Source organism: Burkholderia catarinensis, from assembly GCF_001883705.2.
GTDB lineage: Bacteria > Pseudomonadota > Gammaproteobacteria > Burkholderiales > Burkholderiaceae > Burkholderia > Burkholderia catarinensis.
The window spans coordinates 55,390-110,224 of record NZ_MDEQ02000019.1; the positions used below are offsets into that span (position 1 = coordinate 55,390).

The 54,835-nt window shown below is 66.4% G+C and carries 58 protein-coding genes, 2 tRNA genes and 1 pseudogene (1 of these 61 cut by a window edge); 25 read left to right on the top strand and 36 right to left on the bottom strand.

All coding sequences use genetic code 11. The features are described 5' to 3' along the window. Nucleotides 1-516, bottom strand: partial view of a LutC/YkgG family protein gene (locus tag BFF94_RS26790; RefSeq protein ID WP_128846195.1) — the 5' portion only. 147 nt of this gene lie to the left of the window's left edge; 516 of the gene's 663 nt are visible here — the first part of the coding sequence; it begins with the start codon at nt 514-516; the stop codon falls past the left edge of the window. An 88-nt stretch (nt 517-604) separates the two neighbouring features. Continuing rightward, nucleotides 605-1,804, bottom strand: a complete 1,200-nt coding sequence (gene pncB, locus BFF94_RS26795) for a nicotinate phosphoribosyltransferase (protein WP_128846192.1) — start codon at nt 1,802-1,804, stop codon at nt 605-607. Between the two features lie 289 nt (nt 1,805-2,093). Between pncB and fdxA the strand changes: the two genes are divergently transcribed. From fdxA to BFF94_RS26835, 8 genes are all read left to right on the top strand, one after another. Beyond that, nucleotides 2,094-2,417 carry a ferredoxin FdxA gene (gene fdxA, locus BFF94_RS26800; RefSeq protein WP_034183076.1) on the top strand — a complete coding sequence of 108 codons (324 nt, stop codon included), beginning with the start codon at nt 2,094-2,096 and terminating at the stop codon, nt 2,415-2,417. A gap of 96 nt (nt 2,418-2,513) precedes the next feature. Then, nucleotides 2,514-2,589: transfer RNA gene (locus tag BFF94_RS26805), tRNA-Asn, on the top strand. 71 nt (nt 2,590-2,660) lie between these two features. Next, a tRNA-Asn gene (locus tag BFF94_RS26810) sits at nt 2,661-2,736 on the top strand. Nucleotides 2,737-2,855: 119 nt separating this feature from the next. Then, nucleotides 2,856-3,341 (top strand): CreA family protein, encoded by a 486-nt coding sequence (locus BFF94_RS26815; RefSeq protein ID WP_128846189.1) that lies wholly within the window; start codon nt 2,856-2,858, stop codon nt 3,339-3,341. 62 nt (nt 3,342-3,403) lie between these two features. Next, the gene (locus tag BFF94_RS26820; protein ID WP_128846186.1) at nt 3,404-4,306 is read left to right on the top strand and encodes an AraC family transcriptional regulator; all 903 of its coding nucleotides are present in this window, start codon (nt 3,404-3,406) and stop codon (nt 4,304-4,306) included. A 127-nt stretch (nt 4,307-4,433) separates the two neighbouring features. Next, entirely contained in the window at nt 4,434-5,201 is a 768-nt protein-coding gene (locus BFF94_RS26825; RefSeq protein WP_128846183.1) for an AzlC family ABC transporter permease, read from the top strand. Beyond that, the gene (locus BFF94_RS26830; RefSeq protein WP_128846180.1) at nt 5,198-5,536 is read left to right on the top strand and encodes an AzlD domain-containing protein; all 339 of its coding nucleotides are present in this window, start codon (nt 5,198-5,200) and stop codon (nt 5,534-5,536) included. The genes BFF94_RS26825 and BFF94_RS26830 overlap by 4 nt, the downstream gene beginning before the upstream one ends. 159 nt (nt 5,537-5,695) lie before the next feature. Then, nucleotides 5,696-6,475 (top strand): DUF4088 family protein, encoded by a 780-nt coding sequence (locus BFF94_RS26835; RefSeq protein ID WP_128846178.1) that lies wholly within the window; start codon nt 5,696-5,698, stop codon nt 6,473-6,475. Between the two features lie 115 nt (nt 6,476-6,590). Here the strand turns inward: BFF94_RS26835 and BFF94_RS26840 are convergent, their stop codons facing one another. Further along, nucleotides 6,591-6,992: a hypothetical protein gene (locus BFF94_RS26840; protein ID WP_219140066.1), complete on the bottom strand. Its 402-nt coding sequence runs from the start codon at nt 6,990-6,992 to the stop codon at nt 6,591-6,593. Nucleotides 6,993-7,261: 269 nt separating this feature from the next. Here BFF94_RS26840 and BFF94_RS26845 point away from each other — a divergent pair, with 269 nt between their 5' ends. The 3 genes from BFF94_RS26845 (at nt 7,262) to fumC (ending at nt 10,538) form a co-directional block, all read left to right on the top strand. Continuing rightward, a complete protein-coding gene (locus BFF94_RS26845; RefSeq protein ID WP_006486208.1) occupies nt 7,262-7,480 on the top strand; it encodes an RNA-binding S4 domain-containing protein in 219 nt (72 codons plus the stop codon). A 132-nt stretch (nt 7,481-7,612) separates the two neighbouring features. Continuing rightward, nucleotides 7,613-9,001, top strand: coding sequence for a multidrug efflux MATE transporter NorM (gene norM, locus BFF94_RS26850; RefSeq protein ID WP_128846175.1), 1,389 nt, complete (start codon nt 7,613-7,615; stop codon nt 8,999-9,001). A gap of 142 nt (nt 9,002-9,143) precedes the next feature. Further along, nucleotides 9,144-10,538: a class II fumarate hydratase gene (gene fumC / locus BFF94_RS26855; protein WP_128846172.1), complete on the top strand. Its 1,395-nt coding sequence runs from the start codon at nt 9,144-9,146 to the stop codon at nt 10,536-10,538. Nucleotides 10,539-10,582: 44 nt separating this feature from the next. Here fumC and BFF94_RS26860 read toward each other — a convergent pair whose 3' ends face one another. Continuing rightward, a complete protein-coding gene (locus tag BFF94_RS26860) occupies nt 10,583-11,095 on the bottom strand; it encodes an acyl-CoA thioesterase (protein ID WP_128846170.1) in 513 nt (170 codons plus the stop codon). Between the two features lie 128 nt (nt 11,096-11,223). Continuing rightward, the gene (locus tag BFF94_RS38225; protein WP_281426289.1) at nt 11,224-11,355 is read right to left on the bottom strand and encodes a hypothetical protein; all 132 of its coding nucleotides are present in this window, start codon (nt 11,353-11,355) and stop codon (nt 11,224-11,226) included. Nucleotides 11,356-11,557: 202 nt separating this feature from the next. Here BFF94_RS38225 and BFF94_RS26865 point away from each other — a divergent pair, with 202 nt between their 5' ends. Beyond that, a complete protein-coding gene (locus BFF94_RS26865) occupies nt 11,558-12,265 on the top strand; it encodes an ArsR/SmtB family transcription factor (protein WP_128846167.1) in 708 nt (235 codons plus the stop codon). Between the two features lie 162 nt (nt 12,266-12,427). Next, complete coding sequence (locus BFF94_RS26870) at nt 12,428-14,995, top strand: DUF6600 domain-containing protein (RefSeq protein WP_219140067.1); 2,568 nt, start codon at nt 12,428-12,430, stop codon at nt 14,993-14,995. 103 nt (nt 14,996-15,098) lie between these two features. On the opposite strand, the gene BFF94_RS26875 is transcribed toward BFF94_RS26870, so the two are convergent. Together BFF94_RS26875 and BFF94_RS26880 are read right to left on the bottom strand one after the other, a co-directional pair. Next, nucleotides 15,099-16,070, bottom strand: coding sequence for a thymidylate synthase (locus BFF94_RS26875; protein ID WP_128846165.1), 972 nt, complete (start codon nt 16,068-16,070; stop codon nt 15,099-15,101). A 41-nt stretch (nt 16,071-16,111) separates the two neighbouring features. Further along, on the bottom strand, nt 16,112-17,509 hold the full coding sequence (locus tag BFF94_RS26880) for a sigma-54 dependent transcriptional regulator (RefSeq protein ID WP_128846162.1): 1,398 nt from the start codon (nt 17,507-17,509) through the stop codon (nt 16,112-16,114). Between the two features lie 612 nt (nt 17,510-18,121). Between BFF94_RS26880 and BFF94_RS26885 the strand changes: the two genes are divergently transcribed. Together BFF94_RS26885 and BFF94_RS26890 are read left to right on the top strand one after the other, a co-directional pair. Beyond that, entirely contained in the window at nt 18,122-18,340 is a 219-nt protein-coding gene (locus BFF94_RS26885) for a hypothetical protein (RefSeq protein WP_372454332.1), read from the top strand. A 272-nt stretch (nt 18,341-18,612) separates the two neighbouring features. After that, nucleotides 18,613-19,113 carry a dihydrofolate reductase gene (locus BFF94_RS26890; RefSeq protein WP_128846157.1) on the top strand — a complete coding sequence of 167 codons (501 nt, stop codon included), beginning with the start codon at nt 18,613-18,615 and terminating at the stop codon, nt 19,111-19,113. 83 nt (nt 19,114-19,196) lie between these two features. Here BFF94_RS26890 and pmbA read toward each other — a convergent pair whose 3' ends face one another. After that, complete coding sequence (pmbA, locus tag BFF94_RS26895; RefSeq protein WP_128846154.1) at nt 19,197-20,567, bottom strand: metalloprotease PmbA; 1,371 nt, start codon at nt 20,565-20,567, stop codon at nt 19,197-19,199. A 127-nt stretch (nt 20,568-20,694) separates the two neighbouring features. Here pmbA and yjgA point away from each other — a divergent pair, with 127 nt between their 5' ends. Together yjgA and mog are read left to right on the top strand one after the other, a co-directional pair. Then, entirely contained in the window at nt 20,695-21,300 is a 606-nt protein-coding gene (gene yjgA / locus BFF94_RS26900; RefSeq protein WP_281426290.1) for a ribosome biogenesis factor YjgA, read from the top strand. Next, nucleotides 21,281-21,892, top strand: coding sequence for a molybdopterin adenylyltransferase (gene mog / locus BFF94_RS26905; protein ID WP_128846148.1), 612 nt, complete (start codon nt 21,281-21,283; stop codon nt 21,890-21,892). The genes yjgA and mog overlap by 20 nt, the downstream gene beginning before the upstream one ends. 34 nt (nt 21,893-21,926) lie before the next feature. On the opposite strand, the gene orn is transcribed toward mog, so the two are convergent. After that, nucleotides 21,927-22,553, bottom strand: coding sequence for an oligoribonuclease (orn, locus tag BFF94_RS26910; protein WP_128846146.1), 627 nt, complete (start codon nt 22,551-22,553; stop codon nt 21,927-21,929). A 117-nt stretch (nt 22,554-22,670) separates the two neighbouring features. On the opposite strand from orn, the gene BFF94_RS26915 reads away from it, so the two are divergent. The 3 genes from BFF94_RS26915 to BFF94_RS26925 all read left to right on the top strand — a co-directional run bounded on the left by BFF94_RS26915 (nt 22,671) and on the right by BFF94_RS26925 (nt 25,252). Beyond that, complete coding sequence (locus BFF94_RS26915; RefSeq protein WP_128846143.1) at nt 22,671-23,930, top strand: M48 family metallopeptidase; 1,260 nt, start codon at nt 22,671-22,673, stop codon at nt 23,928-23,930. Next, on the top strand, nt 23,927-24,868 hold the full coding sequence (gene rsgA / locus BFF94_RS26920; protein WP_128846141.1) for a ribosome small subunit-dependent GTPase A: 942 nt from the start codon (nt 23,927-23,929) through the stop codon (nt 24,866-24,868). Before BFF94_RS26915 ends, rsgA begins: the two co-directional genes overlap by 4 nt. Before the next feature lie 66 nt (nt 24,869-24,934). Next, nucleotides 24,935-25,252, top strand: coding sequence for a putative signal transducing protein (locus BFF94_RS26925; protein WP_219140068.1), 318 nt, complete (start codon nt 24,935-24,937; stop codon nt 25,250-25,252). Nucleotides 25,253-25,315: 63 nt separating this feature from the next. Here BFF94_RS26925 and BFF94_RS26930 read toward each other — a convergent pair whose 3' ends face one another. The 6 genes from BFF94_RS26930 to rpsP form a co-directional block, all read right to left on the bottom strand. Continuing rightward, a complete protein-coding gene (locus BFF94_RS26930) occupies nt 25,316-26,254 on the bottom strand; it encodes a CobD/CbiB family protein (RefSeq protein ID WP_128846138.1) in 939 nt (312 codons plus the stop codon). Nucleotides 26,255-26,374: 120 nt separating this feature from the next. Continuing rightward, complete coding sequence (locus tag BFF94_RS26935) at nt 26,375-27,061, bottom strand: CoA pyrophosphatase (protein ID WP_128846135.1); 687 nt, start codon at nt 27,059-27,061, stop codon at nt 26,375-26,377. Between the two features lie 87 nt (nt 27,062-27,148). Further along, a complete protein-coding gene (rplS, locus tag BFF94_RS26940) occupies nt 27,149-27,541 on the bottom strand; it encodes a 50S ribosomal protein L19 (protein WP_128846132.1) in 393 nt (130 codons plus the stop codon). A gap of 133 nt (nt 27,542-27,674) precedes the next feature. Then, nucleotides 27,675-28,469 carry a tRNA (guanosine(37)-N1)-methyltransferase TrmD gene (gene trmD, locus BFF94_RS26945; RefSeq protein WP_128846130.1) on the bottom strand — a complete coding sequence of 265 codons (795 nt, stop codon included), beginning with the start codon at nt 28,467-28,469 and terminating at the stop codon, nt 27,675-27,677. Between the two features lies 1 nt (nt 28,470). Further along, entirely contained in the window at nt 28,471-29,148 is a 678-nt protein-coding gene (rimM, locus tag BFF94_RS26950; protein WP_128846127.1) for a ribosome maturation factor RimM, read from the bottom strand. Nucleotides 29,149-29,190: 42 nt separating this feature from the next. Next, nucleotides 29,191-29,445 (bottom strand): 30S ribosomal protein S16, encoded by a 255-nt coding sequence (rpsP, locus tag BFF94_RS26955; RefSeq protein WP_006476550.1) that lies wholly within the window; start codon nt 29,443-29,445, stop codon nt 29,191-29,193. 152 nt (nt 29,446-29,597) lie between these two features. Here rpsP and BFF94_RS26960 point away from each other — a divergent pair, with 152 nt between their 5' ends. After that, on the top strand, nt 29,598-30,737 hold the full coding sequence (locus BFF94_RS26960) for a PQQ-dependent sugar dehydrogenase (protein WP_128846125.1): 1,140 nt from the start codon (nt 29,598-29,600) through the stop codon (nt 30,735-30,737). Between the two features lie 109 nt (nt 30,738-30,846). Beyond that, on the top strand, nt 30,847-31,314 hold the full coding sequence (locus BFF94_RS26965) for an NINE protein (RefSeq protein WP_128846123.1): 468 nt from the start codon (nt 30,847-30,849) through the stop codon (nt 31,312-31,314). A gap of 42 nt (nt 31,315-31,356) precedes the next feature. Here the strand turns inward: BFF94_RS26965 and BFF94_RS26970 are convergent, their stop codons facing one another. Together BFF94_RS26970 and BFF94_RS26975 are read right to left on the bottom strand one after the other, a co-directional pair. Beyond that, nucleotides 31,357-32,523: a PA0069 family radical SAM protein gene (locus BFF94_RS26970; protein WP_128846121.1), complete on the bottom strand. Its 1,167-nt coding sequence runs from the start codon at nt 32,521-32,523 to the stop codon at nt 31,357-31,359. A 102-nt stretch (nt 32,524-32,625) separates the two neighbouring features. After that, nucleotides 32,626-33,114 (bottom strand): Lrp/AsnC ligand binding domain-containing protein, encoded by a 489-nt coding sequence (locus tag BFF94_RS26975; RefSeq protein WP_128846119.1) that lies wholly within the window; start codon nt 33,112-33,114, stop codon nt 32,626-32,628. Nucleotides 33,115-33,259: 145 nt separating this feature from the next. Here BFF94_RS26975 and BFF94_RS26980 point away from each other — a divergent pair, with 145 nt between their 5' ends. Continuing rightward, the gene (locus tag BFF94_RS26980; protein ID WP_128846116.1) at nt 33,260-34,546 is read left to right on the top strand and encodes a D-amino acid dehydrogenase; all 1,287 of its coding nucleotides are present in this window, start codon (nt 33,260-33,262) and stop codon (nt 34,544-34,546) included. 124 nt (nt 34,547-34,670) lie between these two features. On the opposite strand, the pseudogene BFF94_RS26985 reads toward BFF94_RS26980, so the two are convergent. The 6 genes and pseudogenes from BFF94_RS26985 to BFF94_RS27010 form a co-directional block, all read right to left on the bottom strand. Beyond that, nucleotides 34,671-34,781: pseudogene (locus BFF94_RS26985) on the bottom strand (acyl-CoA dehydrogenase N-terminal domain-containing protein); the annotation flags it as partial. Nucleotides 34,782-34,904: 123 nt separating this feature from the next. Next, complete coding sequence (locus BFF94_RS26990) at nt 34,905-35,840, bottom strand: electron transfer flavoprotein subunit alpha/FixB family protein (protein WP_128846113.1); 936 nt, start codon at nt 35,838-35,840, stop codon at nt 34,905-34,907. A gap of 16 nt (nt 35,841-35,856) precedes the next feature. Next, nucleotides 35,857-36,606 (bottom strand): electron transfer flavoprotein subunit beta/FixA family protein, encoded by a 750-nt coding sequence (locus tag BFF94_RS26995; RefSeq protein ID WP_128846111.1) that lies wholly within the window; start codon nt 36,604-36,606, stop codon nt 35,857-35,859. A gap of 227 nt (nt 36,607-36,833) precedes the next feature. Next, nucleotides 36,834-37,628, bottom strand: a complete 795-nt coding sequence (locus BFF94_RS27000) for a MetQ/NlpA family ABC transporter substrate-binding protein (protein ID WP_128846108.1) — start codon at nt 37,626-37,628, stop codon at nt 36,834-36,836. Between the two features lie 29 nt (nt 37,629-37,657). Next, nucleotides 37,658-38,311 carry a methionine ABC transporter permease gene (locus tag BFF94_RS27005; RefSeq protein ID WP_122166924.1) on the bottom strand — a complete coding sequence of 218 codons (654 nt, stop codon included), beginning with the start codon at nt 38,309-38,311 and terminating at the stop codon, nt 37,658-37,660. Further along, nucleotides 38,301-39,335, bottom strand: a complete 1,035-nt coding sequence (locus BFF94_RS27010) for a methionine ABC transporter ATP-binding protein (protein ID WP_128846104.1) — start codon at nt 39,333-39,335, stop codon at nt 38,301-38,303. The genes BFF94_RS27005 and BFF94_RS27010 overlap by 11 nt, the downstream gene beginning before the upstream one ends. Before the next feature lie 219 nt (nt 39,336-39,554). Between BFF94_RS27010 and BFF94_RS27015 the strand changes: the two genes are divergently transcribed. Then, on the top strand, nt 39,555-40,475 hold the full coding sequence (locus BFF94_RS27015; RefSeq protein ID WP_128846100.1) for an alpha/beta hydrolase: 921 nt from the start codon (nt 39,555-39,557) through the stop codon (nt 40,473-40,475). A 23-nt stretch (nt 40,476-40,498) separates the two neighbouring features. Here the strand turns inward: BFF94_RS27015 and BFF94_RS27020 are convergent, their stop codons facing one another. Then, complete coding sequence (locus tag BFF94_RS27020; protein WP_006750743.1) at nt 40,499-41,422, bottom strand: histone deacetylase family protein; 924 nt, start codon at nt 41,420-41,422, stop codon at nt 40,499-40,501. Nucleotides 41,423-41,591: 169 nt separating this feature from the next. Between BFF94_RS27020 and mltB the strand changes: the two genes are divergently transcribed. Continuing rightward, entirely contained in the window at nt 41,592-42,809 is a 1,218-nt protein-coding gene (gene mltB, locus BFF94_RS27025) for a lytic murein transglycosylase B (protein ID WP_372454333.1), read from the top strand. A 78-nt stretch (nt 42,810-42,887) separates the two neighbouring features. Here mltB and cysM read toward each other — a convergent pair whose 3' ends face one another. The 12 genes from cysM to BFF94_RS27085 all read right to left on the bottom strand — a co-directional run bounded on the left by cysM (nt 42,888) and on the right by BFF94_RS27085 (nt 54,803). Next, nucleotides 42,888-43,790: a cysteine synthase CysM gene (cysM, locus tag BFF94_RS27030; protein ID WP_128846095.1), complete on the bottom strand. Its 903-nt coding sequence runs from the start codon at nt 43,788-43,790 to the stop codon at nt 42,888-42,890. Between the two features lie 213 nt (nt 43,791-44,003). Next, complete coding sequence (locus BFF94_RS27035; RefSeq protein WP_128846093.1) at nt 44,004-44,348, bottom strand: ComEA family DNA-binding protein; 345 nt, start codon at nt 44,346-44,348, stop codon at nt 44,004-44,006. A gap of 74 nt (nt 44,349-44,422) precedes the next feature. Continuing rightward, nucleotides 44,423-45,415 carry an ADP-glyceromanno-heptose 6-epimerase gene (gene rfaD, locus BFF94_RS27040; protein WP_128846090.1) on the bottom strand — a complete coding sequence of 331 codons (993 nt, stop codon included), beginning with the start codon at nt 45,413-45,415 and terminating at the stop codon, nt 44,423-44,425. 63 nt (nt 45,416-45,478) lie between these two features. Beyond that, nucleotides 45,479-46,429, bottom strand: coding sequence for a D-glycero-beta-D-manno-heptose-7-phosphate kinase (gene rfaE1 / locus BFF94_RS27045; RefSeq protein WP_128846087.1), 951 nt, complete (start codon nt 46,427-46,429; stop codon nt 45,479-45,481). A 7-nt stretch (nt 46,430-46,436) separates the two neighbouring features. Beyond that, nucleotides 46,437-47,837: a UDP-glucose dehydrogenase family protein gene (locus BFF94_RS27050; protein ID WP_128846085.1), complete on the bottom strand. Its 1,401-nt coding sequence runs from the start codon at nt 47,835-47,837 to the stop codon at nt 46,437-46,439. A 90-nt stretch (nt 47,838-47,927) separates the two neighbouring features. Continuing rightward, nucleotides 47,928-49,100 carry a lipopolysaccharide assembly protein LapB gene (gene lapB / locus BFF94_RS27055; RefSeq protein WP_128846082.1) on the bottom strand — a complete coding sequence of 391 codons (1,173 nt, stop codon included), beginning with the start codon at nt 49,098-49,100 and terminating at the stop codon, nt 47,928-47,930. A gap of 53 nt (nt 49,101-49,153) precedes the next feature. Next, entirely contained in the window at nt 49,154-49,447 is a 294-nt protein-coding gene (locus tag BFF94_RS27060; RefSeq protein ID WP_128846080.1) for a lipopolysaccharide assembly protein LapA domain-containing protein, read from the bottom strand. Nucleotides 49,448-49,657: 210 nt separating this feature from the next. After that, entirely contained in the window at nt 49,658-49,981 is a 324-nt protein-coding gene (locus tag BFF94_RS27065; protein WP_006486894.1) for an integration host factor subunit beta, read from the bottom strand. Nucleotides 49,982-50,003: 22 nt separating this feature from the next. Beyond that, nucleotides 50,004-51,716 (bottom strand): 30S ribosomal protein S1, encoded by a 1,713-nt coding sequence (gene rpsA / locus BFF94_RS27070; RefSeq protein ID WP_128846076.1) that lies wholly within the window; start codon nt 51,714-51,716, stop codon nt 50,004-50,006. Between the two features lie 142 nt (nt 51,717-51,858). After that, nucleotides 51,859-52,545: a (d)CMP kinase gene (gene cmk / locus BFF94_RS27075; RefSeq protein WP_128846074.1), complete on the bottom strand. Its 687-nt coding sequence runs from the start codon at nt 52,543-52,545 to the stop codon at nt 51,859-51,861. 13 nt (nt 52,546-52,558) lie between these two features. Then, entirely contained in the window at nt 52,559-53,863 is a 1,305-nt protein-coding gene (gene aroA / locus BFF94_RS27080; RefSeq protein ID WP_128846071.1) for a 3-phosphoshikimate 1-carboxyvinyltransferase, read from the bottom strand. Nucleotides 53,864-53,876: 13 nt separating this feature from the next. Continuing rightward, on the bottom strand, nt 53,877-54,803 hold the full coding sequence (locus BFF94_RS27085; protein WP_128846068.1) for a prephenate dehydrogenase: 927 nt from the start codon (nt 54,801-54,803) through the stop codon (nt 53,877-53,879). Nucleotides 54,804-54,835: the final 32 nt, after the last annotated feature.

A 54,835-nucleotide genomic window follows, 5' to 3' on the forward strand; every position in this document is an offset into this window, starting at 1 on the left:
GAACGCGTCTTCATGACCGGCGACGATCCGCGACGCCGGCACGATCGCGATGTGTGTTTCCGGCAGCAGGCCGGCCGACGCATAGGTGTCGGGGCCGGACAGCAGCACCAGCGAACCCGTTTCGGCGGTCGCGCAAAAACAGCCCGTGAGGCCGACGAGATCGCCGTCGCGCGGCTTGCGGCATTCGACCGACAGGCCTGCGCCCGCCCAGTCGAAATCGGCCAGCGTGCGCCACGCGACGGCCTGCATCGGCAGGCCGTGAGCGGAAAGATAGCGGGCGGCGGCGGCCGGTGCGTCGGCAAGCGTCGCGACTTCATCGACCGTCGTCGACAGGCGCGCCGCTTCGTCGACGAATGCAGCGACGAGGTCGGCCGGCGCCGGCGGGCGCGGGCCCTGCGGATGACGAGCGAGATAGTCGGCGACGCCGTCGCGCTCCGCTGAGTCGGGTTCGGCCGCGCGCCCCTGCGCCGCACGGATGCGCGCGAGGATCTGGCGACGGGCAGCGGAAGTGTCCATGAACGGTCCTCGTGACGTTGGCGGGCGATACTGTCAGATTATACCGGCCGCCCTCGCCGCGCCGCAGCTTTGGCCGTTCGGCCGGCGCTCACTTCGACGCGTCTTCCTCGACCGGCTGCGCGATGCCGAACACCTGGCGCAGATACGCGAGATACGCCTTGTCGTCGCACATGCTCTTGCCCGGCGAATCCGACAGCTTCGCGACCGGCTGGCCGTTACAGCGCACCATCTTGATCACGATCTGCAGCGGCACGTAGCCGAGGTCGTTGGTGAGGTTCGTGCCGACGCCGAACGCGAGCTTGCAGCGGCCGCGGAACCGTTCGTACAGCTGCATGACCTTCGGGATGTCGAGCGCGTCCGAGAATACGAGCACCTTGGTGCGCGGATCGCACCGGTTCGCCTCGTAATGACTCAGCATCCGCTCGCCCCAGTCGAACGGATCGCCCGAATCGTGGCGTGCGCCGTCGAACAGCTTGCAGAAGTACATGTCGAAGTCGTTCAGGAACGCGTCCATCCCGTAGACGTCCGACAGCGCGATCCCGAGGTCGCCGCGGTATTCCTTCGCCCACATCTCGAAGCCGTAGATCTGCGAATCGCGCAGCCGCGGGCCGAGCGCCTGGCACGCCTGCAGGTACTCGTGCGCCATCGTGCCGAGCGGCGTGATGCCGTGCTTCATTGCGTACAGCACGTTGCTCGTGCCCGCGAACTGCGGGCCGAGCCCGTCGCGCAGCGTGAGCGCGACTTCCTCGTGCCAGACCTTCGAGAAGCGCCGGCGCGTGCCGTAGTCGGCAATCTTGCAGTCGGCGAACTCGGGTTTCGCGCCGAGCAGCGTGATCTTCTCGCGCAGCCGCTCGCGGCCTTCGCGATAGTCGGGCTCGCGCTGCGTGTTGCGGAAATAGACTTCGTTGACGATCGCGAGCACCGGAATCTCGAACAGGATCGCGTGCAGCCACGGTCCCGTGATCTCGATGTCGATCTCGCCGTTGCCCTTCGGCGACGCCGTGATCGAGATGTACTTCTCGTTCAGGTGGAACAGCGCGAGGAAATCGACGAAATCGCTCTTGATGAAGCGCATCCGCCGCAGGTAGTCGAGTTCGACGTCGGAAAAGCGCAGCGAGCACAAGCCGCGCACCTCGTCGCGAATCTCGTCGATGTATGGCACGAGATCGACGCCGGGCGTGCGACACCTGAAACGGTATTCGACGCTTGCGGCGGGAAAGTGATGCAGGACGACCTGCATCATCGTGAACTTGTAGAGATCCGTGTCGAGCAGCGAAGTGATGATCATGATTACGGCACCGCCAATATCGTGACAGGGCCCCGGCGCACCGCGCGCCGCCCGGTCTGTCGGCCATGTTACCCGAATGCGGGCCCGACCATCGTGAAACCGCCTGTCGCCCTGCTCCCGTGGTACCGGCCGCGTACCCATTGCGCGCGCCTCGGCGGCCGCCATAAACTAATCACGAAACGATATAAGCCGGATAGCCGACCACGCCATGCGGGTTTTGCGCTTCAGTTACAATGCCGCTTTTGGCGCAAACGCCACCCCATATATACCGCCAAGCAGGAGCGTTTTAATGACTCACGTTGTGACCGAAGGCTGCATCAAGTGCAAATACACGGACTGCGTGGATGTGTGCCCGGTGGATTGCTTCCGTGAAGGTCCCAACTTTCTCGCCATCGATCCGGACGAGTGCATCGACTGCGCCGTGTGCGTCGCCGAATGCCCGACCAATGCGATCTATGCCGAAGAAGACGTTCCGGGCGACCAGCAGCAGTTCACCGAGCTGAACGCCGAGCTGGCAAAGGGCTGGCCGTCGATCACGAAGACCAAGCCGGCGCCGGCCGACGCGGACGAGTGGAAGGACGTGCAGGACAAGCTGCACCTGCTCGAGCGTTGATCGCGCGGCCGCGGCGGGAATTTTTTGTGCGTCGCAGCCCAAAATAGTTGACAGCTTAGCCAACACCCCATACAATCTCGTTTCTCTGCTGTTTGTTCCCCGATAGCTCAGTCGGTAGAGCGCCGGACTGTTAATCCGTAGGTCCCTGGTTCGAGCCCAGGTCGGGGAGCCAAAAACGCAAAGGCCCGTTGAAAGTGAACGGGCTTTTTGCTGGCAGCCAAACACGCAGATGTACCGATTTATTCCCCGATAGCTCAGTCGGTAGAGCGCCGGACTGTTAATCCGTAGGTCCCTGGTTCGAGCCCAGGTCGGGGAGCCAGACAGCGAAAGGCCCGTCATTCGACGGGCCTTTTGTTTTTCCGGCCGCCGTCGTGCCTTTCGTGGCCCGGTCGCGCGCATGCTAGAGTCTCTGTCCCGCATTCGCATCCGGTTCCATCGATGAAGCATCGTCTCCTCTCAGCCGCATCACTCGCCCTCCTGCTTTCCGCATTCGCTGCGACACCGCTCGCGCACGCGGAAGAAGTCGGCAGCGTCAACACCCATTTCCGCGTAACGGGCTCCGATCGCGTCGTCGTCGAGGCCTATGACGATCCGGTCGTGAACGGCGTGACCTGCTACGTGTCGCGCGCCCGCACGGGCGGGATCAAGGGCACGCTCGGCGTCGCCGAGGATCCGAGCGAAGCGTCGATCGCGTGCCGTCAGGTCGGCCCGATCAGCTTCAAGGAGCCGCTCAAGCAGCAGACCGACGTGTTCAGCGAGCGCATGTCGTTCATCTTCAAGACGCTGCACGTCGTGCGCGTGGTCGACAAGAAGCGCAACACGATCGTCTATCTGACCTACAGCGACCGCATCGTCAGCGGCAGCCCGAAGAACGCCGTTACCGCCGTGCCGATGCCGGCCGGCACGACGATTCCGGTCAAGTAAAGCCCGCGCCGGCCGGGCGCGCGAGCGATACACTGTCGGTTCGCCCGCCCCCGCACCCGATCATGTCCGCCATCCGCCTCCCAGACTCCGCACGCTACTGGCGCACGCCGCTGCTGCCGGATGCGGATCTCGTCACGGCCACCTTTCGCGACCACACGTTCGCGCCCCACTGGCACGACGCGTACACGATCCCCGTGATTCTCGAAGGCGCGGAACGCTTCACCTATCGCGGCAGCGGCCATGTCGCCGAAACGGGCACCGTGCCCGTGATCAATCCCGGCGAAGTGCATACGGGTTCGCGCGCGGCCGATGAAGGCTGGTGCTATCGCGTCAGCTACATGCCGGTCGAATTCATCCGGGAACTCGCGAGTGCGATCGCGGGCCGCCCGCAGGACGCGCCGTGGTTTGCCCCCGACGTGATTCGCGACGCCGATCTGGCGGCCCGGCTTACGCTTGCGCACCGGATGATGGAGGCCGGCAGCGAGCACACACTGTCCTCGCATGCACGCGGCACGCCGGCCGCCAGCGATCCGGCGACCGGCGTGCCGCGCATCTACGATCCGCTCGCCGCCGAAACGGCGATGCTCGACGCGCTGTCGACGCTGATCGTGCGCCACGCCGACGCGCAGCCGCGACCGGCGCCGCTCGCGGCGGACGAACCGCGCGTCGACACAATGCGCGAGCGGCTCGCCGCCGATCTCACCTGTACGGTAACGCTCGACGAAGTCGCGCAGGCGGCCGGCCTGTCGCCGTTCCACGCGGCGCGCCTGTTCACCCGAACGACCGGCATGCCGCCGCATGCATGGCGCAACCAGCTGAGATTGCAGCGCGCGCTGGCGCCGCTGCGCGCGGGCGTACCCGTCGCCGATGTCGCGGCGGCCAGCGGCTTCGTCGACCAGAGCCACTTCACACGGCATTTCAAACGGATGTTCGGCGTGCCGCCCGGACGCTGGCAGGCGAGCTGACGCGCGGCTTCCCGCGTCCGACAGTCGCGATGCAGCCGGCGCCGGCAAGCGCTCAAGCACCGCCCCCGTTTCCGCGGGCGCAAGAACATACAAGCCGGTACCCCCGCGGCCCGCTATTCTCCAGCCCATGGAGAAGCGCTCTTTGAACCCGACACCCGCGTCGCCCCCTCGCCGCCCGCTCAACGAGTGGCTCGACGGCGCGCGCGATACGATCCCGATGATGATCGGCGCGGCACCGTTCGGCGTGATTTTCGGCACGCTCGTCGGCGGCGGCCCGCTCGCCGCATGGCACGGCGCGCTGATGTCGCTCGCCGTGTTCGCAGGCTCCGCGCAGTTCATCGCGCTCGGCCTGATCGCGGGCAGCGCGGGCTTCGTCGTCGTGCTCGCGACGACGCTGATCGTGAACCTGCGCCACCTGCTGTACAGCGCAACGCTCGCGCCCTATGTCGCGCACCTGCCGCTACGCTGGCGCGCGACACTCGGCGCACTGATGACCGACGAGGTGTTCGCGGTCGCCTATGCGCACTACCGGCACTTCCCGCCCGGTGCAGTCGGCCCCCACTACTTCTTCGGGTCCGGGCTCGCGATGTACCTGAACTGGCAGGTCTGGACGCTCGCGGGCATCGGCTTCGGCGCGGCGTTCCCGGGCCTGCAGTCGCTCGGCCTCGATTTCGCGATGGCGGCAACCTTCATCGCCATCGTCGTCCCGCAGCTCGGCACGCTGCGCTATTTCGCGGCGGCCGCGACGGCCGGCACGCTCGCGTACTTCTGGCAGGGCTGGCCGTACAAGCTCGGGCTGCTCGGCGCGGTCGCCGCCGGCGTCGCGATCGGCGTCGCGCTCACGCTGCTGCACGAACGCGCGCGGGCCGGCTCGCGCACGGAGACCGCATCGTGAGCTACGCGCTGCTGATTCTCGGAATGGCCGTCATCACCTACGCGATCCGCTCGACGCTGTTCCTGTTCGGCGAGCGGCTGACCTTCCCGCCACTCGTGCGGACCGCGCTCGGCTTCGTGCCCGTCACCGTGCTGACCGCGATCATCGTGCCGATGACCGTCTCGCCGCACGGCGGCACGGCCGAGCTGACCTGGCGCAATCCGCAGCTCGTCGGCGCGCTCGCCGCCGTGCTCGTGTCGGCGGCGACCCGCCGCCCGCTCGTGACGATCGCGGCGGGGCTCGTGGTGTTCTTTTTCTGGCAAGGGGTCGTGCTGCCCCACTGGCTGCCGGCCTGAGCCGGCGCCCGGCCACGCGCGCTCAAGTTTTCGCCCGGCGCGCCGATATAGGGAATGAAGACCCGCCACCGGAGCGGGCGCACCGGTCAGTCGACGCTGCGCCCGCTCCGGTGCGCCGTGCCGGCCGCCGGCTTGCACGGGCCGCCATCGAGACGATTCATGGGCCAGATCACCCTTTCCCTCAAGGACGACACGCTCGAGTCCCTGCGCAAGGACTATGACGCGTTCGTCCGCGTGTCGCTGAAACTCGACCCGCAGTTCGCGACGCCGTCGTTCGAGGATTTCCTGCGCGCCAAACTGCTCGACAACATGGTGCCGCTGACCGAGCACGCGGTGCAGCGGATGCTGCAGGGCGGCCAGTATGCGTGGGCAAAGCGCACGCTCGACAAGGAATTTCCGGACGTCGTCGCGATCCTGATGCGACAGGCCGGCGAATTCGGCTTCGGCTTCGCGTCGCGCTCCGAATGGACCCCCGACGAGCTCGCGAAGGCCTGCCGCGACTGGGCGAAGGCGATCGTCGCCGAAGCGCAGGGCGACCCGTCGCTGATCGACCCGCTCGCGTCCCAGATCAAGAGCGCGGCGCAGGACATCCAGACGCTCGAGGAACTGATGCAGACGCCCGCGTGGCGGCTCGCGGAATCGTTGCGGCAACGGATCTACGAGGCCAAGCTCGCGTGCGAGATGAGCGTCGGCAGCATCGCGCGCGACAAGCTCGGCGAACTGCGCGGACTGTTGCGCCTCGGGCTCGCGCACGGTTCGTTCCAGAAGCAGGAAGCGCAGCAGATCATGGAATACCTGCGGCTGCTGAAGCCGGAGATTTTCGTCGAGGAACCGCACGACGTCTTCGCGCGGCTCGCCGCGTGGCTGCGCAGCGTATTCACGGTTGCCGCGCGGCCGGCCCAGGGGCAGGGACAAGGGCAAGGGCAACGCCGGCCGTAACGGCGCGCATCAACACATGAAAACGGCCCGGTTCGCGCGAAGCGAACCGGGCCGCCGGACGGCCGCCGTCGCGACGCGCCGTCCGGGGCGAGCGTCGCGCGGCGCCGGACACCGCTTACTGCGTAGCGCCCTGGGCCGATGCACCGCCCTCCGCGCCGACCGATGCGCCGCCTTCGGTCGCCTCGCCGGCCTTCGCCTTCGCCGAACCGACATGGCTCTTGGCCGACTTCGCCGCATGCTTCGTATGCTTCTTGGCCGAGTGGACGGCCGACGACGCCGTATCCTTCGCGCCGTCGGCTGCCGCGCCGACCGCATCGGTTGCACCGCCGACCGCATTGCCCGACGCGTTCGCGCCGGCACTGCCCTGCACCCCTGCGCCGACACCCGCCGCCGGCGTCTGCGCCTGCACGCCGGCACCGGCTGCGCCCTGCGCCGCCGTGCTCGTCTGGGCAAACGCAGCCGAAGTGGCAAACGCCGTCAGCGCGGCACCGATCAGCATCGTACGAATCTTGGACATGGCAATTCTCCTCGAGAAGTTGTGAGCCCGGACCGCAGCGATGCGGTCCGTCGCGTCCCCGCCGCAACACGCAGCAGGTACGACAAAAGACCCGCGGTCCGCCCGGCCGGTTCTCGAATCTCTCAGACTGTTACCCACCGTTTCATTTGCTGACGATTGGCTCACAGTCCTTAACAACTGCGTCGCGCGGCCGCCCGCGCTCGCGCGCCGGCCCGCGGTGCCGTATGATGCGGGGCGATTCCTTCCGCGCATTGCGCACCTTCTTCGTCATGCCCAACCTGGATTTCACGCTGACCGGCGAATACGTCGAGCTGCACAACCTTCTCAAGATCACCGGTCTCGCGGACAGCGGCGGCACCGCGAAGCTGATCGTCGCGTCCGGCGCGGTGAAAGTCGACGGCGCGGTCGAGCTTCGCAAGACCTGCAAGATCCGCGCGGGCCAGGTCGTCTTGCTCGGCGACACGCGCATCGCAGTGCGCGAAGCCTAGGGTCGGTTCCCCCTGCGCACGACATGGCCATCGGCGCACGCGTTCGACACGGTACGAATAAAGCCGTAAGCTGATCGCCTCTCAAAATAAATACATATAGCGCGGGCCCGCACCCGCGCGAGCGCCCATTCCATGTCGCATTCCGGTCTTACGCGGACGGCCGCCGCGCCGCCGTCGCTGTCCAGTCACGCCGCCGATACCGCGCGCCTCGCCGCGCCGCTCGCGATCGCACAGCTCTCGCAGATGGCGATGAGCGTCACCGACACGGTGCTGCTCGGTTCGCTCGGCCCCGATTCGCTCGCAGCAGGCGGGCTCGGCGCGAACTTCTTCTTCGTCATCGTGACCGTGCTGCAAGGCGTGCTGTCGTCGGTCAGCGTCAGCGTCGCGCATGCGCGCGGCGCCAAGGCCGACGAGCGCGTGCCGCACATCTACTGGACCGGCTTCGTGCTGTCCGTGCTGCTCGCGATTCCGGCCATCATCGCGCTGTCGCTGTCCGAACCGATCCTGCTGATGTTCCACGAGCCGCCGCTGCTCGCGCATCACGTCGGCGAATACACGGGCATCCTGCGCTTCGCCGCGCTCGGCAGCCTGATCGGCGTCGGCCTGATGCGCGCATTCCTGCCCGCGATCGGCGCGGCACGCCGGCTGCTGTGGGTGTCGATCGGCGGCGTCGGCGTGAACGGCGTGCTGAACTACGGGCTGATCCACGGCGCGTTCGGGCTGCCGCGCCTCGGCTTCCTCGGTTCGGCGGTCGCGACGACGATCACGATCTGGCTCACCGCGCTCGCACTGATCTCGCTGCTTCACGGCCGGCAACGCTTCCGTCATTTCGTGACCGCCGCGCGCCCGAAGCTGCCCGTGATGGGCGAGCTGATCGGTATCGGCTGGCCGGTAGCGATCACGTACGGGGTCGAATCGACGCTGTTCCTCGCGACCGGCCTGACCATCGGCGTGCTCGGCGCGACGTCGCTTGCCGCGCACCAGATCGCGCTGAACGTCGCGTCGTTGGCGTTCATGGTGCCGCTCGCGATCGGCCAGGCCGCCAACGTGCGGGTCGGCTACTGGGTCGGCGCAGGCGCGCCCGTCGCCGCGCGGCATGCGGGCTTCGTCGCGCTCGGCCTCGGCGTCGCGTTCATGTCGCTGTCGGGCATCGTGCTGATCGTCGCGCCGCATACGATCGTCGGCCTGTACCTGAACCTCGACGATCCGTCGAACGCGGCCACCGTGTCGCTCGCCGCGTCGCTGCTCGGCATCGCCGCGGTATTCCAGATCGTCGACGGCGCGCAGACCGTCGCGTCGGGCGCGCTGCGCGGCCTGAAGGACACGCGTATCCCGATGCTCGCGGCGACCCTCGGCTACTGGGGCGTCGGCTTTCCCACCGGCTACTGGTTCGCGTTCCACGTGGGCCTCGGTGCCCGCGGCCTCTGGTGGGGCCTCGCGGCCGGCCTCGCCAGCGTGGCCGTGCTGATGGCGTGGCGCTTTCATCTGAAGAGCGCGTCGCTCGTCACGCCGCCGCGCTGAGCGCGACACGACGCGAAATCACGGCCGGCGCTATGCTTGTCGGCTGAATACCTCGAGACGCCGCGCGAGCGGCGCGACTGCCTCACGATACGACTGGCGCCGCGCGATGCGCGGCCTTTCCCCTTTCCAGGAGGAGTGCATCATGAACGAAGCAGTTCGGATGGAACGCGACACGTTCGGCGAGATCGCCGTGCCGGCCGACCGGCTCTGGGGCGCGCAGACCGAGCGCTCGCTGCAGAATTTCCGGATCTCGACGGAGAAGCAGTCGCCCGAGCTGATCCACGCGCTGGCGATCGTCAAGCGCGCCGCGGCAGCCGTGAACCAGTCGCTCGGCGTGCTGGCCGACGACAAGGCGCGCGCGATCATCGACGCGGCCGACGAGATCATCGCCGGCAAGCATCCGCGCGAATTCCCGCTCGCGGTCTGGCAAACGGGCTCCGGCACGCAGACCAACATGAACCTCAACGAGGTGATCGCGAACCGCGCGAGCGAACTGATGGGCGGCGAGCGCGGCGAAGCACGCAAGGTTCATCCGAACGACGATGTGAACCGCGGCCAGTCGTCGAACGACGTGTTCCCGACCGCGATGCACGTCGCGGCCGCGTACGCGATCGTCAACCACTTGCTGCCGGCGCTGCGCACGCTGCGCGCGACGCTCGACACGAAGTCGAAGGCGTTCGCCGACATCGTGAAGATCGGCCGCACGCACCTGCAGGACGCGACGCCGCTCACGCTCGGCCAGGAGTTTTCCGGCTACGTCGCCCAGCTCGACCAGAGCATCCGTCACGTCGAATCGGCACTGCCGCACCTGTACGAACTCGCGCTCGGCGGCACCGCGGTCGGCACGGGGCTGAATGCGCATCCGGAGTTCGCGGTGCGCGTCGCCGACGAAATCGGCCGGCTCGCGAAGCTGCCGTTCGTGACGGCGCCGAGCAAGTTCGAGGTGATGGCGGCCGCCGACGCACTGGTGTTCGCGCACGGCGCGCTGAAGACGGTCGCGGCCGGCCTGATGAAGATCGCGAACGACGTCCGCTGGCTCGCGAGCGGGCCGCGCTGCGGGCTCGGCGAGCTGTCGATTCCGGAGAACGAGCCCGGCAGCTCGATCATGCCGGGCAAGGTGAACCCGACGCAGTCGGAGGCCGTGACGATGCTGTGCTGCCAGGTGTTCGGCAACGACGTCGCGGTCAACGTCGGCGGCGCGAGCGGCAATTTCGAACTGAACGTGTTCCGGCCGATGATCGCGCACAACGTGCTGCAATCGGTGCGGCTGCTCGCCGACGGCGCGCAGAGCTTCAACGACCACTGCGCGGCGGGCATCGAACCGAATCGCACGCGTATCGACCTGCTGCTGAACGAATCGCTGATGCTCGTGACGGCGCTCAATCCGCACATCGGCTACGACAAGTCCGCGCAGATCGCGAAGAAGGCGCACAAGGAAGGCACGACGCTGAAGGCGGCCGCGCTCGCGCTCGGCTACCTGACCGAGGCGGAATTCGATGCGTGGGTGCGTCCCGAGCAGATGATCGGGACGCGGTAACGGCAGGACGACGGGCGCGGCGCGATGCGCTACGCCCGCTGCGGTCAGACCGCGCCCGTCGCGACCTCTTCCGGTTTCATCTCGACGATCTTGTCGAGCGCGGCCCGCACGTCGGCCGCATATTTCGCAAGCACCTTCTGCTCGTTGGTCTCCGGCACGAACGGCGGCACCGGCACCGGGTTGCCGTTCTCGTCGACCGCGACGAACACGACGAGGCAATCGGTCGTCTGGCGCAGCACGCCGCCCTTCGGATCGCCGGCGTGCACGGACACATGGATGTGCATGCTGGTGCGGCCCGTCGCCACGACGCGCGCCTTCAGCTCGACGAGATTGCCGACCAGGATAGGACGCTGGAAACGGATGTTGCCGACGCTGACCGTCACGCAATAGCGGCTCGACCAGACGGCCGCGCACGCATACGCGACCTCGTCGATCCACTTCATCAGCGCGCCGCCATGCACCTTGCCGCCGAAGTTCACGGACGACGGCTCGGCGAGGAAGCGGAATACGGTTTCGGTGCGGTCGAGGGCGGCCGGTACGGGGGACGGTTGGGACATCTTGTTGGCTCCAGGCGGCAGGGGCGCTGTAATCGGGCCATTATACGTTGCGCTGCGGCAACGCGTCCGCGGCCAGCCCCGTGTGGCGCGGCTGCCGCCGCGCCCGACACGAACGTAGCCGGAACCGTTCAACGGCGCACCGTGATGCCCTGGTCGATCGTCCCGTACATCTCGAGGCTGCCGCCCCGCTCGCCGGCGGCGCCCTGCGCACAGGCCGCGCAGACGAGCGCGGCCGCCAACAAACTGAAAATCGTCTTCATCGTTGCATCGTGTCACGGGCGGCGGCCCGCTGCCGCCGCGTCCGGCCATTCTACGCGCGACCCGCAACGGGCCGCAGTCCGGTCGCCGCATGGGCGATGCCCGCGCCGGCGCCGCGCTGCATCCGACATTTCAGCCGGATGCGAAACATCGAATTCCCGCACCCACTACACTGCCAATCATCCCACCGGACGAGACACGACGATGACCGATCAAGACGACCACCACTTTCCGGGCCTGAGCCGCATCGGCGCGCTGATCGCCGACCCCGGGCGCGCCGCGATGCTGTGGGTGCTGATGGACGGCAGCGCACGACCGGCCGGCGAACTGACGATGATCGCGGGGCTGTCGCCGTCCGCCGCGAGCGCCCACCTCGCACGGCTGACCGAAGGCGGCCTGCTCGCGCTCGACGTGCGCGGCCGGCACCGCTACTACCGCATCGCATCGGCCGACATCGCGGCGTCGCTCGAAGCGCTCGCGAACGTCGCCCGCGCAGCCGCACCGCACCGCCCGGTTCCGCCGCCGTCACACACGGTACCGGCCGAACTTCGCTATGCACGCACCTGCTACGACCACATGGCGGGAGAACTCGCGGTGCGCATCTTCGACGGACTCACCACGCGCGGCTGGCTGCTCGCGGACGGCGATGCGATCGAGACCACCGAACTCGGCAACCAGGCGCTCGCGCAATGGGGCATCGACGTCGCGCAACAGCGCACGCGCCGGCGCCGCTTCGCATGCGGCTGCCTCGACTGGAGCGAACGGCGCTCGCATCTCGGCGGCGCGCTCGGCGCGGCGCTGCTCGAGAGCTTCTGTGCGCACGGGTGGATCGAGCGCACCGCCCGGCCGCGCGTGCTGCGCGTCACCGTGCCCGGACAGCAGGTTTTCGACGGATGGCTTACGCCCGCTTGACGCCAGCATTGCGACTGCACGACAACGGCGCGCGATGGACAGGTTTTGTTACATCGCGTGCCATTCGACTTACAAAACACCGAGCATTGAAACAGGCCAAGCGGATATTGTGAACTCAACGGCACGAATCGACGCGCCGCGATAACGACGATGACGCTCACCATGGCTACCCTGTTCACGCTCAAGCGTACCGCCCGCTACACGCTGCTCGCGGTCGTCGCGCTTGCGGCACTGCCGCCCGCCTTCGCGCAATCGGCCGATGCCCCTCCGTATGCGCCCGCGGCACGACAACCGGGCGGCGACCCACCCAGCCGCGTCGCGCGGCTCAATTATCTGTCGGGCGCCGTGACGACCGAACCGGCCGGCACCGATACCTGGTCGTATGCCGCTGTGAACCGGCCGCTGACGACCGGCGACCAGCTCTGGAACGACGCCGGTGCGCGCTCGGAACTGCACATCGGCTCGACCGCGGTGCGGCTCGGTGATTCGACGAGTCTGTCGGTGCTGAATCTCGACGACACGACGACGCAACTGAAGGTGGGCCTCGGCACCGTATCGACGCACGTACGCGAGCTGCCGGCCGGCGGGTCGTACGAAATCGACACGCCGAACCTCGCGCTCGGCATCACGGGCCCCGGCGACTATCGCGTCGATGTCGCGCCGGACGGCGCGAGCACGACGGTCACGATGCGCAGCGGCAGCGCAACCGTCTACGGCAGCAACGGGCAGTACCCGCTGTCGCCCGGGCAGCAGGTCGTGTTCACGGGCAGCGACCTGCAGGTCGCGCAGCAATCGGCCGCGCCGGGCCCCGATGCGCTCGACCAGTGGGCCGCCAGCCGCAACGCAGCAGAGGAGCGCTCGGTGTCGGCCCGCTATGTGTCCCGCGACGTTCCCGGCTACCAGGATCTCGACGCGAACGGCACGTGGCGCGAAACCCCGAACTACGGCGCGGTATGGGTGCCGAACGACACGCCGGCCGACTGGGCGCCCTATCACGACGGCCACTGGATCTGGCAGGCGCCGTGGGGCTGGACGTGGGTCGACGACGCACCGTGGGGCTTCGCGCCGTATCACTACGGCCGGTGGGCGCACGTGGACGACAGTTGGGCATGGGTGCCCGGCCCGATGGTCGTCAGCCAGCCGCCGGTCTATGCACCGGCGCTCGTCGCGTTCGTGGGCGGCGGTGGCGGCGGTCCCGACTGGAGTGTCGCGCTCACGGTCGGCGGCGTCGCCGCGGCCGGCTGCGCATGGTTCGCGCTCGGCCCCGGCGAACCGTGGCACCCGGGCTGGGGCGGCTGGAGCCCGCACTACTACGACCGCGTGAACCGCAACATCGTCGTGAACAACGTCAACGTGAACAAGACCGTGAACGTGACGAACATCACCAATATCACCAACATCAACAAGACGTACGTGAACTTCCGCGCGCCGCACGCGATTACGGCCGTCCCGGCCTCCGCGTTCGTGCATGGCCAGCCTGTCGCGCACTTCTCGCAGCACGTCGATCCGCAGCAATGGCGCAATGCGCACGTCACGCCGGGTACGCCCGGCATTGCACCGGTGCGCCAGAGCTTTACCGGCGGGCTGCGCAATGCCGGCTACCGTCCGCCGGCGGCGATCGCACAGCACCCGTACGTCGCGACGCGCAATCCTGCCGTGCCGGCCGCGTATCGCGACCAGGCCGCCGCACGCCTCGCACAGCAAGGCGGGCGCGTGCCGGGCGCCGGCGCCCCCGTCGTGAAGACGAACGTGCCGGCCGACTATACGGCTCGTCCGGTCCGCGTTCCGGGCAAGCCGAGCGGCGGCGCATGGGCGATGCACAACGTGCAGCTCGTGAATCCGCACGGCCCCGTCGTGCAGCCGTCACGCGCGCCGCACGAAGGCCAGCCGCCCGCCGTGCAGGCCGGACGGCCAGGCGTACCGGACGTACCGGGCGCGCCGGTGTCGGGCGCGCCGAATGTTGCACGCCCGGCGAACGGCGAAAGCCCCAATGCACCGCGCTTCGCAAACGGCGGCATGCCGCAGGCGCCCGGCACGCCGATACCGCATCAGGCCTTCGGGCCCGGAAACGGCGTCCCGCATCCGCCGGTGTCCGGCAACGTCCCGTCGGGCATCGGCAGCGCACACGCAGCCGTGGCACCGTCGCCGGCGTGGATGCAGCCGCATACGCCGATGGAGCGCCAGCGTCCCGCCGCGCCGACCGCGCTGCACGCGGCAGGACAGAATGCGCTGCCGCCCGTACGCAGCGCGGCGGTGCCGCATCCGGAGGGCGTGCCGGCTCCGCAGGGCGCGCAGCCAGGCAGCCGGAACGAAGCGCCGCGCGCACTGCCGCAACCGAGGCTCGACAATACGGCGCAGATTCCGCAGCCGCGTCCGCGCCCCGATTTCCCGACGCCGGCCCAGCACGCGCAGCCGCAACCGGAACGGGCCGCCCCGGCGCCGCAACCGCGCCCCGACTTCGCACAACCGGCGCCGCATCGTGAAATCGCGCCGCCGCACGTGAACGAGTACCGTCCGCCGGCCCCCGCCGTGCACGAGATGCCTCGACCGCAGCCGCAAGCGCCGCGTATGGAGCCGCGGCCATCGATGCCTGCGCAACACGTGGAGCCGCGGTCGCCGATGCCCGCGCCTCGCATGGAACCGCGGCCGCAACCGGCACCGCACGTCGAGGCGCCGCGGCCGAACAACCCGCCGCCGCAAGGCGGTCACGAAGAGCGGCACCGCCAGTAAAGTGCCGCAAACGTGAAACGAAAAGTCCCGACCGGCATTTGCCGGTCGGGACTTTTTTCTGCCGGGCGCGGAGCGGTGACGCCGCGCGGCCCGGGCGGGGCTATCAGACCGCCATCGGCGCGGTCAGCGGCTCATGGTGGCGGTAGCCGACGAGCGAGAAATCGGACGGCTCGATCTGCTCGAGCCACTCCGGCGCATAAACGCCCGTCTTCGCGTATTCGGGCACCCGCTCGGCAATCTCGAGCCGCGGGCTTTCGTACGGCTCGCGCGTGAGCTGCCGCTGCAGCATGTCGAGCTGGTTCTCGTAGATGTGCGCGTCGCCGATGAAATAGGTGAACCAGCGCGGCGTGTAGCCGGTCAGCCGGCCGACGAGCGACAGCAAGGCCGCTCCTTCCGTCAGGTTGAACGGCGTGCCGAGCCCGACGTCATTGCTGCGGATATACAGGCACAGCGAGATCTCGCGCTTCGTGGCGTTCGGCAGGAACTGGTACAGCAGATGGCACGCGGGCAACGCGATCTGGTCGAGCACGGCCGGATTCCACGCGTGAAACAGGATGCGGCGGTCGGCCGGGTTCTCCATGATCGTGTCCAGGCACTGGCGCAACTGGTCGATCGACTTGTACAGCAGCACCTTCGGCGTGCCGTCTTCGTCGAAACGCGTGACGATCCGGAAGCCGCGGCGCGTCGCATCGGCAATCTGCGCATCGGCACCCGCGTCGAGCACCTTGTAGCCCGGCCACTGGCGCCATTGCACGCCGTACACGTCGCCGAGATCGTCGACGCCCTGGCGATACGGGTTCGCGAGCCACTGCGCATTCTCGTTCGCGTTCGCGTCCCACACTTTGCAGCCGAGCGCACGGAAATCGGCCGCGCTGCGCGACGCGCGCAGGAAGCCGACCAACTCGCCAATCGCGGACTTGAACGCGAGCTTCTTGGTCGTCACGGCCGGGAAGCCCTGCTGCAGGTCGAAGCGCAGCATCGCGCCCGGCATGCTGATAGTCCGGATCCCCGTGCGGTTCTCCTGCCAGGCGCCGGTATCGAGAATGGTACGAACGAGGTCGAGATACTGTTTCATGCGGGTTCCTTCGGCCGCGAGGGCGGCCGCACCCGCCAATTTTAGCAAGCGTGATGCGGAAGCTCCGGCAACGGCGCCGAAAACCCTGCCAGCGTGTCGCCGCGATCGCGCATGCCGTGCGCGCACATCAGCCGGTAGAGCGTGACGCGCGACACGCCGAGTTCGCGCGCGGCATCCGCGAAACGACCTCGATGGCGCAGCAGCGCCTGCTCGATCGCCTGCCTCTCGGCCGCCTCCCGCGCCTCCAGCAGCGACACGGGCGCGAGCGTCGCGTAGTCGTTCAGCTCGAGATCGGCCGCGGTGATCACCCTGCCCTCCGACATCACGATCGCGCGGCGCACGCGATTGATCAATTCACGCACGTTACCCGGCCACGAATAGCCATACAGCGAGGCCACCGCGTCAGGGGAAAAACCGCGCAGGCGGCGATGCGCATCGCCCTTGAAACGCTCGAGCATGTGGCGCGCGAGCACCTCGATGTCCTTGCCGCGCGCGCGCAGCGGCGGCTCCTCGATCTTCAGCACGCACAGGCGATGGAACAGGTCCTCGCGGAACCGCCCTTCGCGCAGCGCCGTTTCCATGTCCACATGCGTCGCGCAGATGACGCGCACATCGACGGGCACCGACACGTGCGCGCCGAGCCGCTCGATCTTGCCCTCCTGCAGGAAGCGCAACAGGCTTGCCTGGCTTTCGAGCGGCAGATCGCCGATCTCGTCGAGAAACAGCGTACCGCCGCTGGCGGCCTCGACGCGGCCGGTCTTGCGCTGGTTCGCACCGGTGAACGCACCGCGCTCATAGCCGAACAGCTCGGCCTGCAGCAGCGTCGACGGGATCGCACCGCAATTGATCGCGATGAACGGCGCCTGCGCACGCGACGAACGCTCGTGAATCGCGACCGCCGTCAGTTCCTTGCCGGTGCCCGATTCGCCCGAGATGAACACCGGTGCGTCGGTCGCCGCGACGCGACGGATCGTCCTGAAGAGTCCGAGCATCGCATCGCAGGTGCCGACCATCTCGCCTTCGCTGCGCCCGGCGCCGGCGGGCGGCGCAACGGGATCGGTGAGCGCCACCATGCCGTGCGCATGACCGACTGTCTCGACGATTCGCGACGTCTCGTACGGCATCGTCAGATAGTCGAAGCAATAGTCGCGAATGAGATGGCGCAGCGTGGCGTCCTGCAACTGGCCGCGCCGCGTCGCCGCGATCCAGCCGATGTGCTGGATGCTCAGACAGGATTCGAGTTCGCGCAGGTCCGACGGCTTGAAGCCCGGAGAAAAATCGAGCAGCCCTGCCGTTGCAACACCGTGCTGCACGACGCGCCGTACGTCGCGCACGGTCTCCGCGAGATCGACGCGCCAACCGCATTCGTCGAAACGGCCGCGCAACGCGTCGTTCAGTTCGCGCGAATAATAGATCACGTGCCGCTGATCGGCTCCCATATCCTCACCCCGTTCATCAACCGTCTAACGATTGTCGCGCACGCCCGGTGACGTGCGAAAAGGATCGAATCGGGTCAGCCGAAGGCGGCTCGATTCGCCATGCCGATGCGCGGCAACGACAACGCCTCGCATGATGGCGCTTATCTCGCGTCCAGTTATTTTTTGTTCAAGACAACATAGTTATAGGCACTGAATACGACAAACCCATTTCAGCGCGGTGGGCGATACGGCCGAATCGCTCAGGAGGTCGATGCATGTCAATCATCTGCACATAGCACTTGTGCAGCAAAGTGTTCGTTCATCAAGACACGTGCCGATTTTCATCCTTGAAGCGTATCGATTGAATCCGCAGTATTCCCGAGACCCCTTGTTTCACGCCTGAAACATTTTCAGGCGTTTTCCGCCGCCATTCGCAACGCTTGCGCGCGAATCTCAGTCGTGACAACGGTCCCCGCGCGATGGCATGTATTTCGCTGAATACGTGAACGATCGGAGACAGCGACCATGCGAAAAAATCTCTTACTTTCTTTCGTGCCGATGGCAATGGCACTCGCGGCCGCCGGCCCGCCAGCACCGGCACGCGCGGATGAAAGCGTGAAGCCGGATCGCGCAATGCTGCTTGCCGAAAACGCGCCGAGCATGCAGCACGGCAACGGGTTCGGCATCGTGACCGTGTCGGCACCGCAACCGCTGTCGGCCAGCAAGACTTCGGTGACGCTGTGGGACGAGATCCCACCGCCGCCCCAGCTGCCGACGCCGCTCCCGGCACCGCAGTCGGGCGACGTACAGCATGCGATGGAAGGCAACGCGCAAGGCAGTATCCGCCGGTGAACATGTATCGACCCATTCGATAAGGATTACATATCGATTAGAGAAAGTCGGATAGCATCGATCCGGACCGGCATCACCGATCACGCAACACGAAACGGTTTTGTGCTCCGTCCCCCGGCGGGCACTTTTTTGTTCAGTCCGTCGGCACGACGCGTTGCATCGCGTGTCGCGGCGTGCAGCGCAAGAACTGATGCGCGTGCGCACGGAATCCGGCGCGCGCCGCCGTTCCGGTAGAATCGGCGCCATTCCGGTTCCCCTCTTCCCCGACTTTCATGACGACGCTGACCCTGATCGTCGCGCGTGCCCGCAACGGCATCATCGGCCGCGACAACCAGTTGCCCTGGAAACTTCCCGAGGATCTCGCCTTCTTCAAGCGCACGACGATGGGCGCGCCGATCGTGATGGGCCGCAAGACCCACGAGTCGATCGGCCGGCCACTGCCGGGCCGCCGCAATATCGTCGTCACGCGCGACGCAGCGCGCCGCTTCGATGGCTGCGACACGGTCACGTCGCTCGCCGATGCACTGGCACTCGCCGCGCGCGACGGGGTGCCCGAAGCATTCCTGATCGGCGGCGCGCAACTCTACGCGGAAGGTCTCACGCTCGCCGACAAGCTGGTCGTCACCGAGATCGATGCCGACTTCGACGGCGACGCATCGTTCCCGGCACCCGACGCCGCGCACTGGCAGGAAGTGTCGCGCGATACGCACGAGGCGGCCGCGCCGAACACGTTCGGCTATGCGTTCGTCGTCTACGAGCGCAAGCGCGGCTGACGCGTCACGCGCAATGAAAAAAGCCCGACCGGCTCGCGCCGGTCGGGCTTTTTCGTTTCGCCGCGGCCAGTACCGCGCGCCGCTTACTGCCCGGCGATCGTCATCTGCTCGATCAGCACCGAGCCCGTTTCCTTCGTGCCGCGTACGATCGAATCGGCGCCGATCGCGACGATATGCCGGAACATCTCCTGCAGCGTGCTCGCGACGGTGATTTCCTCGACCGGATACTGGATCACGCCGTTCTCAACCCAGAAACCTGCCGCGCCGCGCGAATAGTCGCCCGTCACATAGTTCACGCCCTGCCCCATCAGTTCGGTCAGCAGCAGGCCCGTGCCGAGCTTCTTCAGCATCGCGTCGAAATCGTCGCCCGGCTGCGTGCTCGAGCTGCGCAGCGCGAGGTTGTGCGAGCCGCCCGCGTTGCCGGTGGTCTGCGTGCCGAGCTTGCGAGCCGAATAGGTCGACAGGAAGTAGCCCTCGACGATGCCGTCCTTGACGACGCTGCGTGCGCGCGTGCGCACGCCTTCCTCGTCGAACGGCGCGCTGCCCATCGCGCGCGGCACGTGCGGATCCTCGACGACCTGGATGTGCGGCGCGAACACCGGCTTGCCGAGGCTGTCGACGAGGAACGACGTCTTGCGGTACAGCGCGCCGCCGCTCACCGCCTGCACGAACGCGCCGAGCAGGCCGGCCGCGAGCGGTGCCTCGAACAGCACGGGCACCTTGCGGGTGTCGAGACGGCGTGCGCCCATCCGCGCGAGCGCACGCTCGGCCGCGTAACGGCCCACCGCTTCGGGCGCCGCGAGATCGATCGCGCTGCGTTTCGACGAATACCAGTCGTCGCGCTGCATGTGACGACCGCTGCCCGCGATCGGCGCGCATGCGATGTAGTGGCGCGAGTACGGGTAGCCGGACAGGAAGCCGCGCGACGTCGCGAGCACGAACTGCGAATGCTGGGCCGACACGCTCGCGCCTTCCGAATTGCGGATCTGCGGGCTGACCGCGAATGCGGCGTCTTCCGCGCGGCGGGCGAGCTCGACGGCCTCGTCGGCCGTCAGCGCCCACGGGTGGTAGAGATCGAGGTCGCGCGGGTCGGTTTCGAGCAGCTCGGCCTCGGCGAGGCCGGCCGCTTCGTCCTCGGCCGTGAAGCGCGCGATGTTGTAGGCGGCGGCGACGGTATCCTTGATCGCGGCCGGCGAGAAATCGGACGTGCTCGCGTTGCCGCGCTTCTTGCCGATGAACACGGTCACGCCGACCATCTTGTCGCGGTTGTGCTCGATCGTTTCGACTTCGCCGCGGCGCACCGACACCGACAGGCCGTCGCCCTCGGAGATTTCGGTCGCGGCGTCCGTCGCGCCGAGTGCCTTCGCATGGCGAAGGATGTCCGAGGCGATTTCTTTGAGCTGGTCCTGCGTGTGCGGGAAATAGCGCGCTTGTACGTCGAGATTGGCTGCCATCGTCTTGGTATCCGGTGGCGGGCGGGCGCCCGCATGTTCAAAATGTTACGTATCCCGCGATCATAGCAAGGTCCGGGGCCGGACACCGACAAGCTTGGGGTGTCCGCGCCGCGATACAATGCCGCCCATGACACGCAAAACCCGAATCCAGCCGATCGAGCATGCCGTCGAAGAAGACGACAATGGCTACGATCGCCCCAGCAAATCCCAACTAAAGCGCGAAATGCACGAGCTGCAGGTGCTCGGCCAGGCACTCGTCGATCTGCCGAAAGACGCGCTCAAACGCATGCCGATGCCCGAAAGTCTCGCGGACGCCGTTCGCGAGGCGCGCCGGATCACCGATCACGAAGGCAAGCGCCGCCAGCTCCAGTACGTCGGTCGCGTGATGCGCTCGCTGACCGACGACGAGACGGCTGCGCTGCGCACCGCGCTCGACGCCCAGCGCGGCGTAGACAAGGCCGCGACGGCCCGCCTGCACTGGATCGAGCGCACCCGCGACAAGTTGCTCGCCAACGACGACGCGCTGACCGAATTCCTGCGCCAGCACCCGGAAGCCGACATCCAGGAAGGCCGCACGCTGATCCGCAACGCGCGCAAGGAAGCGCAGCAAGGCAAGCCGCCGCGCTATTTCCGCGAGCTGTTCCAGTGGATCAAGACCGTGAGCGGCACGCCCGGCGGGGATGACGAAGCGGCCGACGACGCCGGAGACGACCATGGCGACGACGAAGCGTAACCACCCGGACGAACTCGTCGTCGGCCTCGTGTCGATCAGCGACCGCGCGAGCACGGGCGTCTACGACGACAAGGGCATTCCGGCGCTGCAGGAATGGCTCGCCGGCACGCTGGTCTCGCCGTGGCGCGCCGAAACACGCCTGATCCAGGACGACGCGCCGACGATCTCCGCCACGCTTGCCGAGCTGGTCGACGTCGCGGGGTGCGACCTCGTGCTGACGACGGGCGGCACGGGCCCCGCGCGCCGTGACGTGACGCCCGAGGCCACGCTGGCCGTGGCGACGAAGGAAATGCCGGGATTCGGCGAACAGATGCGGCAGATCAGCCTGAATTTCGTGCCGACCGCGATCCTGTCGCGGCAGGTCGCGGTGATCCGGGAGACGGCCGACCATGCGGCGCTGATCATCAACCTGCCCGGCCAGCCGAAGTCGATCCGGGAAACGCTCGAAGGGCTGCGCGATGCCGACGGCAAGTCGATCGTGCCCGGCATCTTCGCCGCGGTGCCCTACTGTATCGACCTGATCGGTGGCCCATACATCGAGACCGACGCCGCGGTGGTCGCCGCGTTCCGCCCGAAAAGCGCGCAGCGCTGAGCGTGTGCCAAGCGCTGAGCGTGTGCCGGCCCGCTCAGGCGGCCGGAGCGGACTCGCCTGCCGACGCCGACGCGGCCGCCGCCGGAATCAGGAAATGCTCGCGGTAGTACTTCAGTTCGTCGATCGACTCGTGGATGTCCGCGAGCGCCGTGTGCATCGCGCGCTTCTGGAAACCCTTGTAGATCGCGGGCTGCCAGCGGCGGCACAGCTCCTTGAGCGTGCTGACGTCGAGGTTGCGGTAGTGGAAGAAACGCTCGAACTCCGGCATCCAGCGCGCCATGAAGCGGCGGTCCTGGCAGATCGAGTTGCCGCACATCGGCGACTTGCCCGGCGACGCGTACTGCGCAAGGAACGCCTGCAGCTGCGCGGCGGCTTCCGCCTCGGTCACGGTCGACGCGCGCACGCGGTCGATCAGGCCCGAGCGGCCATGCGTCGACTTGTTCCAGTCGTCCATCTTCGCGAGCGTTTCGTCGCTCTGGTGGATCGCGAACACGGGGCCTTCGACGGCGATGTCGAGCGTGGAATTGGTCACGACGACCGCGATCTCGATGATGCGGTCGTTATCCGGGTCGAGGCCCGTCATCTCCATGTCGAGCCAGACGAGGTTCAACTCGTTGCGCACGAGCGCGGGCTGGCTGGCGGAAGCGGCGGTATCGGTCATGAGTCATCCTGGAAAATGGCGGACGGCGCGCGCCGCCGCCCGGGCGGCCGGCATCGCATCAGCGGGCCCGGTCCGCAAGAACATATAATTCTCGCATAGAACCCTTTGGCGCCTTCGATGTCACCCTTTTCGTTCACCCTGCTGTTCGCGATCGCCGTGCTCGCGATGGTCGTCACCAAGCTTTGGCTCGCGTCGCGGCAGATCCGCTTCGTCGCCGCGCACCGCAACGGCGTGCCCGCACAGTTCAGCGCCACCATTCCGCTGACCGCCCACCAGCGCGCGGCCGACTATACGGTCGAGCGCACCCGGCTGACGATGCTCGAGATCGTCGTCAGCGCGGCCGTGCTGGTCAGCCTCACGCTGCTCGGCGGCGTCGGCACGCTCGACACGCTGCTGACCGGCTGGCTCGGCCGCGGCTACGCGCAGCAGGTCGCGCTCGTCGCCGCGGTGCTCGTGATCACGGGCGTGATCGACGTCCCGTTCGAGTATTACCGCCAGTTCGGGATCGAGCAGCGTTTCGGCTTCAACCGGATGACGAAGCGGCTGTTCTTCACCGACATGCTGAAAAACTCGCTGCTCGGCGCCGCGCTCGGCCTGCCGCTGCTATTCGTCGTGCTGTGGCTGATGAACCAGGCCGGCAGCCTGTGGTGGCTGTGGACCTGGATCGTCTGGGTCGCGTTCCAGATGCTCGTGCTGCTGATCTACCCGACTTTCATCGCACCGATCTTCAACAAGTTCGAGCCATTGAAGGACGACGCGCTGCGCGCGCGCATCGAGTCGCTGATGAAGCGCTGCGGCTTCGCGGCGAAGGGGCTGTTCGTAATGGACGGCAGCCGCCGCTCCGCACACGGCAACGCGTACTTCACGGGCTTTGGCGCATCGAAGCGGATCGTGTTCTTCGACACGCTGCTCGCACGCCTGTCCGGCCAGGAAATCGAAGCCGTGCTCGCGCACGAACTCGGGCACTTCAAGCGCCGCCACGTGATGAAGCGGATGCTCGTGTCGTTCGTGCTGAGCCTCGTGCTGCTCGCGCTGCTCGGCTGGCTCGCGCAACGCACGTGGTTCTATACGGGGCTCGGCGTCACGCCGTCGCTCGACACGAGCAACGCGGGCGCCGCGCTCGTGCTGTTCTTCCTCGCGATTCCCGTGTTCCTGTTCTTCGCGACGCCGTTCGGCAGCCTCACGTCGCGCAAGCACGAATTCGAGGCCGACGCGTTCGCGGCCAGCCAGACCGACGCGCAGGATCTCGTCAGCGCGCTCGTGAAGCTCTACGAGGACAACGCGTCGACGCTGACGCCCGACCCCGTCTACACGGCCTTCTACTACTCGCATCCGCCCGCCTCGCAGCGGATCGACCGCCTGCTGCAGCACGTATGAGCCGACCGACCTCCCGCAAGCCGGCCCCGCGCGTGTCGGGCGCGCAACGTGCCGAAGGCCGCGTGATCGCGGCGCACGGGCGCCACTACATCGTCGCGCCCGACGACGGCGGACCGATGCTGCAGTGCTTCCCGCGCGGCAAGAAGAGCGATATCGCGGTCGGCGACCGCGTTGCATACGAATACGCGTCGGCCGACCAGGGCGTGATCGTCGAGATCGGCGAACGGCGCAACCTGCTGTACCGTTCCGACCAGTTCAAGTCGAAGCTGTTCGCGGCCAACCTCGACCAGTTGCTGATCGTGCTCGCGACCGAGCCCTATTTCAGCGAGGACCTGCTCGGCCGCGCGCTGATCGCCGCCGAGGCGAACGAACTGAAGCCGCTCGTCGTGCTGAACAAGATCGACGTCGAGGCCGCACTGCCGGTCGCGCGCGAGCGCCTCGCGCCGTACCGCACGCTCGGCTACGACGTGCTCGAGCTGTCGGTGAAGGGCTCGCCCGACGACGCGCGCGCGCAATTGATGCCGCACCTCGCCGGGCATTCGACGATCCTGCTCGGCCAGTCCGGGATGGGCAAGTCGACGCTCGTAAACCTGCTCGTTCCCGATGCCGAAGCCGCGACGCGCGAGATTTCGGCCGCGCTCAACAGCGGCCGCCACACGACGACGTTCACGCGCCTCTACCCGCTGCAGGGCGGCGGCGCACTGATCGATTCGCCTGGCTTCCAGGAATTCGGCCTTTATCACCTGACGGAAGGCGGTCTCGAGCGCGCGTTTCCGGAGTTCCGGCCGCTGCTCGCGGACTGCCGTTTCTATAACTGCCATCATCTGCACGAGCCCGGCTGCGCGATTCTCGAAGCCGTCGCCGACGGCCGCGTCGCGCCGTCGCGGCACGCGCTGTACGCACAGCTCGTGCACGAGGCGAGCCAGATCGTCCGCTGATCGCGCGGCACGCGCGCGGCGGCCAGCCGGTGCCATGCGGGCCGGCCTTCACCGACAGGAGCCGCCATGCGTTTCAAGGCACCCGATCTCGCGACGGCGCAGCATTGGGCCAACGTGCTTCAGGTGGCCGGCATCGGTTGCGAGCTGCATAACTGCTACGCGCCCGGCGCGCTCGGCGGCCTGCCCGCCGACGCCTGCACGCCGGAGCTGTGGCTCGACGACGAACGCGACGACGCGCTCGCGCGCCGGCTCCTCGATGCTGCGTCGCACGGCCCGTCGTCCGGCGCCGCATCGTGGCGCTGCCGGCATTGCGGTGAAGCGCTCGAGGCCCAGTTCACGGCGTGCTGGCAATGCGGCGCCGTACGCGACCCGCGCGACGACTGACCCACAGCAAAAAGGCCGGCATCAAGCCGGCCTTTGCCTTTCATCGGGTACTGCACTGCCCCGTCACGACACCCAGACGGCGAGCGTCAGCAGCAGCAGCAGAATCATCCACAGGATCACCGCGCGCCAGACGAGGCCGACTGCCGACTGAAGCGTACGCGGCGTGCAATCGTCACCGACCGTCAATGGGCCGCTGTCGCCGACCGCCAGCGCATCGAGGCTCGACGGTTCCGCGAGCGGCCCCGCGAGACGCGCGCCGAGCGCCCCGCTGCCGGCAGCCAGCAGCACGCCGTCGTTCGGGTCGGGCCACTGGCGCGTGTGATTGCGCCACGCGTAGATCGCATCCTCGAAATTGCCCACGATCGCGAAGCCGAGCGCGGTCAGTCGCGCGGGAATCCAGTCGATCACGAAGAACGCGCGCTGCGCGAACGTCGAGAAAGCGGCCGTGCGGTCGTCGCCCGGCGTCGACCAGCTGCGCGCGAGGTATTCGGAAATCCGGTACAGCACGGCGCCGGCCGGGCCGATCGGCAGCACATACCAGAAGAACACGCCGAACACGTGACGATGCGACGCGACAACCGCGTGAATCAGCGTATGGCGGACGATTTCGCCGACCGGCATGTCGACCGTGTCGAGGCCCGTCCACTCGTGCAGGATTTCGCGCGCGCGCGGCACGTCGTCGTTGTTGAGCGCGAGGTGGATGTCGGTGAAGTAGTGGCTGAACTGGCGGAAGCCGAGCGTGAAATACACGACGACGACGTTCCACACGAATGCGAGCACGAAGCTCACCTTGTACAGCAGGAAATAGATCAGCGCGACGATCAGCACCCACGGCAGCACGACCGCGAGCCATGCGAGGATGCCGTGCTTCTGCTTGCCTGCGTCGAGACCATGCGCGACGGTTTCCGCATGAAACTGGAACAGCGCGAACACCGGATTGTTCGGCGACAACGCGCGGACCTGTTCGATGATGAGAGCGAGGAGAACCGAAAAGAAAGTCATGCGTGGCGCCGTCTTCGGAGTTATGTCATTTTTCGTATAACGATAGCACAGCGTAAGCCCGGCATGGCTGCCGGCGCGGTCGCCCGGCAACCGACCGCGTGCGTCGGCCGGTGTACGCGGCTAGCCGGCGGCCAAGAAGCGGTACAGATTGCGAAACATGGCGGCAGTTGCGCCCCAGATGAAGTAATGCCCGCCTGGTTCGCCATTCGGATAGGGCATCGCAAAAAAACGACGCTCGCCGCCTTCCCAGCGGAACACGCGGACCTGATGGTTCGCGGGATCCATCAGGAACGCGAGCGGCACTTCGAAAATCTCGGCGACTTCGAACGTGTCGGCCTGCACGGTGAACGGCGGATGCACGAGGCCGACCACCGGTGTCACGCAGAAGCCCGTGCCGGTCAGGTAGTCGGGCAGCGCGCCGAGAATCTCGACGCGTTCTGCGGCCAGCCCGATCTCTTCCTTCGCCTCGCGCAACGCGGTGGCGGTCGCATCGCGATCGAACGGTTCGCGACGACCGCCCGGGAAGCTGATCTGCCCGGCGTGGTCGTTCAAATGGTCGGCGCGCTGGGTCAGCAGCACGGTCGGCCCCGATTCGCGGACGACGAGCGGAACGAGGACGGCCGCACTACGCGGATCGACGCCCTCTTGCAGCCTCGCCTCTCCGGGCTCGACGCTCCATTCGAGCGTACGCGCGAAACGGTCGCGCAAGCCGGACGGTGTCATCAGGCGGGGATCGATGGCGGGCAGGCCGGCGCCGGTGCCTTCGACCGGCAGTACTTCGGGATCGATGATGGGGCGGCGATTCAATGGGGCTCTCGGGTTCGTGTCGTATCGAGCATATTGTCGCGCCAGAATGAAAAAAGCACCCGGGTGGGTGCTTTTTCCTTACAGCTCTTACTCTTGGGAAGCTGCTGCGGCGCGATCCTTCGACACCAGCTTTTCCTTGATACGAGCCGACTTGCCCGAACGCTCGCGCAGGTAGTACAGCTTCGCACGACGCACATCACCGCGGCGCTTCACGACGATGCTCGCCAGCAGCGGCGAGTACGTCTGGAACGTACGCTCGACGCCTTCGCCCGACGAGATCTTGCGGACGATGAAATTCGAGTTCAGACCACGGTTGCGAATCGCGATCACGACGCCTTCGTAAGCCTGAACGCGCTTGCGGGTACCTTCAACCACGTTCACGTTCACGATCACCGTGTCGCCCGGGGCGAATTCGGGGATCGTCTTGCCGGCGAGCGCGCGCTCGATTTCTTCCTGCTCAAGTTTTTCGATCAGATTCATTACTGACTCCTTATGCCATCGTGTCGGCGTTAGCACCCGCCTGCTTCCAGGCCTGGCCCCGATAGAGGATGGATTCACATCAGGCGCCGCGCACGCATGCACGGCACCGCCAATTCCCGCTCGCGACACCGCCTCAGGAGGCGTCCTTCGCTTCGCGTGCGAGGTTCGCAAGCCATGCCTCGTCGGCACGGCTCAGCAACTTCTCGCGGCGCGCCCGGACGATCAGGTCCGGCCGCTTCCGCAACGTATTCCTCAATGCTTCCTGGCGCCGCCACCGCTCGATCTCGGCATGATGCCCGCCGAGCAGCACGTCCGGCACGCGCACGCCATCGTACTCCTCGGGGCGCGTGTAATGCGGACAATCCAGCAGCCCGTCGACGAAACTGTCCTGCACGGCCGACTGCGAATCGTTCAGCACACCGGGCAGCAACCGCACGACGGCATCCATCATCGCCATCGCCGGCAGCTCTCCGCCGGACAGCACGAAATCGCCGAGGCTGATTTCCTCGTCGACGCAACGATCGAGCAGGCGCTGGTCGATCGCCTCGTAGCGGCCGCACAGCACGACGACGCCCGGTTCCTGCGCCATCCGCATCGCACGATCGTGGGTAAGCGGCGCGCCCTGCGGCGACATCATCACGACGCGCGTGCTCGCGATGCCCTGCTCCGCCTGCGCCGCTTTCGCGGCGCCGATCGCGGCTTCGAGCGGCCTGGCCAGCATCACCATGCCCGGACCGCCGCCGTACGGACGATCATCGACCGTACGGTAGTTGTCCGTCGTGAAATCACGCGGGTTCCAGGTGCGCAGCCCGAAGCGCCCCTGCTTGACGGCCCGGCTGGTGATTCCCCAGTCGGTCAGTGCGCGGAACATCTCGGGAAAGAGCGTGACGACGTCGAACTGCACCGCGCTCTCGGTAACCTGGTTCATTTCAGTAATCAGCTTCCCAGTCGACGATGATGCGACGCGCCGCCTGATCCACCGTTTTGACGTATACGCCGACAAACGGAATCAACCGCTCGTCGGTGGTCGGCTGACCGTCTTTGCCGATCGCCGGATACTCGACACGCATGATCGAATGCACGCTGTTGTCGATCATCCCGCTCACTTTCCCGAGCGCCACCGATTGCTCGTTGACGACATCGAGACCGATCAGGTCGACCCAATAGAATTCGTCCGCGGCCAATGCCGGGAAGTCTTCCCGGCGCACGAACACGCGAAAGCCGCGCATAGCCAGCGCGGCATCGCGGTCGCTGACGCCCGCGGGTTGCGCAACGACGGTGTCGCTGTGCGTCTTCGACTGCATGATGCGAACGGAAAGCCGCTCCGCACCGCGTTCGAGCCACCAGCGGCGCGCGTTGAGCATTGCGTCGCCGCCGCGACCGGCGTCGGCATGCGCCGCCACCTTGACCCAGCCCTTCAGGCCGTAGGCGTCGACCACCGCCCCGACCTCGACGGCATCGTCGGGCCACGCTTGCGTCGCTTCGAGACCACCCTGTTCGGCAGCCTGGCCGGCGTTCGCGACAGCGCCGCGTTCGACCGGCTTGCGGACGAATGCGCCGAATGACGCACGCCCGCGCCCTGCATTACCGGAATCGTGACCCGCCATCAATGCACCTCACAGCCGGCACGACCGGCACACCGTGCCATGTTAGGCAGCCGGTTGCGCCTTTTGCGCTTCCTTCACGAGACGCTGGACGGTCGGCGACAGTTGCGCGCCAACACCTTGCCAGTACGTCAGGCGGTCCTGAGCGATACGCAGCGATTCGCCCTTCGTGGCAACCGGGTTGTAGAAACCGACGCGCTCGATGAAGCGGCCGTCACGACGGTTGCGCGAATCGGTAGCGACGATGTTGTAGAACGGGCGCTTCTTCGAGCCGCCACGAGCCAGACGGATGATAACCATATGATGTCCTTCGGAAAACCGGGTTCGAAACTACTGAAACACGCGATTATAGCCGGAAACCAGAGGTACAACAAACACTTACGCGTAAATAATCCGCGGACGGCCTGTCCACCGAGCATACAATCGTCGTGTCCGGGACGTTCTCCACCGTCATGCCGCCTCTTCGCGCCGCCTCGACGCACCGCGCGCAGCACCGTTTTACGGCGCTGCTTGCCGGCCTTGCCTGCCTCGCGCCCGCACTGGCGTTTACCGCGCCGTTGCCGGTGGGCGAACTCGTCGTGCCGCCCGGCTTCCACGTGGAAGTACTAACTGACGCGGTACCGGCCGCGCGCGAAATGGCGTGGTCGCCGCGCGGCATCCTGTATGTCGGCACGCGGGAAGGCCGCGTGCATGCATTCGTGATGCACGAGGGCCGGATCAGCGCGCGCTACGTGATCGCGTCCGGGCTCGACATGCCCGTCGGCGTCGCCTACCGCGACGGCACACTCTATATATCAGCCGTGTCGCGCATCTTGCGTCTCGATCATATAGACGACCGGCTCGCCCGGCCACCCGCGCCTGCCGTCGTGACCGACGCACTGCCGACCGAACACCATCACGGCTGGAAATTCATCGCGTTCGGCCCCGACGGCAAACTGTACGTGCCGACCGGCGCACCGTGCAACGCCTGCCTCGCCGATCGCAGCCGCTACGCGATCATCGCGCGGATGAAGGCCGACGGCAGCGGAAGCGAGGTTGTCGCCCGCGGCGTGCGCAATACGGTCGGCTTCGCATGGCATCCCGATTCGGGCGAGCTGTGGTTTACCGACAATGGGCGCGACATGATGGGCGACGACGTGCCCGACGACAAGTTGAACCGCGCACCGCGCGCCGGCCTCGACTTCGGCTTTCCGTATTGCCATGGCGGCGACACGCCCGACCCCGAATTCGGCAGCGCCGACGCATGCCGCCGCTATGTGCCGCCGGTGTTGAAACTCGGCGCGCACGTCGCGGCGCTCGGCATGCGCTTTTATATCGGGCCGATGTTTCCGGCGTCGTATCGCAATAACGTGTTCGTTGCCGAACACGGCTCGTGGAACCGCAGCACGAAGGTCGGCTACCGCGTGACGCGCGTCATCGTATCGGCGGACGGCAGCCAGGCGCGCCAGACCCCGTTCATCACCGGCTGGCTGCGGCCCGACGGCACGGTATGGGGACGCCCGGCCGACGTGCTGCCGCTGCCGGACGGCTCGCTGCTCGTCAGCGACGACTACGCGGGCGCAATCTACCGCGTGACCTACGCGGCACCTTGACGCAGCCGAGGGGTGACCGGGCCCGACCGGGCATCGTAGAATGCGTGCCGGGCCGCGTGCCCGCGCCGGCCAGCCGGCCGCCCATGCCAACGACAATACGCCGCCATCCATGTCCAGCAGCACCGCACCGTCCCGCCGCTTCCGCTCCAAGACGCTCACCGCCGCCCTCGCATTCCTGCTCGGATCGCTCGGTGCGCACCGCTTCTATCTGTACGGCTTTCGCGACGTCTACGGCTGGGCGCACCTCCTCGCGACGATCGTCGGCATCCCGGGCTTTCTCCTTCTCGCGGCGACCCAGCGCAGCGCCGGCCTCGGCTGGTGGCTCGCGGTACCCGGCGCGATCTCGCTGCTGGCGGCATTCCTCGCCGCGCTCGTCTATGGGCTGCGCCCCGACGAAAAGTGGGACGCGCAGTTCAACGCGGACACGGGCAAGCACAGCCGGTCGGGCTGGACCGTGATCTTTGTCGTGATCTTCTCGCTACTGATCGGCGCGTTCCTGCTGATGACCGCACTCGCGCTGTCGTTCCAGACGTATTTCGAATCGCAGGTCGAAGCGGCGAAGCAGATTTCGCAGTAAGCGCAACGAACCCGGCACACCGGCAGCGGTATCGCGCGCCGGTCAGAACAGGTTCAACTGCATGTCGTCGCGCGACTGTGCGCCGGCGGCACGAGCAGCAACGCGGCGCGCCGGCGCCGCGACGGCCGGCGCACCGCGAAACTGAGACAGATCGAGAATGCCGTTCGTGCGCTCGTTCAACCCCAGCCGCTTGACGGCCTGGCGGAAGCGCTGCCGCAACAGGTCGGCCCAGATCCCCTCGCCCTTCATCCGTTTCGAGAAATCCGAGTCGTAGTCTTTGCCGCCGCGCATGTCGCGCACGCGGTTCATCACGCGCTCCGCGCGATCGGGAAAATGCGCGGCAAGCCAGTTCTTGAACAGCGGCGCAACCTCCCACGGCAACCTCAGGATGATGTAGCTCGCATGCGTCGCGCCGGCTTCCGCGCACGCCTCGAGCACGCGCTCCATGTCGGGCTCGGTGACGAACGGAATCATCGGTGCAATGCTCACGCCCACCGGCACGCCCGCATCGCGCAGCGCGCGGATCGTGCGCAACCGGCGCGCCGGTGTCGCCGCCCGCGGCTCGAGCGTGCGCGCGAGGTCGGCATCGAGCGTCGTGATCGTGACCGCCGCCATCACCTGCCCGCGCTCGGCCATCGGTGCGAGCAGGTCGAGATCGCGCTCGATCAGCGACGATTTGGTGATCGCGGCGAACGGCAACCCGCGATCGTGCATCACCTGGATCACGCTGCGCGTGATGCGCAGGTCGCGCTCCACCGGCTGGTAGGCATCGGTATTGACGCCGAGCGCGATCGGCTCCGGCACGTAGCGCTTCCGCGAAATCTCGCGCTCGAGCAGTTCGGCCGCATTGACCTTCGCATAGATGCGGCTTTCGAAATCGAGCCCCGGCGACAGGCCGAGATAGCTGTGCGTCGGGCGTGCGAAACAGTAGATGCAGCCGTGTTCGCAACCGCGATACGGATTGAGCGATACGCTGAACGGGATGTCGGGCGACTGGTTGTGCGTCAGGATGCTCTTCGCACGCTCCTCGAATACCTGCGTGCGCAGCGGCGCGGGAAAGTCGGCATCGTCCGACTCGTGCGCCCAACCGTCGTCGACCGCTTCGCGCTGCGCGGTTTCATACCGCCCCTGCAGATTGTCGACCGCACCGCGCCCCTTGCGGGGCGCGGGCGGCGCTACCGGAAATTCGTTGTCGGACCGATCGTCCATATGCCCACCCGTTCGCCTGCGCCAAACACTGTACATTTATACAGTATTGGGCGCAGCATGCCAAGGGCGGGATAAGGGGCCCGACAACAGGCCGGCGACACGTCATTCACCGACCGCGATCATCAGCGTCTCCTTGATTTCTTCCATCACGACATAGCTCTTCGACTGCACGGCGCCGGGCAACTGCAGCAGGATGTCGCCGAGCAGCTTCCGGTAGTCGGCCATCTCGCCGATCCGCGCCTTGATCAGGTAGTCGAAATCGCCGGACACGAGATGGCATTCGAGCACTTCGTCGATCTTCATCACTTCCCGGCGGAATTGCTCGAACATGTTGCCGCCCTTGTGACCGAGCGTGATCTCGACGAACACCAGCAGCGCGGCACCCAGCTGGTGCGGATCGACCCGCGCGTGATAGCCGGTGATCACGCCGTCGCGCTCCATGCGCCGCACGCGCTCGATGCACGGCGTGACGGTCAGTCCGACCTGTTCCGCGAGGTCTTTCATCGCCATCCGGCCGTCGTCCTGGAGCAGTTTCAGGATGCGCCGGTCGAGCTTGTCGAGCGTACGTACGGGCTGACGTTGCGTTCTCATTTGTTTATGCTGAAAACCTGAAAAATACGATAACAAAACCTGCACATTCGACAATACCATAGCGAAAAAAACTAGATCAGCTAGAGGTTACACGGAGCTGCATGCGCGCCCGGCCTCGATCTGGTCCCTTCCATCTGGAGCAGCTATGCGAGTCGTCATTCTGGGCAGCGGTGTGGTGGGCGTGGCAAGCGCGTATTACCTCGCGCGCGCCGGTCATGAAGTCACGGTGATCGACCGGGAAGCCGGCCCGGCGCTCGAGACGAGCTTCGCGAACGCGGGCCAGATCTCCCCCGGCTATGCCGCGCCGTGGGCCGCGCCCGGCGTGCCGCTGAAGGCCGTCAAGTGGATGTTCGAAAAGCACGCGCCGCTCGCGATCCGCCTCGACGGCACGCGCTTCCAGCTCCAGTGGATGTGGCAGATGCTGCGCAACTGCACGGCCGATCGCTACGCGGTCAACAAGGGCCGCATGGTCCGCCTCGCCGAGTACAGCCGCGACTGCCTGCAGGCGCTGCGTGCCGATACCGGCATCCAGTACGAAGGTCGCACGGGTGGCACGCTGCAACTGTTCCGCACGCAGCAGCAACTCGACGGCGCGGCAAAGGACATCGCCGTGCTTCAGGAGGCGAACGTGCCGTTCGAACTGCTGTCGCCGGCCGACCTGAAGAATGCCGAACCGGCGCTCGCCGCCGTATCCCACAAGCTGACGGGTGGCCTGCGCCTGCCGGGCGACGAAACGGGCGATTGCCAGTTGTTCACGACGCGCCTCGCGGCGCTCGCCGAATCGCTCGGCGTCAAGTTCCGCTACAACACGCCGATCGACGCGCTCGCGATCGCGGGCGGCAAGATCGCCGGCGTGCAGTGCGGCAGCGAGACGGTGCGCGCGGACGCGTATGTCGTTGCGCTCGGCTCGTACTCGACCAGCTTCATCTCGAACCTGATGAAGATCCCCGTCTATCCGCTGAAGGGCTATTCGATCACCGCACCGATCGTCAACGAAGCGGCCGCGCCCGTGTCGACCGTGCTCGACGAAACCTACAAGATCGCGATCACGCGCTTCGACCAGCGCATCCGCGTCGGCGGCATGGCGGAAATCGTCGGTTTCGACAAGAAGCTGCGCGCCGCGCGCCGCGAAACACTCGAGATGTGCGTGAACGACCTGTTCCCGGGCGGCGGCGACACGTCGAAGGCAACGTTCTGGACGGGCCTGCGCCCGATGACGCCGGACGGCACGCCGATCGTGGGCCGCACGCCGGTGTCGAACCTGTTCCTGAACACCGGCCACGGCACACTCGGCTGGACGATGTCGTGCGGCTCGGGCCAACTGCTCGCGGACCTGATCTCGGGCAAAATGCCGGCGATCCAGGCCGACGACCTGTCGGTGCATCGTTACCTGAAGGACGTGGCCGGCCAGACGCGCCCGGCGTACGCATAAGCCGCGGCTGCCCGCAGCAAGGCGGGCCGGCCGGCATCAAAAAGAAAGGCGCCCCCTCCGAACTGCCCTCCTGGAAGCTGAACGCAAATCCAGCCTTCGGGGGTGCAGTTCACGACGCAGAATTTCGCGGACTCTCGTCGAGCACGGCCTGCGCCGTGTCGTAGCCGGCATCCTCGAAGCCCGGCAACTGCGCAACGGCGTCGATGCCCGCGAGTTCCTTCAGCACGAACAGCATGTCCTTGACGGGGCGCTATAGCTCATGGCGTATCGCCCCATCTCTCTTCCGTCGATGGCGTAAAAAAGGGGCGCTCGTCGCGCCCCTCTTCTCGTGTGCTTACCGCTGAAGCGTCATGCCGCGTCAGCCGAGCTCGCTCACGAGTTCCGGCACGAGCGCGAACAGATCGCCGACGAGACCGTAGTCGGCCACGCTGAAGATCGGCGCTTCCGGATCCTTGTTGATCGCGACGATCACCTTCGAATCCTTCATGCCGGCCAGATGCTGGATTGCACCCGAGATGCCGACCGCGATGTACAGCTGCGGCGCGACGATCTTGCCGGTCTGGCCGACCTGGTAATCGTTCGGTACGTAGCCTGCGTCGACTGCGGCGCGCGATGCGCCCAGTGCCGCGTTCAGCTTGTCGGCCAGCGGCTCCAGCACCTTCGTGTAGTTCTCGCCGCTGCCGAGACCCCGGCCGCCCGACACGATGATGCTTGCGCTCGTCAGTTCCGGACGGTCCAGCTTCGTCACTTCACGGCTCACGAACTGCGACTTGCCGGCGTCTGCCGCGGCTTCGATCTTCTCGACCGATGCACTGCCGCCTTCCGCCGCCACCGGATCGAAACCCGTCGCGCGCACCGTGATGACCTTGATCGGATCGCTCGACTGCACCGTCGCGATCGCGTTGCCCGCGTAGATCGGGCGCTCGAACGTGTCGGCCGAATCGACCGCCGTGATGTCCGAGATCTGCGCGACGTCCAGCTTCGCGGCGATGCGCGGCGCGATGTTCTTGCCGTAGGCGGTGGCCGGCGCGAGGATGTGCGAGTAATCCTTCGCGATGTTCAGCGCGGTCGCTTCGACGTTTTCCGCGAGGCCCGCTTCGAGCTGCGGCGCGTCGGCCAGCAGCACCTTGCTGACGCCTGCAATCTTCGCCGCTGCGTCTGCCGCCGCCTGCGCGTTGTGGCCCGCGACCAGCACGTGAATGTCGCCGCCAATCTTCGCAGCCGCTGCCACCGTGTTCAGCGTCGCGGCCTTGATCGACGCGTTGTCGTGTTCTGCAATCACCAGAATCGTCATTTCTTTCCGCTCCCTCTTACAGCACCTTGGCTTCGGTCTTCAGCTTCTCGACCAGCGTCTTCACGTCCGGCACCTTCACGCCAGCCGCGCGCTTCGGCGGCTCGACCACCTTCAGCGTCTTCAGGCGCGGCGCGACATTCACGCCCAGGTCTTCCGGCTTCACGATTTCCAGCGGCTTCTTCTTCGCCTTCATGATGTTCGGCAGCGTTACGTAGCGCGGCTCGTTCAGGCGCAGGTCGGTCGTGACCACCGCCGGCAGCGTCAGCGATAGCGTTTCCGCACCGCCGTCGACTTCACGCGCAACCGTAGCCTTGCCGTCTGCCACCGTCACCTTCGATGCGAACGTCGCTTGCGGCAGGCCTGCCAGCGCAGCCAGCATCTGGCCCGTCTGGTTCGAATCGTCGTCGATTGCCTGCTTGCCGAGGATCACCAGCTGCGGCTGTTCCTTGTCGACCAGCGCCTTCAGGATCTTCGCGACGGCCAGCGGCTCGACGCTGTCGTTCGACTCGACGAGGATCGCGCGATCCGCGCCGATTGCCAGCGCCGTGCGCAGCGTTTCCTGCGCCTGCGTGACGCCGACCGACACCGCGATCACTTCGGTCGCGACGCCCGCTTCCTTCAGGCGCACGGCTTCTTCAACGGCGATTTCGTCGAACGGGTTCATCGACATCTTCACGTTCGCGATGTCGACGCCCGTGTTGTCCGACTTCACGCGGACCTTCACGTTGTAATCGACCACTCTTTTCACTGGCACCAGGATTTTCATGCACACGCTCCAAAGTTACGAATACGACCAGAGGCCATTCTATAGCGAGGCCTCATGACTGCGCGGCCAAGCGGACCCAACCATCGTGACTGTCGAGGATACCGCTTCTTGGCGACGCGCCAATGATAGCGAACGATCGTTCTATTTTAAAAGAGAAAAAACCCGGACGCAAAGCCCGGGTTTTCGATCATCAACTCTAATCCCGCCGGGCGCCCGTGCTCCACCCGTTACCAGGCGGCAATGACCGCACCGCCGAACTTGCCTTCAATGAACTGCTTCACGTCGGCCGAATGATAGGCCGCGATCAGTTTCGCGACCCACGGCTTGTTCCGGTCGGCATCGCGAATCGCGAGAATGTTCGCGTACGGACCGTTCGGGCCCTCGATCGCGATCGCGTCCTGTTTCGGTTTCAACCCCGCTTCCATCGCGTAGTTGGTATTGATCGCGGCCGCGTCGACATCGCCGAGCGAGCGCGGAATCTGCGCCGCATCGAGTTCGACGATCTTCAGCTTGCGCGGATTGTCGACGATGTCGAGCGGCGTTGCCTTCAGCCCCGCATCCGCGCGCAGCTTCAGCAGGCCCTGCTTTTGCAGCAACAGCAGCGCCCGGCCGCCGTTGGTCGGATCGTTCGGGACCGCGATGCGCGCGCCCGGCTTCAGTTCGGCCAGCGACTTCACGCGCTTCGAATAGATGCCCATCGGGAACGTCACGGTATCCGCGATCTTGATCAGCTTGTAGCCGCGATCCTTCACCTGCGCCTGCAGATACGGATCGTGCTGGTAGCTGTTCGCGTCGAGGTCGCCCGCCGCGAGCGCGGCGTTCGGCTGCACGTAATCGGAGAATTCGACGATGCGGATCTCGAGGCCGTTCTTCGCCGCGACCTTCTTCACCGCCTCCATGATCTGCGCGTGCGGCCCGCCCGTCACGCCCACCTTGATGGTTTCGGCCTGTGCGTGCGCGCCCGCGAACAGCGCGGCCGCGCCCAGTGCCGCCGCAAACTTCAATATGAAGCGTCGTTGCATCGTGTCTCCCCTAACGGATCAGTTGCTTCTTATTTGTGGCTCAGCCGGCGGACGAGCCAGTCGCCGAACGACTGCACGATCTGCACGAACACGATCAGGATCGCAACCACCGTCCACATCACTTCCGGCAGATAGCGCTGGTAACCGTAGCGGATCCCGAGATCGCCGAGCCCGCCGCCGCCGATCGCACCCGCCATCGCCGAATAGCCGACCAGCGACACGAACGTGATCGTCAGGCCCGCGACGACGCCCGGCAGCGATTCGGGCAGCAGCACCTTGAATACGATCTGCGACGTGGTCGCGCCCATCGATTGCGCGGCCTCGATCAGCCCCCGGTCGACTTCGCGCAACGCCGTCTCGACGAGACGCGCGACGAACGGAGCGGCCGCGAGCGTCAGCGGCACGACCGCCGCGGCCGTGCCGATCGACGAACCCGTGACGAGACGCGTGAACGGAATCACCGCGACCAGCAGGATGATGAACGGCGTCGAGCGGACGGCATTCACGATGCCGCCGAGCACGCGATTCACGGCGAGGTTCTGCAGCACGCCCTGGCGGTCGGTCAGGTAAAGCAGCACGCCGAGCGGCAGGCCGACGAGCGCGCCGACCGCCCCGGAGATGCCGACCATGATCAGCGTCTCCCAGAACGACTGCACGAACATATCGAACATCTCACTCAACATACGAAAGCTCCTCTACCACCACGCCTTGCTCGCGCAGAAACGCGAGCGCCTGCCCGACCTTGCCCGGCTCGCCTCCGGCCAGCACCGCGAGCGAACCGAATGCCTGCCCCTGGATCTCGTCGATCTGGCCATGCAGGATGTTGAAATCGAGTTCGTACCGGCGGATCGTCTCCGACAGGATCGGCTGGTCGACGCCCGAGCCCGTGAACGCGAGCCGCAGCAGATGCCCGCTGCCCGTCTTCAGCCGCTCGGCCACGCGCGCCTTCAGCGCGGGCGGCAGTTCCTGCGCGATCACGTCGCCGATCAGCGCGCGGGTCACTTCGTGATGCGGCTGCAGGAACACGTCGATCACGCGGCCTTCCTCGACCACACGCCCCGCATCGAGCACCGCGACGCGATCGCACACCTGCTTGATCACTTCCATCTGGTGCGTAATCAGCACGATCGTCAGGCCGAGCTCGCGGTTGATGCGCTTCAGCAAATCGAGGATCGAACGCGTGGTCTCGGGGTCGAGCGCGGACGTGGCTTCGTCGGACAGCAGCACCTTCGGCTGGCTCGCCAGCGCGCGGGCGATGCCGACACGCTGCTTCTGTCCGCCGCTGATCTGCGCCGGATAACGATCCTTCTGCGCGGACAGCCCGACGAGGTCGAGCAGCGGCAGCACGGCGGCCTCGATATCGGCACGGCTTGCGCCGGCCAGCTCGAGCGGCAGCGCGACGTTGTCGAATACCGTGCGCGACGACAGCAGGTTGAAGTGCTGGAAAATCATGCCGATCTCGCGGCGTGCCTCGCGCAGCGCGCCTGCCGGCAGCAGCGTCAGATCGCGCCCGCCGACGACGACATTGCCTTCGGTCGGCCGCGTGAGCAGGTTGATGGTGCGCACGAGCGTGCTCTTGCCGGCGCCGCTTCGGCCGATGATGCCGAACACCTCGCCCTGCGGGATCGTCAGGTTGACGTTGTGCAGCGCTTCGACCCAGCCGCTCGGCCCGGGGAAGCGCTGCGAAAGATTGCGTAATTCGATCATGTAAACAAAACGGCGGCCGGCTGGCGAGTTGGCCCGCCAGTCAGCCGCCGATGCATCTGGAATAGCCGGCGATTTTACCGCAAACCCCTCATTCCCCTTAATAATCGATTTCGATCTTTTCATAACTACACGAAATTAGAGGATCGCCGCTGGCCCGCCACGGGAATGCCGCGACTATGATCCCGGAACATGCATGCCAACGAACAGGGGACACGCCAGATGACCGCCACCACTACGCCGGCCGCCGCACCCGCCACCGCCGGACCGGCGCATTCGCCGCCGCCCGCGCCGAAAATGGGCCGGCGGCGTACTGCGGACGGGCTCGAGCTGGCGTCGTACCGCTGGCCGGCCGGCGACGGCGCGGCGCCGCCGCGCGCAACGATCGCGCTCGTACACGGCCTCGCCGAACACGCAGGCCGCTATGCCGCACTGGCCGGCCGGCTGAACGCGGCCGGCATCGACGTGCTCGCGATCGATCTGCGCGGGCACGGTCAGTCGCCCGGCAAGCGCGCCTGGGTCGAGCGTTTCGATGGCTACCTGAACGATGCGGATGCGCTGGTCGCCGAAGCAGCGCGCGGCAATTCGCCGCTGTTCCTGATGGGACACAGCATGGGCGGCGCGGTCGCGGCGCTGTACGCGATCGAACGCGCACCGGCCCGCGGTCATGCCCTGACGGGCCTCGTACTGTCGAGCCCGGCGCTCGCGCCGGGGCGTGACGTGCCGCGCTGGATGCTCGCGGTGAGCCGCGTCATCAGCCGCGTATGGCCGACCTTCCCCGCGATCAAAATCGATGCAGCGTTACTGTCGCGCGATCCAGCCATCGTCGCGGCCAATCGCGCCGATCCGCTCGTGCATCACGGCGCGGTGCCCGCGCGCACCGGCGCGGAAATTCTCGACGCGATGGCGCGCATCGAAAGTGGCCGCGGCGCGCTGCGCATACCGGTGCTCGTCTATCACGGCACCGAGGACAAGCTGACCGAGCCCGACGGCAGCCGCGCGTTCGGCGCGCGCGTCGGCTCGCCCGATCGTACGCTGACGCTATACGAAGGCGGCTTCCACGAAACGATGAACGATCTCGAACGCGATCGCGTGATCGACGCGCTGATCGCGTGGATTCACGCGCGCGTGCCGGCGCGCTAAGCGTGCGCGGCCCGGCCGGCCAATCAGATGCCGGCCAGTACGCGCAGGTGCGCGACGACGCTGCGCCCGAGCGCGGACAGGTTGTAGCCGCCCTCGAGGCAGCTCACGATGCGGCCCTGCGCATGACGCCGCGCCACATCGACGACCTGCGCGGTCAGCCATTCGAAGTCGGCTTCGACCAGGCCGAGGTTGCCGATGTCGTCCTCGCGATGCGCATCGAAGCCGGCCGACACGAACAGCATCTGCGGCTTGAATGCGTCGAGACGCGGCAGCCAGAACATGTCGACGGCTTCGCGGATCGCCATCCCGTTGCTGCGCGCGGGCATCGGCAGATTGACCATGTTCGGCGCCTGGTGATCGGCGCCCGAGAACGGGTACAGCGGATGCTGGAAGAAGCTGCACATCAGCACGCGCTCGTCGTTCGCGAACGCAGCCTCGGTGCCGTTGCCGTGGTGCACGTCGAAATCGATGATCGCGACACGCTCGATACCGTGTACGTCGAGCGCATGCCGCGCGGCGATCGCGACGTTGTTGAAGAAGCAGAAACCCATCGCGCGCGCGGGCTCCGCATGATGGCCGGGCGGACGCACGCTGCAGAACGCATTCGCGTAGCGGCCTTCGATCACCGCATCGGTCGCCGCGATCGCGGCGCCAGCCGCGCGCAGTGCCGCGCGCCACGTGTCGCGGTTCATCAGCGTATCGGGATCGATCTCGACGTAGCCGTCGACCGGCGTCATGCTCCGGATGTAGTCGATGTGCGCCTGCGTATGCACACGGCCCAGCGCCACCTCGCTCGCGAACGGCGCGGTTTCATGCACGATCAGGTCGTCGATGCGGCTCGCAATCAGTTGATCCTGGATCGCCGACAAGCGGGCCGGGCATTCCGGATGCCATTCCCCCATCTCGTGCAGCATGCAGTCGGGGTGCGTATAGAAAGCGGTTGCCATAAGCTGTCATCCGCGGCGCACGGTGCGCCACAGGTCTCCATCAATGATGTCCATCGTCTGCCGCGAATTCGCCGCTAACTTACCACAACGGGGGCCGGATACGCCCCGGCGTGCCGGATCCGTCGGGTATACTGCGCCGAACACAATCGCCCAGTCCGCCCGCTTCGACATGAATTCCAGCAAGCCTGCCGCCCTTCTCTCCGCGCTGTTCCGCTTTCGCGTTCCGCTCGTTGCAGCCGCCGTCGCCGCAGCCCTTGGCACCGCGCCCGCCGGCGCGCAGATGCAGCCCGCGAAGCCCGCCGGCACGCTCGTCGCTCAGGCCCAGCCGCAGCAACCGGCGCCGCAAGGCCAGACCTTCGAAGAGGAGATTGTTCCGCAGCGTTACGCGAACAACGCGAAGGTCGATGCGTTCATCGACGAGATGGTGAGCCGCAACGGCTTCGACTCCACAAGCCTGCATGCGCTGTTCTCTCGCATCAGCTATTCGGCAACGGCCGTCAAGCTCGTGAGGCCCGCCCCGTCGCCAACGGTCAAGAACTGGCGCGTCTATCGCTCGCGCTTCATCGAGCCGATCCGCATCAACGCGGGCGTGAAGTTCTGGAAGGCGAACCAGGCGACGCTGCAGCGCGCATCCGAGCAGTTCGGCGTGCCGCCGGAGGTGATCGTCGGCATCATCGGCGTCGAGACGATCTATGGCCGCTACATGGGCAATTTCCGCGTGCTCGACGCGCTGACGACGCTCACGTTCGACTACCCGGACACGCCGAATCGCGACAGCCGCCAGGCCACGTTCCGCAAGAACCTCGAGGATTTCCTGGTCTGGACCCGCGACAACCAGCTCGACCCGACCACCGTGCTCGGCTCGTATACGGGCGCGATCGGAATCCCGCAGTTCCTGCCGAGCAGCATCCGCGAATACGCGGTCGACTTCGACGGCACGGGCCATGTCGATCTGCGCAGCAGTCCTGTCGACGCAATCGGCAGCGTCGCGAACTACCTGAAACAGCACGGCTGGGAAACCGACCGCCCGGTGGTCTGGCAGATCACGCCCGATTCGGGCAGCCTGGGCATCGCACAGGCCGCCGCCGACGGCCAGCCCGAACCGCATTGGGCGCTGTCGCAACTGCTGCGCGCGGGCATGACGCTGAACGAGCCGACGGTCAACATCACCGCCGAAGCCGGCACGCCCGTGACCGTGGTCGACCTGCCGTCGCCGGGGCGCGCGACCGAATACATGATCGGGCTCAAGAATTTCTATGTGCTGACGCGCTACAACCGCAGCTTCTTCTACGCACTCACCGTGTACCAGCTCGGCGAGGCCGTGAAGGCACAGATGGAAGCAAGCGGCGCACTTCAGCCGGCCGCCACCGAAACGCAGTCGCAGTAAGCACCGACCGCCCAAAGAAAAAGCGCCGCACAAGCGGCGCTTTTTTTTCGCATGCGCGCAGCGCACACCAACCCGCGCTCAGGCGGGAAACACGCCCGTAGACAGGTAGCGGTCGCCGCGATCGCAGACGATGAACACGATCGTCGCATTCTCGACCTGACGCGCGATGCGCATCGCGACTTCGCATGCGCCGCCCGACGAAATGCCCGCGAAGATGCCTTCGACCACCGCGAGCCGGCGCGCCATCGTTTCCGATGCGGCCTGGCTCACGTTCTCGACACGGTCGACGCGGGTGCGATCGAAGATCGTCGGCAGATAGGCTTCCGGCCACTTGCGGATGCCCGGAATGCGCGAACCGTCTTCCGGCTGCGCACCGACGATCTCGATTGCCTGATTCTGCTCCTTCAGATACCGCGACACGCCCATGATCGTGCCGGTCGTGCCCATCGCCGACACGAAGTGCGTAACGCGCCCGTCGGTGTCGCGCCAGATCTCCGGGCCGGTCGCTTCGTAGTGCGCGACGGGATTGTCGGGATTCGCGAACTGATCGAGGATCACGCCCTTGCCTTCGCGCTGCATCTGGTCGGCAAGGTCGCGCGCCAGTTCCATCCCGCCCTTCACCGGCGTCAGGATGATTTCGGCGCCGTAAGCGGCCATGCTCTGGCGGCGCTCGACCGACAGGTCCTCCGGCATGATCAGCACCATCTTGTAGCCGCGGATCGCCGCTGCCATCGCGAGCGCGATGCCCGTGTTGCCGCTCGTCGCCTCGATCAGCGTATCGCCCGGCTTGATGCGCCCGCGCGCCTCGGCCTTGCTGATCATCGACAGCGCCGGGCGATCCTTGACGGAACCGGCCGGATTGTTGCCTTCGAGCTTCGCGAGCACCACGTTGTTGCGCGCGCGGATCTCGTCGTCCGGCAAGCGGACCAGTTGCACGAGCGGCGTATTGCCGATCGTGTCTTCGATAGTTTTGTAAGCCATGGATATACCGTGAGTACGAGGCCGATCAATCGATCGATTGTAAACCAGCACCGCTGCTCGCGCCGGCAACCCCTTTACGACGAAGGAATACGCATGCCGCCTGATTCGCGATCGCAGCACACGCGGCCCCACGCAAAAAACCCGCGGCATGCCGCGGGAAGCCGTCGCAACGACGGCGGCTGAAGGAGCCCTTGATCGGTCGCGCGCGATGCGTTACTTCTGCGCGGTGCGGGCCGGTGCGGCGGCAGGCTTCGCTGCCGCCGGCTTGCCTGCTGCCAACGGAGTCGTGCCCGTGCCGGTCGTACCTATCGTCAGCCCTTCCTGCTGCAGTCGCTCGACGGTATGCCCACCCATGCCCTTCACGCGCGACGCGAGATCGTCCGCATTCCTGAACGGACCGCGTGCGCCACGCTCGTCGAGAATCGCCTTCGCCCGCGCCGGGCCGATGCCCTTGATGCCGACGAGCGCATCCTCGTTCGCGGTGTTGACGTCCACGGCCGCCCAGGCCGACGCAACGGCGCCGAGCATGACCGCTGCGGCAAACCATTTCCTGATCATGTACTGGATCTCCGAAGAAAAACGGCCGGCGGCTGCCGACCGTGAGACCCAGTCTATCGATGCAACGCTTACGTTTAAACCTGGCCGGATAGCCAACGAACGTAGCGGTCGACGCCTTCCTGCACAGTCAGGAACGGTGCGTCGTAACCGGCCGCGCGCAGTTTCGTCTGGTCGGCCTGCGTGAAGCACTGGTACTTGCCGCGCAACGCGTCGGGGAACGGCACGTATTCGATCAGCCCCTGCTCGACCTGCTGCGCAAGCGTCAGCGGCGGCAGGTTGTCGAGCGCGCGCAGCGTGTTCACGACCGTCGACGCGATATCGTTGAACGGTTGCGCACGGCCCGTGCCGAGGTTGAAGATGCCCGACTTCTCCGGATGATCGAAGAAGAACAGGTTCACCTTCGTCACGTCCTCGACCGACACGAAGTCACGCGTCTGCTCGCCCGGTGCATAGCCGTTGTACTCGCCGAACAGCTTCACCTTGCCTTCCGCGCGGAACTGGTTGAAGTTGTGGAACGCAACCGACGCCATGCGCCCCTTGTGCGTTTCGCGCGGGCCATACACGTTGAAATAGCGGAAGCCGGCGATCTGGCTCTTCGCGTTCGGCAGCACGCGACGGATCACCTGGTCGAACAGGAACTTCGAATAGCCGTAGACGTTCAGCGGTGCCTCGACGTCACGCTCCTCGACGAAACGCGTCGAGCCGCCGTAGATCGCGGCCGACGACGCGTACAGGAACTGCGTGCCCTGTGCGAGGCATGCATCGAGCACCGCGCGGCTGTAGCGGAAGTTGTTGTCCATCATGTAGCGGCCGTCGGTTTCCATCGTGTCCGAACAAGCGCCTTCGTGGAACACCGCACGCACCTTGCCGAAATCGCCGCGCGCGAAGCGTTCGACGAATTCCGTCTTGTCGAGATAGTCGTCGATCTCGCAATCGACGAGATTCCGGAACTTGTCCGCGCGCGTCAGGTTGTCGACCGCGATGATGCGCGTCTCGCCGCGCTCGTTGAGCGCCTTGACGATGTTCGCGCCGATAAAACCGGCTGCGCCGGTGACGATGAGGGTCATGATCGTCCTGCCTGAAAAATGCGAGCCACGCGTGCGGCGCGCTCGTCGCGCCGCCGAATGCGCTCAGTGAAACAGTTCGTCGTAGTCCACCGTGGCCGTGCCGAGCTTGCCGACCACGATACCTGCTGCGCGATTCGCGAGCACGACGGCGTCGTCGAGCGATACGCCTGCGCCGAGCATCGTCGCGACCGTCGCGATCACGGTATCGCCCGCGCCCGACACGTCGAACACCTCGCGCGCGAGCGCCGGTGCATGCAGCTCGCCGGTGGCGGAAAAAAGCGTCATTCCCTCTTCCGAACGCGTGAGCAGCAGCGCGTCGATGCCGAGTTCCGCACGCAGCTTCGCGACACGCGCGCGCAGATCGTCTTCCGATTTCCACTGCCCGACCACTTCGCGCAATTCCGCGCGATTCGGCGTGATCAGCGACGCGCCGCGGTAGCGTGCCCAGTCGTCGCCTTTCGGGTCGACGAGGACAGACTTGCCGGCTGCACGCGCCTTCTCGATCATCGTCGTGACGTGTGTCAGGCCGCCTTTCGCGTAATCCGACATCAGCACGACATCGTGCTGCGGCAGCAGCGCGTCGAAGCGCGCGAGCCCCGCGAGCAGCACCTCGTGCGTCGGCATCGCCTCGAAGTCGACGCGCAGCAGTTGCTGCTGGCGCGCGAGCACACGCAGCTTGATCGTGGTCGGCAATGCCGGGTCGCGCTCGAGATGAGGCGTCACGCCGCTGCTGCCGAGCAGCTCGACGATCCGCTCGCCGGGTTCGTCGCAACCGACGACGCACAGCAACCCGGCCTGGCCGCCGAGCGTCACGGCATTGCGCGCGACGTTCGCCGCGCCGCCGAGCCGCTCTTCCTGACGCTGCACATGCACGACCGGGACGGGCGCTTCCGGCGAAATGCGATCGACGTTGCCGAACCAGTAACGGTCGAGCATCACGTCGCCGACGACAAGCACGCGCGAGCGCGCGAGTTGCGCACGCGGCACCGGAACGACTTCGCGGAGAGTATTCATCGTGCGGTCAGCCCCGGGAGGACGACTGGGGATCGACATACGGCCGTCCGATCGCGTAGTAGTCGATGCCCAGTTCGGCCATCGCGTCCGGCTCGTACAGGTTGCGCCCGTCGAAGATCACCGGCGCCTTCAGTTCGGCCTTCAGGCGCGTGAAATCGGGGCTCCGGAATTCCTTCCATTCGGTCACGATCACGAGCGCGTCCGCGCCGGTCACGGCAATGTCCTGCGTATCGACGAGATGCAGCCGCGCCAGCGCGTCCGAATCGTCGCCGAAATCCAGTTCGAACACGCGCCGCGCCTCGTCGACCGCGACCGGATCGTACGCGCGCACGGTCGCGCCGCGTTCGAGCAGCGCAGCGATCAGGCGACGGCTCGGCGCCTCGCGCATGTCATCGGTGTTCGGCTTGAACGCCAGGCCCCAGACCGCGAACTCGCGGCCGGTCAGGTCGGCGCCGAAGCGCTGCTCGATCTTGCCGATCAGCACGTCCTTCTGTGCGTGGTTGGCCGCCTCGACGGCCTCCAGGATGCGCAGCGGCTGGCCGTTCTCACCGGCGGTGCGAATCAGCGCCTGCACGTCCTTCGGGAAGCACGAGCCGCCGTAGCCGACGCCCGCGTACAGGAAGTGATAGCCGATGCGCGGATCGGAGCCGATCCCGCGACGCACGGCCTCGATGTCGGCGCCGACCTTGTCGGCGAGGTTCGACATCTCGTTCATGAACGAGATGCGCGTCGCGAGCATCGCATTCGCCGCATATTTCGCGAATTCGGCCGAACGCACGTCCATGTAGATCGTGCGCTCGTGGTTACGGTTGAACGGCGCGTAAAGCTTCTTCATCTTCTCGCGCGCGATCGTGCCCGTCTCGTCGTGGTCGACGCCGATGATGATCCGGTCCGGACGCATGAAGTCTTCGACCGCGGCGCCCTCCTTCAGGAACTCCGGGTTCGACACGACCGAGAAGCGATGCGCGACGCTGCCCGCAAGCCCGCGTGCGGCAAGCGCCTCGTCGACCACGCCGCGCACGCGTTGCGCGGTGCCGACCGGCACCGTCGACTTGTCGACGATCACCTTGAAGCCCGTCATGTGGCGGCCGATGTTGCGTGCGGCCTCGAGCACGTACTGCAGGTCGGCCGAGCCGTCCTCGTCGGGCGGCGTGCCGACCGCGATGAACTGGATCTCGCCGTGCGCGACGCTCGCCACGATGTCGGTCGAGAAGCGCAGGCGTCCCGCCGCGCGGTTGCGCGCGATGATGTCCAGCAGCCCCGGTTCGTGAATCGGCATTCCGCCGTTGTTCAGGATATCGATCTTGCGCTGATCGACGTCGAGACAGAAGACGTCGTGACCGATCTCCGCGAGGCAGGCGCCCGTGACGAGACCGACATAGCCGGTGCCGATGATGGTGATTTTCATAGATGTTCCGGTACTTCCCGGTAATTGACTAACTTGGCCGCCGGGACGAACCCGACGGCAACCGCAGCGCGTTGGCTCCGCGTGCCGGGATCAGCCCGGCATCGCAGGTTCGACGCGGCGCGGCGCATAGGTTTCCCAGCCGCTGCATCCGGGGCACTGCCAGTAGAAAAGCCGTGCCCGGAAACCGCAATTCTGGCACGTATACCGTGGCAGATTTTTCGTGCGCTGCTTGATCAGCGCACGCATCATTTCAAGTTCCTTACGACGCGGTTCGTCGGCCGCAGCGATCTGCGCATCGAGCAGGTGCAGCATCCCCGACAGATTCGGCGACTTCTCCATCTGCGTGCGCGCGAGCGTGTGCGCCGCGTCCTGGCCGCGCAACCCCGCGATGTGCTGATACGCGATGTCGAGCAGGTCGTTCGACGGATAACGGTCGATATACCCCATCAGCAGCTCGGCGCCGTCGACGTTCTTGCCAAGCGCGACATAGGCCTTCATCAGCTTGTCGGCGACGAGCGGCAGATACGCCGGATTCTGCGCTTCGACGCGCTTCCAGTGCTCGATTGCAGCTGCGTGGTTGCCCTCCGCCGCCGCGGCATCGCCGGACAGGATAGTCGCGCGAACGTTCTGCGGGTTCACGGCCAGTGCGAGCCGCAACTGTTCAGCGGCCACGGCCGCGTTCTTGCGCTGCAACGCGTCCTGCGCGAGTTCGCAGTGAAACTGCGCGATTTCGGTGCCGAGCGGTTTGTCGCTCATCGACTCGATGCGCTTCGCGGTATCGATCGACTTGTTCCAGTCCTTCTCGATCTCGTAGATCGTCAGCAGCGCCCGCTGTGCGCCGAGCGCGTAGTCGCCGTCGGCGAGCTTGTGGAACGCCTCCTCCGCGCGATCGAGCAGGCCGGCTTTCAGGAAATCCTGCCCGAGTTCATACAGCGCGTGGTCGCGCTCGTTGACCGGCAGGTCCGTACGGCTCAGCAGGTTCTGGTGCACGCGGATCGCACGGTCGGTTTCGCCGCGGCGGCGAAACAGGTTGCCGAGCGCGAAGTGCAGCTCGACCGTCTCGGGATCGAGCTTGGCGACCTCGATGAACGCGTCGATCGCCTTGTCGGGTTGTTCGTTCAACAGAAAATTCAGGCCGCGGAAATACGACCGCGGCAGGTTGGCACTCTCCGACAGGAGATTCTTCAGGTCATAGCGTGACGCCGCCCAACCGAGCGCGAACGCGACCGGAATCGCGAGCAACCACCAGAAATCCAGATCCATGCGAAATATCGAAGCAGAGACGAAAACCGCGCGATTATCGCGCGGCGTCCGTGTTAAATGACGGGCGGCATCGGCGGTTGGTCGACGACGGCCGGCGTTTCGCGCGCCGCGCGCAGATCGCGCTTCAGGCGCCCGGTCTCGAGGCGCAGGCGGAAGATCGAAGGCAGCGCGGACAGCAAGCCGGCCAGCAGCCCCACGGCGAAGAACGCGAGGCCGATCAGGATCAGCGGCGCTTGCCATGCGTAGCCGGCAACGAAATTCAGCGTCGCGGTTTGCGTATTGGCCAGCGCAAGCACCAGCAGCAGGACGAACACCAATACCCGGATCAGCCAGACGATAAACTTCATGAAGCCCTCTCTTTGTTGAGGTTTGCTGCGGCGCGCGACTCCCCTTCGTCGCACCGAATCGACCCGTATTGTAAAGGAAGCGTTTCCGCGGCTGCGCACATCCTGTGCGCGCCTGTTGCCCTACGGTCGCCGGAAATGAAAAAAGCGCCCGCAAGGGGCGCTTTTCTCTTCAGCCTTCGCCGGACGGATTCCGGGCAGACCGAACGACGCTCAACGCTCGTCGTCCGGGTCGTCAGCCTTCAGCGGTTCACCGGCACGGCCGTCGACGCGTTCACGCAACTCCTTGCCAGGCTTGAAGTGCGGCACGAACTTCTCGGGCACCTGCACTTTCTCCCCTGACTTCGGGTTGCGTCCGACGCGCGCCGGGCGACGGTTGAGGCCAAAGCTGCCGAAACCCCGAATTTCGATACGATGCCCTTTCGCCAGGGCGTCAGACATCGCATCGAGCATCGTTTTCACCGCGAAATCCGCATCCTTGAGGACAAGTTGCGGAAATCGCGATGCCAGCTGCGCGACCAACTCGGATTTGGTCATACTTCAGCAGACCTCGTAAGGCTTACTGGTTCTGGCCGTCGAGCTTCGCCTTCAGCAGCGCGCCGAGGTTGGTCGTACCGGTCGCAGCGGAGCTGGTGTCGGCTTGCAGGCCGCGGATCGCTTCCTGTTGCTCGGCCGAATCCTTCGCCTTGATCGACAGGTTGATGCCGCGCGACTTGCGATCGATGTTGATCACCATCGCGTTGACCTTGTCGCCTTCCTTCAGCACGTTGCGTGCATCTTCGACGCGATCCTGCGCAATTTCCGATGCGCGCAGGTAGCCTTCGATGTCGCCCGTCAGCGTGATGACCGCACCCTTCGCATCGACCGTCTTCACAACGCCGTCGACGATCGAGCCCTTGTCGTTCATTGCAACGTAGTTGCTGAACGGGTCGCCTTCGAGTTGCTTGATGCCGAGCGAAATGCGCTCCTTCTCGACGTCGATACCGAGCACGATTGCTTCGACTTCGTCGCCCTTCTTGTACTTGCGAACGGCTTCCTCGCCGGTTTCGCTCCACGACAGGTCCGACAGGTGGACCAGGCCGTCGATGCCGCCCGGCAGACCGATGAACACGCCGAAGTCGGTGATCGACTTGATTGCGCCCGTGATCTTGTCGCCCTTCTTGAAGTTGCGGCTGAAGTCATCCCACGGATTCGGCTTGCACTGCTTCATGCCGAGGCTGATACGACGACGGTCTTCGTCGATCTCGAGGACCATGACTTCGACTTCGTCGCCCAGCTGGACAACCTTCGACGGAGCAACGTTCTTGTTGGTCCAGTCCATTTCCGACACGTGAACCAGGCCTTCGATGCCCGATTCCACTTCGACGAATGCGCCGTAGTCGGTGATGTTCGTGACCTTGCCGAACAGGCGCGTGCCCGACGGGTAACGGCGCGAGATGCCTTCCCACGGATCGTCGCCCAGTTGCTTGATGCCCAGCGAGACGCGGTTCTTCTCTTGGTCGAACTTGAGGATCTTCGCGGTGACTTCCTGGCCAACCGACAGGACTTCGCTCGGGTGACGCACACGACGCCATGCGATGTCGGTGATGTGCAGCAGGCCGTCGATGCCGCCGAGGTCCACGAACGCGCCGTAGTCGGTGATGTTCTTGACCACGCCGTTGACGATCGCGCCTTCCTTCAGCGTCTCGAGCAGCTTCGCGCGCTCTTCGCCCTGGGTTGCTTCGATCACTGCACGGCGCGACAGCACGACGTTGTTACGCTTGCGATCGAGCTTGATCACGCGGAACTCGAGCGTCTTGCCTTCGTACGGGGTCGTGTCCTTGACCGGACGCGTGTCGACCAGCGAACCCGGCAGGAACGCGCGGATGCCGTTGACCATCACGGTCATGCCGCCCTTCACCTTGCCGGTGATCGTGCCGGTGACGAGTTCGTTGTTGTCGAGAGCCTTTTCCAGCGACAGCCACGATGCAAGGCGCTTCGCCTTGTCACGCGACAGGATCGTGTCGCCATAGCCGTTTTCGAGTGCGTCGATCGCGACGGACACGAAATCGCCCGACTGCACCTCAACCTCGCCCTGATCGTTCAGGAATTCCTCGATCGGAATGTAAGCCTCGGACTTGAGGCCTGCATTGACGACCACGAAGTTGTGGTCGACGCGCACGACTTCGGCGGAAATCACTTCGCCGGCGCGCATGTCTTGGCGGGTCAGCGACTCTTCGAACAGAGCCGCAAAGGATTCGGTATTCGGGTTGGAGGTTTGCAGGTCGGACATAAAAATCTGATAGTGCATGGATCGCTGTGCCACGCCGGCCGGATTGGCAGGCTGAAAGGGCCAGATCGAAGTCCACACGGGGTTAAGGGTTCGAAACACGCTCCGCGCTTGCGACGCGGCGCACCTACCGCTGCCCGCCTTCTCAGGCGGGCTGGCCGAGCGCCCGGTACCACTGCAGCACGCGGTCGACTGCTTCATCGACCGAAAGTGCCGACGTATCGAGCAGTTCGGCATCTGCCGCGGGTTTCAGCGGCGCGGCCGCGCGATTGCTGTCGCGCGCGTCACGTTCACGAAGATCCCGGAGCAAGTCATCTATATTAGCAGAAAAACCTTTTTGCATCAATTGCTTATGGCGTCTGGTCGCGCGTGCCTCGGCGCTGGCCGTCAGGAACACCTTCAGCACGGCGTCCGGGAAGATCACCGTACCCATGTCGCGCCCGTCGGCAACGAGGCCCGGCGTCTTGCGGAACGCGCGCTGGCGCGCGACGAGCGCGGTGCGCACGGGCCCGTGCACGGCAATCGCCGACGCGCGGTTGCCGACCGCCTCGGCGCGGATATCGTTCGACACGTCGACTCCGTCGAGCTGCGCGCAGCCTTCGCGGAACGTGATGTGGAGATCGTCGATCAGCTTCACGAGCGCGTCGATGTCGTCGGCCGCGATGTCGTAACGCATGCTCGCGAGCGCGGCGAGACGGTACAGCGCGCCGCTGTCGAGCAGGTGGAAGCCAAGGTGCGCGGCGACAAGCGCCGCGACGGTGCCCTTGCCGGAAGCGGTCGGGCCATCGATCGTGATGACGGGAGTCGGGTGAAAGGGTCGGGTCGATTTCATCGGAACAGTCGGGTCAGGCTTTGGCGAGCGCGGCGAAGCGGTCGAAATAGTCGGGGAACGTCTTGCCGACGCACTTCGGATCGTTGATCCGCACGGGCACGCCGCCCAGGCTGACGAGCGAGAAGCACATCGCCATCCGGTGATCGTCATACGTATCGATCGCCGCGTGCGGCGTGAGCTTTTCCGGCGGCGTGACGACGAGGTAGTCGGGACCTTCCTCGATGATCGCGCCCACCTTGCGCAGTTCGGTCGCCATCGCGGCGATGCGGTCGGTCTCCTTCACGCGCCAGCTCGCGATGTTGCGCAGCGTGCTCGTACCGTTCGCGAACAGCGCCGCGACCGCGATGGTCATCGCCGCATCGGGGATCAGGTTGAAATCCATGTCGATCGGCTCGAGCTTGCCGTGGTCGTGGCCGATGCCGCGCACGTCGATCCAGTCGTCGCCCATCGTCACGTTCGCGCCCATCTGCATCAGCGCGTTCGCGAACCCGACGTCGCCCTGGATGCTCGCGCGCCCCACACCCTCGACGCGCAGCGGGCCGCCGCCGAGCGCGCCGGCCGCGAGGAAGTACGATGCGGACGACGCGTCGCCCTCGACCATGATCCGCCCCGGCGAGCGGTAGCGGACGCCGGCCGGCACGACGAAGCGCTGCCAGCCGTCGCGCTCGACCGTCACGCCGAAGCGCTCCATCAGCCGAATCGTGATGTCGATGTACGGTTTCGAGATCAGCTCGCCGTCGACTTCGACGACCGTCTTGCCGTCCTTCGCCTTCACGAGCGGCAGCGTCATCAGGAGCGCCGTGAGGAACTGGCTCGACACGTCGCCGCGCACGCGGATCGGCGCATCGATCGAGATCGTCGCGGGCTTGATCCGCAGCGGCGGGTAGCCTTCGCTCAACTCGTAGTCGATCTGCGCGCCGATCTGCCGCAGGCCGTCGACGAGATCGCCGATCGGCCGCTCGTGCATGCGCGGCACGCCGTGCACGCGATAGTCGCCGCCGTTCACCGCGAGCGCGGCGGTCAGCGGCCGCACAGCCGTGCCCGCGTTGCCGAGGAACAGGTCGGCCGTCTTCGCGGTGAACGCACCGCGCGTGCCCGTGACGACGCAGGTGTCGCCGTCGCGCGCGAGTTTCACGCCGAGCTTGCCGAGCGCGTCGAGCATCACCCGCGTGTCGTCGGAGTCGAGCAGATTGGTAATCGTCGTTTCGCCTTCGGCAAGCGCCGCGAGCAGCAGCACACGGTTCGAAATGCTCTTCGAGCCGGGCAGGCGCACGGTGCCCGATGCGCTGGAGTACGGGCCGAGATCGAGATAGTCCATGGGAATCGTCCTGTTATTTCTTGACCGGTTCGGCAGAGGGCTTGCCGCCGCGCTCCTGCCATGCCTTGCGCGCGGCGCGCGAGCGCGTGAACACGGCTTCGAGCGCCGCGCCGTCGCCGGCGTCGATCGCCGCGCGCAGCCGCGTGAGCACGCGCGTGTAGCCGTCGAGTTCGTCGAGCAGCGCCGCGCGGTTCGCGACGCACACGTCGCGCCACATCTCCGGGCTCGACGCCGCGATGCGCGTGAAATCGCGGAAGCCGCCCGCCGCGTACGAAAATTTCAGTTCCGCGTCGGCCTCGCCGAGAATCTGCTCGACGAGCGCGAACGACAGCACGTGCGGCAGATGGCTGATCGACGCAAACACGCGATCGTGCTGCTCGGTGCTCATCATGCGCACGTCGGCGCCGGTCGCGTGCCACATCGCGTCGATCCGCGCGACCGATTCGGGCGCGTTCTCCGGCAACGGGCACAGCACGACGTTGCGGCCGACGTACAGGTCCGGCAACGCGGCCTCGACGCCACTCGACTCTCGGCCGGCAATCGGATGCCCGGGCACGAACTGCGCGATCCGCGCGCCGAGCGCGTCGCGCGCGGCCGCGACGACATCGGACTTGGTGCTGCCCGCATCGGTGACGATCGTTGCGTCGGCGAGCCACGGCGCGATGCGTGCGAGCAACGGGCCTGTCTGCGCGACGGGTGCGGCCAGCAGCACGAGATCGGCACCGGCAAGCGCGTCGCGCAATTGCGCATCGTCATCGAGCGCCGCCGCGCGGTCGATCACGCCGAGCGACAGCGCGCGCTCGACCGACGCACGCGAACGACCCACGCCGACGATCTCGCCCGCGCCGCCCGGCGCGCGTTCTCGCAGCGCACGGGCCAGCGATCCGCCGATCAGGCCGACGCCGAAGATGACCAGTTTGTTGAATGCAAAGCCTGACACGAGAAGAGCCAAGTTACGCGCGCGGAACGACA

What these genes read in the sequence shown, in the direction of transcription:
- pncB (WP_128846192.1), bottom strand. Translation starts at nt 1,804, where the DNA reads ATGATCATCACTTCGCTGCTCGACACGGATCTCTACAAGTTCACGATG.
- fdxA (WP_034183076.1), top strand. Translation starts at nt 2,094, where the DNA reads ATGACTCACGTTGTGACCGAAGGCTGCATCAAGTGCAAATACACGGAC.
- BFF94_RS26815 (WP_128846189.1), top strand. Translation starts at nt 2,856, where the DNA reads ATGAAGCATCGTCTCCTCTCAGCCGCATCACTCGCCCTCCTGCTTTCC.
- BFF94_RS26820 (WP_128846186.1), top strand. Translation starts at nt 3,404, where the DNA reads ATGTCCGCCATCCGCCTCCCAGACTCCGCACGCTACTGGCGCACGCCG.
- BFF94_RS26825 (WP_128846183.1), top strand. Translation starts at nt 4,434, where the DNA reads ATGGAGAAGCGCTCTTTGAACCCGACACCCGCGTCGCCCCCTCGCCGC.
- BFF94_RS26835 (WP_128846178.1), top strand. Translation starts at nt 5,696, where the DNA reads ATGGGCCAGATCACCCTTTCCCTCAAGGACGACACGCTCGAGTCCCTG.
- BFF94_RS26840 (WP_219140066.1), bottom strand. Translation starts at nt 6,992, where the DNA reads ATGTCCAAGATTCGTACGATGCTGATCGGTGCCGCGCTGACGGCGTTT.
- BFF94_RS26845 (WP_006486208.1), top strand. Translation starts at nt 7,262, where the DNA reads ATGCCCAACCTGGATTTCACGCTGACCGGCGAATACGTCGAGCTGCAC.
- norM (WP_128846175.1), top strand. Translation starts at nt 7,613, where the DNA reads ATGTCGCATTCCGGTCTTACGCGGACGGCCGCCGCGCCGCCGTCGCTG.
- fumC (WP_128846172.1), top strand. Translation starts at nt 9,144, where the DNA reads ATGAACGAAGCAGTTCGGATGGAACGCGACACGTTCGGCGAGATCGCC.
- BFF94_RS26860 (WP_128846170.1), bottom strand. Translation starts at nt 11,095, where the DNA reads ATGTCCCAACCGTCCCCCGTACCGGCCGCCCTCGACCGCACCGAAACC.
- BFF94_RS38225 (WP_281426289.1), bottom strand. Translation starts at nt 11,355, where the DNA reads ATGAAGACGATTTTCAGTTTGTTGGCGGCCGCGCTCGTCTGCGCGGCC.
- BFF94_RS26865 (WP_128846167.1), top strand. Translation starts at nt 11,558, where the DNA reads ATGACCGATCAAGACGACCACCACTTTCCGGGCCTGAGCCGCATCGGC.
- BFF94_RS26870 (WP_219140067.1), top strand. Translation starts at nt 12,428, where the DNA reads ATGGCTACCCTGTTCACGCTCAAGCGTACCGCCCGCTACACGCTGCTC.
- BFF94_RS26875 (WP_128846165.1), bottom strand. Translation starts at nt 16,070, where the DNA reads ATGAAACAGTATCTCGACCTCGTTCGTACCATTCTCGATACCGGCGCC.
- BFF94_RS26880 (WP_128846162.1), bottom strand. Translation starts at nt 17,509, where the DNA reads ATGGGAGCCGATCAGCGGCACGTGATCTATTATTCGCGCGAACTGAAC.
- BFF94_RS26885 (WP_372454332.1), top strand. Translation starts at nt 18,122, where the DNA reads ATGCTGCTTGCCGAAAACGCGCCGAGCATGCAGCACGGCAACGGGTTC.
- BFF94_RS26890 (WP_128846157.1), top strand. Translation starts at nt 18,613, where the DNA reads ATGACGACGCTGACCCTGATCGTCGCGCGTGCCCGCAACGGCATCATC.
- pmbA (WP_128846154.1), bottom strand. Translation starts at nt 20,567, where the DNA reads ATGGCAGCCAATCTCGACGTACAAGCGCGCTATTTCCCGCACACGCAG.
- yjgA (WP_281426290.1), top strand. Translation starts at nt 20,695, where the DNA reads ATGACACGCAAAACCCGAATCCAGCCGATCGAGCATGCCGTCGAAGAA.
- mog (WP_128846148.1), top strand. Translation starts at nt 21,281, where the DNA reads ATGGCGACGACGAAGCGTAACCACCCGGACGAACTCGTCGTCGGCCTC.
- orn (WP_128846146.1), bottom strand. Translation starts at nt 22,553, where the DNA reads ATGACCGATACCGCCGCTTCCGCCAGCCAGCCCGCGCTCGTGCGCAAC.
- BFF94_RS26915 (WP_128846143.1), top strand. Translation starts at nt 22,671, where the DNA reads ATGTCACCCTTTTCGTTCACCCTGCTGTTCGCGATCGCCGTGCTCGCG.
- rsgA (WP_128846141.1), top strand. Translation starts at nt 23,927, where the DNA reads ATGAGCCGACCGACCTCCCGCAAGCCGGCCCCGCGCGTGTCGGGCGCG.
- BFF94_RS26925 (WP_219140068.1), top strand. Translation starts at nt 24,935, where the DNA reads ATGCGTTTCAAGGCACCCGATCTCGCGACGGCGCAGCATTGGGCCAAC.
- BFF94_RS26930 (WP_128846138.1), bottom strand. Translation starts at nt 26,254, where the DNA reads ATGACTTTCTTTTCGGTTCTCCTCGCTCTCATCATCGAACAGGTCCGC.
- rplS (WP_128846132.1), bottom strand. Translation starts at nt 27,541, where the DNA reads ATGAATCTGATCGAAAAACTTGAGCAGGAAGAAATCGAGCGCGCGCTC.
- trmD (WP_128846130.1), bottom strand. Translation starts at nt 28,469, where the DNA reads ATGAACCAGGTTACCGAGAGCGCGGTGCAGTTCGACGTCGTCACGCTC.
- rimM (WP_128846127.1), bottom strand. Translation starts at nt 29,148, where the DNA reads ATGGCGGGTCACGATTCCGGTAATGCAGGGCGCGGGCGTGCGTCATTC.
- rpsP (WP_006476550.1), bottom strand. Translation starts at nt 29,445, where the DNA reads ATGGTTATCATCCGTCTGGCTCGTGGCGGCTCGAAGAAGCGCCCGTTC.
- BFF94_RS26960 (WP_128846125.1), top strand. Translation starts at nt 29,598, where the DNA reads ATGCCGCCTCTTCGCGCCGCCTCGACGCACCGCGCGCAGCACCGTTTT.
- BFF94_RS26965 (WP_128846123.1), top strand. Translation starts at nt 30,847, where the DNA reads ATGTCCAGCAGCACCGCACCGTCCCGCCGCTTCCGCTCCAAGACGCTC.
- BFF94_RS26970 (WP_128846121.1), bottom strand. Translation starts at nt 32,523, where the DNA reads ATGGACGATCGGTCCGACAACGAATTTCCGGTAGCGCCGCCCGCGCCC.
- BFF94_RS26975 (WP_128846119.1), bottom strand. Translation starts at nt 33,114, where the DNA reads ATGAGAACGCAACGTCAGCCCGTACGTACGCTCGACAAGCTCGACCGG.
- BFF94_RS26980 (WP_128846116.1), top strand. Translation starts at nt 33,260, where the DNA reads ATGCGAGTCGTCATTCTGGGCAGCGGTGTGGTGGGCGTGGCAAGCGCG.
- BFF94_RS26990 (WP_128846113.1), bottom strand. Translation starts at nt 35,840, where the DNA reads ATGACGATTCTGGTGATTGCAGAACACGACAACGCGTCGATCAAGGCC.
- BFF94_RS26995 (WP_128846111.1), bottom strand. Translation starts at nt 36,606, where the DNA reads ATGAAAATCCTGGTGCCAGTGAAAAGAGTGGTCGATTACAACGTGAAG.
- BFF94_RS27000 (WP_128846108.1), bottom strand. Translation starts at nt 37,628, where the DNA reads ATGCAACGACGCTTCATATTGAAGTTTGCGGCGGCACTGGGCGCGGCC.
- BFF94_RS27005 (WP_122166924.1), bottom strand. Translation starts at nt 38,311, where the DNA reads ATGTTGAGTGAGATGTTCGATATGTTCGTGCAGTCGTTCTGGGAGACG.
- BFF94_RS27010 (WP_128846104.1), bottom strand. Translation starts at nt 39,335, where the DNA reads ATGATCGAATTACGCAATCTTTCGCAGCGCTTCCCCGGGCCGAGCGGC.
- BFF94_RS27015 (WP_128846100.1), top strand. Translation starts at nt 39,555, where the DNA reads ATGACCGCCACCACTACGCCGGCCGCCGCACCCGCCACCGCCGGACCG.
- BFF94_RS27020 (WP_006750743.1), bottom strand. Translation starts at nt 41,422, where the DNA reads ATGGCAACCGCTTTCTATACGCACCCCGACTGCATGCTGCACGAGATG.
- mltB (WP_372454333.1), top strand. Translation starts at nt 41,592, where the DNA reads ATGAATTCCAGCAAGCCTGCCGCCCTTCTCTCCGCGCTGTTCCGCTTT.
- cysM (WP_128846095.1), bottom strand. Translation starts at nt 43,790, where the DNA reads ATGGCTTACAAAACTATCGAAGACACGATCGGCAATACGCCGCTCGTG.
- BFF94_RS27035 (WP_128846093.1), bottom strand. Translation starts at nt 44,348, where the DNA reads ATGATCAGGAAATGGTTTGCCGCAGCGGTCATGCTCGGCGCCGTTGCG.
- rfaD (WP_128846090.1), bottom strand. Translation starts at nt 45,415, where the DNA reads ATGACCCTCATCGTCACCGGCGCAGCCGGTTTTATCGGCGCGAACATC.
- rfaE1 (WP_128846087.1), bottom strand. Translation starts at nt 46,429, where the DNA reads ATGAATACTCTCCGCGAAGTCGTTCCGGTGCCGCGTGCGCAACTCGCG.
- BFF94_RS27050 (WP_128846085.1), bottom strand. Translation starts at nt 47,837, where the DNA reads ATGAAAATCACCATCATCGGCACCGGCTATGTCGGTCTCGTCACGGGC.
- lapB (WP_128846082.1), bottom strand. Translation starts at nt 49,100, where the DNA reads ATGGATCTGGATTTCTGGTGGTTGCTCGCGATTCCGGTCGCGTTCGCG.
- BFF94_RS27060 (WP_128846080.1), bottom strand. Translation starts at nt 49,447, where the DNA reads ATGAAGTTTATCGTCTGGCTGATCCGGGTATTGGTGTTCGTCCTGCTG.
- BFF94_RS27065 (WP_006486894.1), bottom strand. Translation starts at nt 49,981, where the DNA reads ATGACCAAATCCGAGTTGGTCGCGCAGCTGGCATCGCGATTTCCGCAA.
- rpsA (WP_128846076.1), bottom strand. Translation starts at nt 51,716, where the DNA reads ATGTCCGACCTGCAAACCTCCAACCCGAATACCGAATCCTTTGCGGCT.
- cmk (WP_128846074.1), bottom strand. Translation starts at nt 52,545, where the DNA reads ATGAAATCGACCCGACCCTTTCACCCGACTCCCGTCATCACGATCGAT.
- aroA (WP_128846071.1), bottom strand. Translation starts at nt 53,863, where the DNA reads ATGGACTATCTCGATCTCGGCCCGTACTCCAGCGCATCGGGCACCGTG.